The organism is Parcubacteria group bacterium (assembly GCA_016181765.1).
In the GTDB taxonomy this organism is placed as follows: Bacteria; Patescibacteriota; Patescibacteriia; order UBA2169; family UBA2169; genus CG10-46-32.
Window position 1 is genome coordinate 55,727 of the sequence record JACOYR010000005.1, and the last position, 50,188, is coordinate 105,914.

A 50,188-nucleotide genomic window follows, 5' to 3' on the forward strand; every position below is an offset into this window, starting at 1 on the left:
GGTGAGGGGCATGGTCAAAATAATTAATAATGTCAGCGATATCCATAAAATAATCAAAGGCGATATTTTGGTGGCCGCGCAAACGATTCCGCAGTATTTACCGGCCATGGCCAAGGCGGCAGCCTTTGTGACTGATATTGGCGGTATCACCTCGCACGCGGCCATTGTGGCGCGAGAAATGAAAAAGCCCTGCATCATTGGCACCAAGATTGCCTCTAAGGTTTTGCGAGATGGGGATATAATAGAAGTGGATGCAGAAAAAGGCGAAGTAATAAAAATTAAGTAAAAAATATGCAAAATTTAATTTTACCCTTCAATAAAATAAATAAATCATCAGTCGCTGCGGCCGGCGGCAAGGGCGCGTCTCTTGGGGAAATGTCGCAAGCTGGTTTGGCTGTGCCGCCCGGATTTGTAGTGTTGGCCAGCACCTTTGACCGTTTTGTCGAGGAGGCGGATATTGTGGATGACATTCAAGGGGAGCTGGACAAAGTTAATTATAAGGACACGAACGCGATTGACCGCGCTTCAAACGTGATTCGGGACATCATCCGTGGTACTGAAATGCCGAAAGATGTGGGTTCTGTCATCTTGAGCGCAGCGAAGGATCTGGACGCCAAGTACATGGCGGTCCGCTCCAGCGCGACCGCGGAAGATTCCAAAACCGCGTCCTGGGCAGGGGAGCTGGAAACATACCTGTTCGTCACCAAGAAGAACCTTTTGGAGCAGGTTAAAACCTGCTGGTCATCCCTGTTTACGCCGCGGGCCATTTTTTACCGCCACGAGAAGAAACTTCTTAAAACCAAAGTGAGCGTGGCCGTAGTGGTGCAGAAAATGATCAATTCCGAAGTCTCGGGCATCACATTTACTGTGCATCCAGTAACCGAGGACCGCAACCAAATGATCATTGAGGCAGGCTACGGCTTGGGCGAGGCCATTGTGTCCGGATCAATAACGCCTGACTCGTATGTGATTGATAAGAAAGATGAGTTGATTATGGATGTTTCTATTGCAAAACAGGAAAAGATGATGGTCATTAAAGGCACAACCGGAGGTCTCAAAACCGTGAGCGTGCCAAAAGCAAAACAGGAAAAACAAAAGTTAGCTGGTCCGAAAATTATTGAGCTTGCCAAGCTGTGCGCGAAAATTGAAAAACACTACCAGCATCCGCAGGATATTGAATGGGCTTTGGAAGGCGGCAAGCTCTACATTCTGCAGTCCCGGCCCATAACCACGCTATGAACATTCACTCTTTCAAACACAATGATTGGACTAAAATCTACGATGGGAGATGGAGTTTTTTGAGTAGCACTCATTTTATTGAACAGTACACCAGAGAAATCAAGTTCGGCGGCCGGCCGTTTAAAACGCAGTCAATTGTTTTTGTGTCTGGGGGCCGCAGTTCTGGCTGGATGCGGCAATCGGACAGGGACAGGCTGGGCAATTATTTATCCAAATCTATGACGAGTTTTGGCGGCGACTGCTGGTTTACTACCAGCCGCATATAAACATCAAGTATGTCGTGGACTATTTGCAGGAAGATTTACTCAAGAAGTATTTGCCGGATTTAGAGGCTGCTCGCCTGGCGGCGGAGCCGGTTCTGAACCGAACAGAAGATTTTATGGTTAGTTTCGCAAAACTGTTGGCAAAACAGACGAAGTATCATTACATGTCATTACTCTGTTTGACCAAAGAGGAGTTGCAGCGTTATTTTATTGCCGGGACACTGCCTAAAGAGCAGGAACTAAAACAGAGAAATACGAAAGCAGCGCTCCTGCGTGACCGCAAGGAATTCAAATTTTTTACCGGCAGGAACGTTAATGCAATTGAACGGTTGGTGCACGCAGGCAGCAAGGCCTCATCGGTGAAAGGGGTAACGGCTTTCGGCGGTAAGGTGTTAGGGGTGGCGAGGATTGTTCTTGACCCGCGTTTGTCAAAAGGGTTCAACGAAGGCGATATTTTGATTTCCGGTTCAACCAGGCCCGAGTTTTTGCCCTTAATGCACAAAGCCGCGGCTTTTGTCACGGACGCGGGTGGCATTCTTTCGCATGCAGCCATCACGGCCCGCGAGATGAAAAAGCCCTGCATTATCGGCACTAAAATCGCGACCCAGGTGCTCAAAGACGGGGACCGGATTGAGGTGGATGCGGAAAAGGGGATTGTGAGGAAACTTTAACAGCCTTGACACTATATCATTTACGATATATACTTATGGAGGAGGAATACAAAATTAGATACTACATGAACAGCCGGACAGGAGAAGAACCGACGGTTGAATATGTGGAAAATCTCGACAGTAAGAGCAGAGGTAAAGTTAAAAAGTATGTTGAATATTTGCGGTTATGCGAAGGATATTTAGATGAACCATACTCGCGGCATATAACCGGTAAAATTAGAGAACTGCGAGTTGATTTTTCCAACAATCGCCACAGAATTTTTTACTTCACATTTATCAAAAAGACCATTATTTTATTGCATGGCTATACCAAAAAGACGCCGAAAGCGCCGGAAAGTGAAATTAAAAAAGCCGTTGAAAATTATTATGATGTTATAAATAATCCGCAACTATATGAATAAGAATGATAAAAAATTCAAGGCAACCGATTGGCAGGAGATGTTGGCCAAGGATTTAAAAAATCCCGTATTCAAGCGCTATTACGACGAGTTCGGCAAGCAACTGGAGATTTCGTACAACCTGCTCTTGATGCGCAAAAAGGCGCGCATGAGCCAGGCTCAGCTCGCCAAAAAGCTCGGCACCACCCAGAGCAATGTGGCGCGCATGGAGGCGGGAAACCAGAACTTCACGCTTGGCATGCTCCAGCGAATTGCGGATGCGTTCGGGAAAGATTTGAATGTTTCGTTCGGGTAGTAGTATGAGTGCCTGGAGTTTTGCCATTGTCAATGGGCGGCTCGCTGAAGTGCATTTTGATGAACGCAAAAAAATCTATGGACACTGCTACGTGGCTCGCGAAGAGTATAAAACCAAACAGGAACTGCGATGGATTGATGAAGACACCAAACGGTTGAGAATCGTGTACCGGAATAAAAAGTATAGGCAGGTTGAAAAAATGAAAAACGGGAAACTCGCGTTGGTTAAGCATCTCAAAATAGCCCACTTCGATACCTCAAAGAAGAATATGTCGCCTGCATTTGATATGGCTCCCGATGCGATTGTGTGGCTGAATAGGGATAGGAAAACAAAAACAAGGTGAGATAGGTGGAGGTGGATGCGGAGCGGGGAGTGGTGCGGAAGATTTGACAGCTACACCAGCTCCCAGTGCGCATTCGCGGTCAGTTTGGCGGGATCGTCAAACTGTTTTTTTGCGATTTTGCGGTACGCGCTAACGGCAATCATGGCGCCGTTGTCCTGGGAGTAGGAAAGCGGAGAGATAAACAGATTGGTGTTCTTAGGAAGTTTTTTTTCCAGTTGAGTTCTCAATTCTGTATTTGCCGCAACGCCGCCCGCGAGAATGAAAGTCTTGGGTTTGGTTTGTGCGATTGCAATCAGGGATTTGGTGATGAGGATATCAACGATTGCCTGCTGGATGGAGGCTGCCAAGTCAGCTACGATGTCATTCTGGAGCCGCGTATTCGCGGCGATAGAATCCCGTGGATTGTTCGCGGAGATCCTATCGTCCGCTGCGCGGCCTCCAGGATGACGGGTTGATTTGAGACCTTCAACCAACAACCTAATGGCGTTTTTCATGCCGGAGAAAGAAAACTCGCAATCATTCCGTTCAATCATGGGCCTAGGAATCTCAAAACTCTCCGAGTCGCCTTTTTCTGCCGCTTTGGAAATAGAAGGTCCCCCGGGATAAGGAAGGCCGAGCATGAACGCGGCTTTGTCAAACGCTTCGCCCGCGGCATCGTCCCGTGTTTTGCCGAGGAGTTGGTACTCTCCGTGGCCGGGCATGAGAATCAATTCTGTGTGCCCGCCCGAAACAATCAAAGCAACCGCGGGGAATTTGATTTTTGCGGTAGCGCCGAAACCACCCCCTGACCCCCTCCTGTGTACAGGAGGGGGAGGCAATAGCACGGAGTAGATGTGGCCTTCCATGTGGTTCGTGCCAACCAGGGGCACGCTCCAGGCGAGAGAAAGGGTTTTTGCGGTTTCAACGCCAACATGCAATGAGGTCACGAGGCCCGGGCCTCTGGTCACAGCGATTGCATCAAGCGCGGATGGTTTGGTGTTGCCGAGTGCCTCATGAACCGCGGGAATGATATTTTTCAAATGGTTGCGCGCCGCAAGCTCGGGCACCACGCCGCCGTACTTGTTGTGCAGCTTTGCCTGGGAGATGATCACATTTTTTCGTACGTAAAATTTACCGCCTCTGGCTTCCACCAGGGCAACACCCGTATCATCGCATGAGGTTTCAATACCCAGTATCATCATAGTTTGTTGATGCAGACGAGGTAGGTTTCAAAACTGCGTTCCCGCGAGGCTTTTGGCTTGTAGAGGCGTACCTGCTTGAACATGCGTTCAGCGCGTTTCATCAAGTTTTTGGTTTCAGAACTCTGGAAGAGTTTGGCAACCAGGCTGCCTCCTGCCGCGAGATGCGTTGCCGCAAGCTCCAGGCTGCGTTCAACCAATTCTAAGGACTTTGCCTGATCCCGGTCTTTGATGCCGCTCGTGTTCGGGGCAGCGTCAGAGAGTATTGCGTCAAATGGCCCATAGTCCGCCAACATGCCGCTTAAGCCAGGAGAGAGAATATCCTCCTGCAGCGCAACCACGTTTTTTGCGCGGTACGCGATGGGTGAAATATCAACCCCGACCGCGCGGCCGGACGTTTCCACCAGCTCGCTTGCCACCTGCAGCCATGAGCCGGGAGATGCGCCCAAATCAAGCACCGCATTCCCGGGGCGTATGAGGGCGTACTTGTCAGCGATTGCCTTAAGCTTGTAGGCGCTGCGCGCCAAATACCCTTCGGAGCGGGCCTTCCGCGCGTATGCGTCATTGGGAATGAATGGTTTTACCATACCAGTACTATACCACGGCCCGGGGACAACAAAAGCCCCAGCGTGCGCCAGGGCTTTTGTTGTTAGGTCGTCTTAAGCGTCGCCGCCTTCACCTTCTTCGCCAGCGCCTTCATCCGTGCCATCGCCTGCGCCTTCTTCGTCATCTTGGAAAATAATCATAACGATTATCTCCTCTGCGCGCCTGTTGCGCGGAATGGGTCCGCGAGCCAGGCCAGGCAATGGTTTTGCGTCAATCAGCGCTCATCCACAACTGTGCAAAAATCATCTTGACAGTAAAAATTTGGTACCGCTACGGGGAATCGGACCCCGATTACCAGGATGAAAACCTGGCGTCCTAACCATTAGACGATAGCGGCGCGGCGTCAGAGTCGGGGCTTCGGCTTACGTGTGCTGCTTACGCAGCCCACTCCAGCCTCGGCCCGCCTCTTCCTTTCGGATTTTTCCTTAACTCGCGAGTACGCGAGCCCAAGGAAAAATCCGGAGAGAAAATCCAAGAACATAGCGAGTATACAAAGTTTTTGGTTTTTGGTCAAATTGCTATTGTTGCGGGAGGATTTTTTTAGTATACTTACGGGAGTTACGCATTAACCGCAAGAGCTATGGTGCATTTTCTCAACAAATTGATTGGCATCAAGGAGGGGGAAGAAGAGGAGGTGGCGGCAGGCTCCGGGGAAGGGGGGCTGGAACGCGATTCCGATTCCGCATCCGCGGGCAAAGGCGGCGAAAAAGAGAAGGGCTGGCTTGATGAAAACTACGAGGGCCAGCTCTCGGTTGACGTGTACGGCACCGAGAGCGAGGTGGTGGTGGTTTCTACCATAGCGGGGGTCAAGCCCGAGGATATAGACATTGCCATCAACAACGACATGCTCACCATCCGCGGCCAGCGTTCCCAGGAAAAAGAGGATTCCGTTTCAGACCACTATTACCAGGAGTGCTACTGGGGCGGATTTTCGCGCTCCATCATCCTGCCGGTTGAGGTGGAGGCGGACAAGGTGTCCGCAAGCCTCAAGAACGGGGTGCTCGTTGTGCGCTTGCCGCGGGCGCGCAAGTCCAAGAGCATTTCCGTGCGCGTGAAAGAGGAGTAGGGTATGCAGGCAAAGGTGGTGCACCATGCAGGAATGTATCGCCTGGCGTTGCCTGACGGCACGTCAGTGGCTTTGGATTCATCCGCCATTCCCAAGGCATTGGCCCAGGGCGGCGACTGCCAGATCGTGGTGGTGCCGGCCGGGGAGAGCGTGCCGGACGCGCAAGGGCGCGAACTGTTGAACCAACTATTACATACCGCATAACGTAACGCCCTTTTTGAGCGCGCCATGTGGGATTCCATAAAAAAGCATATACGGCATAACGCCTGGGAACGGCTCCTCGTGGTTTGCATTGTTGTTGCCGCGGTTGCGGTTGGGGCGTCCGCGGCGTACGCAGCCGTGTACCGGGATCGCGTGTACCCGGGCGTGTTCATTGGATCCTACCCGGTCGGGGGGCTCTCGGAGGGCGAAGCCCGGGAGCGCATTGCCGCATCCAGTGATGCGCTTGACCAGAGCGGGCTTATGTTCGTGTTCCGCGACCGCAAGGTGAACGTTCCCACGGTGGTCGCGACTACCGAGGATCCCGACCTCTCGTACCCTTTGATTAATTATGACGTTGACTCAACCGCAGATGAAGCGCTTGCATACGGGAGGGAGGGCGGCGTGCTGCGGCAGTGGCAGGAGCGGGGAGCGGGGCTCATCGGCCGCGCGGCCGTGGTCCCGCATTACAGCTGGAAGCAGGACATCATTGCCGAGCTCCTGCGCAAAAATCTTTCGTCTTTGGAAGAGCCCCGCCGCGAGGCCCAGCTCGCCATTGAGAATGGGGTTGCCCATATTGTGCCGGAGCGGGAGGGCATTGTGTTTGATTACGGACGCGCGCTCGCGGACGCGCGAATACAGCTTGAATCGCTTGCGTTCTCTCCGATTCCCCTCAAGCTCAAGCGCGACGTTCCGCTCCTCACCGCGTCCGCTTCCGAACCCCTGCTGCCCGAGGTCCAAAAGGCGCTGTTTAGCTCCGGAGCTTCCATCCAGTATCAGGGCAAGTCCTGGTACTGGCCGGCCGCAGCGCTGAACAGCCTGATTGAGATTAGGATCAACACCGAGGGCAGTGCGGAGCTCGGGTTTAACTATGAGCGGTTTTCGGAGCTGCTTGCGCCCATTGCCCAGGAGATTAATGTAGAGGTCCAGGAGCCTAAGTTCGCAATACAAGGCGAGAAAGTGGTTGAGTTCAAAACTCCGGCCCCCGGCCAAAAAGTGGCGCTTAGCCACACCTTTACGACCTGGGAGCACGCTCTGCTTTTTAACCGCAGCGAGACTGTTGAGCCGGCCGTGGAAACCATTGAGCCGAGCCAGGGCATCGCTGACATCAACGATTTGGGCATCACCGAGCTCTTGGGCGTTGGCACGTCAAGTTTTGCGGGATCCCCGGCAAATAGGCGGCACAACATTGCGGTTGGCGCTGCCGCAGTGAACGGCAGCCTGGTTGCTCCGGGCGAGGAGTTCTCCCTGCTCAAAACACTTGGCACAGTTGATGCCAAAGCAGGGTATTTGCCCGAGCTCGTCATCAAAGGCAACAAGACTGTGCCCGAGTACGGCGGGGGCCTCTGCCAGATCGGCACCACCACGTTCCGCGGCACCTTGGCTGCGGGATTGCCCGTGACCGCGCGCCAGAACCACTCGTACACAGTGTCGTACTACTTTGACGAGAAGGGCCTGCCCGGCACGGACGCCACCATCTATGACCCAGCGCCTGATTACCGCTTTAAGAACGACACCAAAAATTACGTGCTCATTGCCACGCGCATAGAAGGGGACGAACTTTTTTTTGAGTACTGGGGAACCAAAGACGGCCGCACTGCCACGCAGTCGGACACGCGCATCTGGGACCGCGTGCCCCCGCCCCCCACCAAGTACATTGAAACGCTGGATCTGCCGGTCGGAAAGACCAAGTGCACCGAGACTCCGCACGCGGGCGTGAAAGCCGCGTTTGACTACGCCATCACGTACGCGGATGGGACCATTGATGAAACCACATTTACGAGCCAGTACCGGCCGTGGCAGGAGGTGTGTTTGATTGGCGTGGAAACGCTCTCCGAGGAACTGGACGAGCAGGGCCTTGAACTGGAAGACGCCGACATTTCCGCCGGAACTGTTGAGTAAAAACTAAAAACCGCCCAACACTGCAGTCAAGAAGATAATTTCTAAGAGAATGGCAGCTAAAGCCGCTATTCCTTATGAAGACTATCCCCATGCTTGTCGTGACTGCAGTGTTGGGCGGTTTTCAATGAGTGTGCCTGGAGATTTGTTTCTTTTTTGGGGACAAGAAAGCATTCTATCATACCCCTTGACGTCTGTCAAGGCATGCGCTAAAATCACCTACTTAACCACATACGCATATGATGACCATCAGCCAAATTTATAATCTTGCGGTCTCCGAGGGAATCAGCAAGGATCTGCGCGGTCCGGCTCGGGTTCGCGAGCTTTTGAAGCGCGCCAAGTCAAAGTTTGAGAAGCTCTCGGACGAGAGCAAGGAGGCGTTTGACCAGGAGTCCCTTGCCAATCCCTACTCTGACACGCGCGTGTTCCACGGGGACCTCGGAACCCGCGTCAAAAAGGCCATGGTTGGCGTTGACATTGATACCGGGGAGGTGATGCTCGCGAACGAGCTCAACCGCCGCAATCCGCAAAGCCCCATTGATTTGATTATCAGCCACCACCCGCTCTCGGGCGGCTTGGCTGGTTTGCACGAGGTCATGGATTTGCAGATTGAGCTCTTGGCGCACTACGGAGTTCCCATCAACATTGCGGACAAGCTCACGCGCCAGCGTATCGGCCAGGTTGAGCGCAGCGTGTCGCCCGCAAACCACGGCCAGTCCGTTGACGCGGCAAAGCTTCTCGGGTTTCCCATTATGAGCGTGCACACGCCGACCGACAACCACGTTGCGTCGTACTTGTACAAGGAAATCAAGAAGCGCGAGAAAGAACTGGTGTACGTAAGCGATGTGATGCAATTTTTGAAGACCATCCCCGAGTACCGGGAAGCGGCCAAGCAGAAAGCGGGCCCCAAGATTTTTACGGGCTCTCCGGAGAGCTTTGCCGGCAGAATCGCGGTCACCGAGGTCACGGGCGGCACGGACGGGGCAAAGGAAATCTACGAGCGCTTGGCGCACGCGGGGGTGGGCACCATCATCTCCATGCACCAGCGCGAGGAGTGGAAAGAAGAGGCTGCCAAGCACCACATCAACGTCATCGTTGCGGGCCACATGTCATCCGATTCGCTCGGACTGAACCTTTTCCTGGATAACCTGGAGAAGAAGGGCGTGGAAATCGTGCCATGCTCGGGCCTGATCCGCGTGTCCCGCGCGGGCAAAACCTCACCGGCGCGCGGCGCATCAAAGCCGCGGTCCCGCGTCCGTCCGCGGTGGTAAGCTGTATTTTAAAAGAGCCTGCCTTATCGGCGGGCTCTTTTTTAACCCATGAATCCGTGGTAAGCTGATAAACTATGGAAGAAGAGCGCATCATATCATCACAGGTCCGGAACCAGGAAGATACAGTGCTTGACGTGACCTTACGCCCCAGGCGCCTTGTTGAATATATCGGCCAGGCCAAGGTAAAGCAGAACCTTGAGATTTTTATGGCTGCCGCAAAAAAGCGCGGGGAGCCTATTGAGCACGTGCTTTTGTACGGGCCGCCCGGATTGGGCAAGACCACGCTTGCCGGGGTCATTGCCAACGAGATGGGTGTTTCCATCCGCGTCACGAGCGGACCTGCCATGGAGCGCGCTGGGGACGTGGCCGCAATCCTCACCAACCTCCAGGAGGGGGACATCCTCTTTATAGACGAAATCCACCGCCTGCCCAAAACCGTGGAAGAGGTTCTGTATCCGGCAATGGAGGATTATTCGCTTGACCTCATCGTGGGCAAGGGGCCCTCGGCGCGGGTATTAAAGCTTGACCTTCCGCGCTTCACGCTCATCGGGGCGACCACGCGTATCAGCATGCTCTCGTCCCCGTTGCGCGACCGGTTCGGCGCCGTGTACCCGTTGAGCTTTTATGAGGAGGATGAAATCGGTAGCATCATAGCGCGGAGCGCGAACATACTCAAGATCAATGTTGAAAGACAAGCGAACACAATTATTGCTCAACGCGCGCGCCGCACCCCGAGAGTCGCAAACCGGCTCTTAAAGCGCGTGCGCGACTACGCGGACGTGAAAGCAGACGGCATCGTGACCGAGAACCTTGCGTATGACGCTCTTGATTTGCTTGAGGTGGACGCGCTGGGGCTTGATACGGTTGATCGGAAAATTCTCACTGCCATTATTGAGAAGTTCGGGGGCGGGCCGGTTGGCCTCGGGACCCTTGCCGCGGCAACCAGCGAGGAAGAGGCAACCATTGAAGACATCTACGAACCGTTCCTTATGCAGCTCGGATTTTTGGAGCGCACGCCGCGCGGCAGAATGACCACGGACCGTTGCCACGAGCACCTGGGAGTGTCCCTTGATGCTGTGCCAAGATTGTTCGCATAGGGGTTGCTTTTTTCGGTTAGTTGTGCTATACTGACAATAGTTAAGTTTCCCAGACAGGCACCGAAGCGCATTCGGTGTCTTTTTGCGTTTAGCGCTCCTATGGGGCCCTAAACGCAATATGATACTTACGCGGAAACAGTATAGGCGGCTCAAGCGGCTCCTTAGCGTGGCCGTTTTTGCCATTATATTTGAACTTGGGCTTCCTCCGGTTTCTTTGGCTGCATACGAGAATTATGCGGCGCTCGCGAACGGAGAAGCAAAACCCTATGAATACGGGGTATTTGGCGCACAGCCTTCGGTTGATTCGGAAACCATGGTGCTCTCGCGCGAAGAGCGGCTGGATGCGCCATACGCCCTTGATGCGGGCGAATACGCGGGATTGCCCATTGAAGAAGAGCCTACGGTCGTGCGAGAGCACTGGCTGACCGCGACCGCATACTCGTCCGAGCCCCGGCAGACTGATTCCACGCCGTTCACCACTGCCTGGATTACGCCGGTGCGCGACGGCGTGGTTGCCTTGAACTTTCTGCCCAAAGGATCAATGGTGCGGTTCCCGGACCTGTACGGGGACAAGGTGTTTATTGTTGAGGACCGCATGAACGTGCGCTACCAGTACCGGGTTGACATTTGGATGAACACGCGCGCGGAAGCGAAACAGTTCGGCCTTAAGTACGTGCGCATGGAAGAGCTCGGCGGCCGCGTGCCGCGCGATTATGTGCTGACCCACTATGAGGCAGCGTTTCCGGGAATGAAGTAATGAACACAAAATGTGTACGCGGGCCCAGCGTTAAGGTTAAGGCTGGATTTTTTTTAAGAGGTAGCGTATGGTGTATATACGGATTTGACGTTTCTCCGCGCCTGCGGCGCGGCCACGTGGCCGAGTGGTTAGGCAAGGGTCTGCAAAACCCTTTACACCGGTTCAATTCCGGTCGTGGCCTCCATAACAAAACGACCCGCCGGTTCGGCGGGTCGTTTTGTTTGTGAACCGTTACCCTGGAGGTATCGGCTTTAGCGCCTGATAGTCTCCACAGCACTGTGTTCCACAAATAAAAAAGAAAGAGCGGATCTCTCTGTAGGGATCCAACGAATCATGAATGAATCGCTCTATCGCACAGAAAGACCGCAGGAAGTATATCACGCGCGCGCGGCTGCGTCAACCATTTTTAGTTTAGCTTCTGTGGATATCCCGCCTCCTCGGCGGGCAAGCCGCGCGAGGAGCGCGGTATTCTTGAGCAGCATGGCAACGGTCATGGGCCCCACGCCCCCGGGGACCGGGGAAATCCACGCAGCTTTCTTTTTGCAGGATGCATCAACGTCACCGGTAATCTTTCCATCAACTTCCGAGGTTCCTACGTCAATCAGTATGCACCCTTCTTTAATCATATCGCGAGTGAGCCAGCCCGGCGTGCCCACTGCGGTGATGACAATGTCCGCTTTTTGGGTTTTTTCCGCAATGCGAGGATCCCCGGGCTGCGCGTGTACCGGGGCGGCGCCGAATGAGGAGAGAGCGCGCGCGAGGATTTTGACGAATGCTTCGTGCCGGGCAATAATGGCCGCCTGTTTCCCGTGTAATACTTCGCCTGTTGCAGCGATGAGCTGCACGATTCCCGCAACCAGGCCGGGCATCATTTTTTGCGCGCCCAACCGCTCTGCCTGGATGTTTTTGGGGTGAAATCCGTCTACGTCTTTTTTGTAATCCATTGCGGCAATGATCTTGTCTTCATCCAGGTGCGGAGGGAGCGGGAGCTGTATGAGCATAGCATGAATGCCGGGGTCCTCGTTAAGCCAGCGGACGGTTTGCAGGATTTCGCCTTCTGCCGCATGTTCGCCAAACCGGTACAGGTGAAAATCAATCCCCACCTTTTGGGAAGCTTTCTGCTTGAGGGACACGTACCGTTCGCTTGCCGGATCATTTCCAACCAGAATCACGGCCAGGCCCGCTTTGAGCTTGAGTTTTTTAATCTGTTCCGCAACTTTTTCCTGGATTTCATCAGCAATGGATTTTCCGTCTATCTTGTCTGCGTCTGCCATAGGCTACTCTCCGGGTGTTTCGTAGGTCCAGCCTTCATAGAGCGGGTGGGAGGCGGTCATCTCGCGGACGCGGGCGGCCACGCCCTCCCGCACGTCTCTTTGAGTGGAATTGTGCAATACGTGCGCTATCATTTCTCCGACCTGGGTGAGTTCATCCTCGTCAAAGCCGCGGGTCGTAAGCGCTGCAGTGCCCACGCGCAGTCCGGACGGGTCCATGGGTTTGCGCGGGTCATAGGGGATCATGTTCTTGTTCGTGTAAATGCCCACGCCGTCAAGCGCATGCTCCGCTTCTTTTCCGGAGAGTCCGGTGGCGGTCAGATCCAGGAGCACTAAGTGGTTGTCCGTGCCGCCGGACACCAAATCAATGCCGTTATTCATGAGGCTCGCGGCCAGTGCTTGCGCGTTTTTGATGATGTTTTCCGCATAGTCCGCAAACGAAGGGTGCAAGGCTTCCTTAAACGCAACCGCCTTGGCCGCAATCACGTGGTCAAGCGGGCCGCCCTGCATAAATGGAAATACCGCAAAGTCCACTTTTTGCGCGAGGTTCTTTTTGCCGTCCGGCCGCAGGCGGTCTTCTGTTTTGGAGAAAATCGCGGCTCCCCTTGGGCCGCGCAGGGTCTTGTGCGTGGTGGTGGTGACCACGTCCGCGTACGGGAACGGCGAGGGGTATGCTTCGCCCGCCACCAGGCCCGCGAAGTGCGCCATATCAACCATCAAGTAGCTGCCGACTTCGTCCGCGATTTTTTTGAATGCCTTAAAGTCAAGTATCCGCGTGTACGCGGTGTAGCCCGCGAGCAGCACCCGCGGTTTTTCGCGTACCGCGATCTCCCGCACCTCATCCATGTCAATCAGGTGCGTGTCCCGGCGCACGCCGTAGGGGACAATCTTAAAAAGCTTGCCGGAAAAATTAACCGGCGAGCCGTGCGTGAGGTGGCCGCCCATGGCAAGGTCCATGGCCATGACTTTGTCACCGGGCTCTGCCAGGGCAAAGTAGGCTGCCATGTTTGCCTGGGAGCCCGCGTGCGGCTGCACGTTGGCGTGCTCTGCGCCGAAGAGCTCGCACGCCCGGTCGCGCGCCAGATTCTCTATCACGTCAATGAACTCGTTGCCCCCGTAGTAGCGCTTGCCCGGGTAGCCTTCGGAGTATTTATTCGTCAGCGGCGAGCCCAGGGCCTCCAGGACGCTGCGCGAAACCAGATTTTCCGAAGCAATCATTTCCAGGCCGGTTCTCTGCCTCGCGATCTCGTTCTCAATTTGTTTCGCTACCTCCGGGTCGGACTTCTGTAAATTTTGCATATGGTTTAGATGAAAAACGCGGACCCCCATCCGCTTATACTGGTATCATACCGCGCTTGCCGCGTTTGTCAAAATAAAGAGGGGCGGCTGCTGATTTTTCCGAATCAGCGGCCGCCCCCGTGCGTAATGCCGTTTTAGGGCATCTTTGATCTATACCAGGAGGTGCCCGAGCCCTGCTTCCATCTTTGAGCAATGTGTTCTGTAGGCAGGGGCGCTCACAAAGCCGATTACCGCGTTGCCTGCGGTGTTCCAAATTGAGCTCTCCGGCTCTGTGCCGAGCAGCAGCAGCAACTGCTCGCTTCGGCGCAGGGTTCCCTGAGTGTGATCAAGGTGCGCTCGCATGGTTTGTGGCGCAGGAAGCAGATGTCCTGATTCTTCGTGCGCCATCACCAGGCACCAGGGAGCGGATGGCGTATCAGGGTGTCCCAAGGAAACCGCAATGGGCCTGCCTCCCGGCACCTTGCCTTGCTTCCCGAAGGCAAGAACCGCGCCTTTTGGCTTTACTTTGTGCCCGTTTGCCATTGCCGCCAGAACAGAGGCGAATATGGACTGGCACTTTGCACCGTCACCCGTAAGGTCAAAGCCGCCTATGGTGAGGCGCATTGCCAAGTCTGAAAGCACGTCCGCCGCGCGTTCGCCTTGCATTGAGCGGTCCACAACCTGCTCAACCACGGTCAGGGTGAGCGCACAAGCGATATACGTGCTGTCCAGCAGTTCCATAGTGCCCGTGGTTCCGTCAGTTCCGCTGAACGACATCGCCGTATGGACCATCGGGGAGCTTGCTGGAGCGTACATCCGCCGTTCGCTCGTGACGGAGCCTGTCCCGTCGTCCGTGGTGATGCGCACCATCCCATTACTCAACCAGATGTTGCCGTGGTCGCGTATGAGGTCGTCGACGGTGTCGGGAAGCCCGGGTTTCTGTTCGCAGATGAGTTGGTAAATGCATGCGCTGTACGCCGCATGGTTCTGCGCGGTGACGTCTCCTTTAGCTACGGAACCGATGTTCATGAACAGAGCCCCCAGGAATTCAGCCACCAACTCTTCCGCGGTTACGACGAGGTTGAGCAGAATCTTGAGGTGGTGCACGCACCACATTGCCTCTAAGCTGTACTGGAAGAGGCAATGCGCGCTTTGGTCATCCAACGGCGGCAAGCCTTTTAGTTCGGCAAGCCGTTGTCCGTCGCCGTTCAGCAGGTTCTCGGCGATGGGTAGCATCACCTCTTGTAGTTCCGGAAGCGCTTCGCGCGCTTCGGTGAGCTGCTGGATGACAATGGGATCGCGCGTGTCATGGTGCGTGTCCAGGGGCTTCCCCATAAGGTTGTGGACGAGCGCGGTGCTGCACCTAATGAGATGCACCACCCTGTCCCGCGCGTACTTCGCGCTCGTGCGGTAGAGCCTCGTCTTGGTAGTTCTGCTTTGCGTTCGGCTGCTGGTGGCCTTTCCGAAGAGCTCATCCTTGCGGCTCTTGAGTTCGTTTGGAATGAATACGACGAGTACTTCGGGGATGTGCCGCTCAATGAGCCAGTCAACTTGCTTGGATTCAATCGGCCCCTTGCTCGGGATCGGAGTGCTGGTAGCTTTCCATGTTTCTGGTCTGACTGCTTCGGCTGCATACACCCGCCAGCCGCTTTCTAGGTGAAGCCTGATTTCCGAGGGAGTGGCATACGCTGAAAATACGCGTTTTTCCCTCCGGTCGTTTCCTGTGACGAATTCGTTGGTACCATGATATTCTCGCATGGCCTATCGCTCCTTGATTATGAGATGCAGTTTGATGCAGTGTAAAGTCCAAATTGGGAATGTGCGTTGGTTTGCTAAATTGTTTTTATCACTTTTCTATATTTTTGTCAATATTTTGGTTGCCAGCGCTTCGGCAAGATGGTACGATGTTTCATATGAAAGCAGGATTTTTTTTACCTCTGGCAGTACTCATTTTGTTCGCGGGAACGCCGCAAACGCTTGCCAAGGAGGCTGACCCCGCCAGCGCTCCTTGGCAAGCGAAGGATTATTTTTCCTTTGTCGCGGAGGTGCGCGTTCCCGAGGAAGGGGCGCGGGACGTGGTTGCGGCCGGGGGCGTGGTTGACATCAACAATCCGGTGGCGCAGGACGTGCTTGCTCTCGGGGGAACGGTCATCATCCAGTCGCAGGTATCGGGGGACGTGCGACTGGCCGGAAAGCGCGTGGTGATTGCATCCGACATCAGCGGCAACGCGGCAGTGCTCGCGCAGACCGTTGAGATCAGGCCCGGCAGCACCATCGCGGGTTCCATGGAAATACGCGCCAAGGACGTGGTGATTGAGGGAACCATTCTCGGCGACGCGCACATTGCCGCGGAAACGCTTTTGCAGAACGGCACTATCGGCGGAGAACTCACGCATGACCCCATTGGCACGCCAGGCTATGAGCGCTCTCCGATTGCGTGGTTTTTCCGCATCATAAGCCTGTTCGGCATGCTGGTTACCGGCCTCGTGCTGGTGAGCGTCACTCCGTTGCTGGTGCGCTACATGGTGCGCGAATCAATAAAAAATCCGGGCCGCGATATTCTCTGGGGCGTTGCCGCCTTGGCGCTCGTGCCCATTGCCGCCTTGGTGCTTAGCCTTACGGTTATCGGGTTTCCGCTGGGCGTGATTCTGGGAACGAGTTTGTTCGTTGCGCTGTATATTGCCAAGATTCTGGTTGGTATTGCGCTCGGCACGTACCTCATTGGCGCGTTCCGCGGGCGCGAGGAGGCGCAGAAAGCATCCCTGCTCTGGACCATGGTGCTCGGTATCGCCGTGCTCTGGCTCGTTATCGGCATTCCGAGCATTGGCTGGCTCTTGAAGCTCGTTGCTCTGGTATGGGGTTTGGGCATGCTCGTGCGCCTTGGATTCCGTTTGTTTAAGGCGCTGGAATCTTAAGGTATGGGCATCAATCCGAAAATTTTTAAGGCGTACGACATCCGCGGCATATACCCCGGCGAAGTCAATGAGCATGCCGCGCAGCGGATAGGGCGCGCGTTTGTCGCTTTTTCGGGCGCGCAAAAGATTATCGTGGGCCGTGACGGCCGCGTTTCTGGCCCGGCTCTGCACGCTTCTCTTGTGAAAGGCATCACCGAGGGGGGGGCTGATGTTTTGGACATCGGCCAGGCATCAACTGACATGTTCTACCACGCGTGCGGCTCAAAAGGATTGCCCGGCATTATGGTGACCGCGTCCCACAACCCGGCAGAGTACAACGGATTCAAGCTCGTCAAAAAGATGCCGGATCTGGTGAGCGGGGAGGATTTTCGTGACGCGGTTGCGGGAGCCGAGCTTGCCGCATCTCCTGCAAAGGGTTTGGTGAGCGAGCTGGACATCAAAGATGAGTACGGAAAGAAGATGCGGTCGCTGATTGACACGAGCGCCATTCCCCGGGGATTGACGATTGTGGTTGATCCGGCAAACGGCATGGGCGGGGTTGCGTATGATAGTGCGTATAGCGGTTTGCCGGTGCATACGGTAAAACTGTTCTTTGAGCCGGACGGCACGTTCCCGAACCACGGGGGCGACCCCCTCAAAGAAGAAAACCGGCGCGACCTGTGCAGCCGCGTGAAAGCGGAAGGCGCTGATCTGGGGTTTGCGTTTGATACGGACGCGGACCGGTTTTTCGCGGTAGATGCGACAGGCACGTACGTTCCCAATGACTTTCTCGGCGCTCTACTCGCCAAGTATTTGATTGAGAAGCACGGAGGCGGCACCATTGTGACGGACGCGCTCATCGGCTGGGCCATGCGGGATTTGGCCAAGGCGGCCGGAGGAAGCGTCTGCATGTCCCGCGTGGGGCACGTGTTCATCAAGCGGGAAATGGACAAGAACAAGGCGCTCTTCGGCGTTGAGAAGAGCGGGCACTACTATCTCCCTGATTTTTACTTTGCTGAGTCAGCCGTGGGCACGTCTTTGATGCTTTTGGAGATGCTCGGGCACTACGGCAAGCCGCTCCATGAGCTCATTCGCCCTCTGCGCGAGAAGTACCACATGATTGAGCAGATGAATTTTGAGGTTAACGATCCAGATGCGGTGCTCGCCGCTGTCCGCGAGCGCTATTCGCCAAGCTGTGAGATTCAGGAATTGGACGGGATTTCCATCATTGCCGAAAACTGGCACGCGAACGTGCGCAAATCAAACACCGAACCCATGGTTCGGCTGAATGTGGAGGCGTTGGATAGGGGATTGATGGAACAAAAGCGGGACGAGCTTTTGAAGCTGATTCAAGGATAATTGACCCAAAGGTGATTAGTAAAAGGCATATGCTCACGATTTAGCGGGACCCCCCGCTTGCCCGAGGCGTAACTCGGTCAAGCGTACCCGATAATCGTTCGCATATGCCTTTTACCTGACTCCTATTTTTTCTCTGACCTCGCGCATGGTTTGTTGCGCGATTTTTTGCGCGGCCTCGGCACCTTCAATCAATATTTCACCGATGCGCTCCCGTTCTTTTTCCAATGCGGCCCTGCGTTCGCGGATCGGTTTTAGGTGGCTGATGATGGTGTTGGCAACCACGTCTTTTAGGTCAGAGTACTGCAGTGAACCTTTTTTGTGCTGGCGCTTGAGTTCGTCCGCGAGTTTTTCGCCACCCAATGCCTCAAGAATCGCGAACAAGTTCTCAACCCCGGGAGATTTTTCACGGCCCTCGGTTGCCGTAACCGCGCACCGGACTTTCTTTTTGATCACCTCATCAGAATCCGAGAGCGCGATGTAGTGCTTGTCTCCGAGGGACTTGGACATTTTTTTTGTTGGGTCGGATAAAGACATCACGCGCGCCTGCTTGGTCAAAAGCGGTTTTGGTTCGGGGAATAGTTTTCCGAACGCCTTGTTAAATCGGCGGCTAATCACGCGCATCAGCTCCACGTGCTGGACCTGGTCTTCGCCCACTGGCACCAGGTTTGCTTTGTACAAGAGCACGTCAGCGGCCTGGAGCACGGGGTAGGTGAATAAGCCGGCATTGATGTTTTGCTTGTTCTGTTCGGACTTGTCTTTGTACTGCGTCATGCGTTCCAATTCGGCGATCGGCGTCAGTGTATTAAAAATCCACCCTAGCTCCGTATGTTCCGCAACCTGGGACTGGACGAAGAGCGTTGCTTTTTCCGGATCAATGCCGCACGCCAACAGGTCAAGCGCCAAGCCGCTGATTCGTTCCGGCAGCTTCTTTGGGTCATACTCAATAGTCATCGCATGGTAGTCCACAATGCAGAATATGGACTCATGCTCATGCTGGAGGTCTGTCCATTGCTTGACCGCGCCCAGGTAGTTGCCGAGGTGCAGAGCGCCGGTTGGCTGGATTCCGGAGAAGATGAGATTTTTCATATGCGTTTACTATACCTTAAGCACCACAGGCAAGACCATAGGCTCGCGCTCGGTTTCCTTGAACAGGAATTTGCCCAGATCATCCCGCAGCTTGGCGCGGATTTCGCCCCAGTCTTCGCTCTTTTTGGGCATTTTTTTCGGTTGCCCATGACCTTGCGGGTTTTGGTGTTGACCTGCACCACGACCACGACCATGCCGTCCGATGCCATGACCTGCCGGTCTTTCAATACCACGTTGCCCACGTCCCCGACTCCGAGCCCGTCCACGAACACTGGGCTCGTATCCACCTTGGTATCCGTGGCCCGGCCGCCGCGGGAATCAAACTCCGCGATTTGGCCGTTATCAAGCACCAAGATTTTTTCCGGCTTAAAGCCGTTGTCGCGCGCGAGCTTGGCCGCCTCGCGGAGCATGTAGTGGTATGCGTACACCGGAATGAAGTAGTCCGGCTTTACGGTATTCAAAATGAATGTGATGTCCTCGCGGTTGCCGTGGCCCGAGACGTGGATGTCCATGAGCTCGCCGTGGATCACGTTGTCGCTCTGCCGGTAGAGCTCATCCTTGAGCTTCTGGATGGTCGCCTCGTTGCCGGGAATGATGGAGGAGGAGAGGATCACGGTGTCGCTCTTTTTGAGGCGCACGTTCTTGTGGCTGCCGGTGATGATGCGGGAGAGCACGGCATTGCCCTCGCCCTGGGCGCCGGTTGCGATGACCACGATTTTGTCGTCCGGAATATCGTCAATCTGGCTGATTTTAATCAGGGTTCCCTTGCGGGCCTTGATGTACCCGAACGTAGCCGCGATCTCAATGTTCATTTTCATGCTGTACCCGTCCAGCGCGACTTTCTTGCCCAGCGCTTCCGCGGCGGCAATGATCCAGCCGATGCGCTCAATCTGCGAGGCGAACGTGCCGATGATGATCCTTCCGGGCGCGGTGCGGATCAAGGTTTCCAGGTTTTTTTTCATCTCGTCCTGGGTCCCGCTCTTGCGCACGTCAATGGCGCCGAGAGACTCAAGCATCAGAATGCTCGGCCGCTTGACTTTTGCGAGATGCCGGTAGTCAACAATGGGATTGCCGGTTCGGGAATCGCGTTCCAAGGTCCAGTCTCCGGGATGGATGATAGAGCCGGCCGGCGTTTCCAGAATCACGCCCACCGCGTCCATGATGGAGTGCTCAATCCGGAAGAACGAGACTTTGAACGCGCCGAACGTAAACCGGTCCGAGAGCGATTTGATGGTAATGGGCTTGAGCCGGTTGGTTGATTTCGGCTCATAGTCTTCCTGCCGGTGCTTGACCATGGCCAGGGTCAGGGGGCGCCCCACAATGGCGGGGTAGCCGAGGCGGCCGAGCAGGATGGGGGATGCGCCGATGTGGTCCAAATGCCCGTGCGAGAAAATCACGGCGCGCACGTTCCGCTCCTTTCCCTTCAAGCAGGAGATGTTGGGGATGATGTAGTCAATGCCGTGCTGGTCCTCTTCCGGGAATTTCAGTCCCATATCCAGGATGATGATGTCATTGCCGTACTCAAATACGGTCATATTCTTGCCGACCTCTTCCATGCCGCCGAGCGGGATGATTTTAAGCTTGTTCTGCTTGCCGGCCGCAGTACTTGGGAGTGTGGATGTTTTTTGGCCGCGGCCGGGCGGCCGCGGAGTAGCGCGGCCGCTCCTTCCGAAGCTTCGCCGGGGGCGGCGTTTTGCTGATTTAAGTTGTGTTGGAGTCATGTTTTGCCTAACTGATTATTTAATGGTGTCCGCGACCACGGCGCTCATGGAGGCCGGGAACGCGACAATGATGGTGCGCTTGAGAGTGAGTATGAAATCCATTGACCAAGGTCCCACTTCAATCACCGAGAGCAAGCCCGCGACCACGAGCAGAGAGAAGAAGTAGGTTGAGAGCACGCGCTTTACATACTCGTCCCAATGCTCGGTGAACGTGCCGCGGTAGTAGTTGTAGTACACGAACGTGCCGATGAAAATAATGGAAATCACGGCGAGGATCGCGATGCGCGAGGCGGGCAGCTCGTTGGCAAGCCTCCATGATTCCTCGGAGAGCCCCACGGGCGCCGCAAGGATAGTGGCTCCGATCACGACCTGCAGCAGGTCTTTGAGCAGGAATTCGGTCCGCAAAGGGTTGGTGGCGCGGCGCAGAATATCCTGCACCTCGTCGCCGACGGCGCGGGCAACGTCCAGGGGCAGGGTTGCCACGTCCTTGATGGTGCCTGCAACAGCTCCGGCGGCTTCGGCCATGGTTTCGGTGACTGACGAGAGGTTGAGAGAGGAGGCAGGGCTGCTTTTTTGTTTTGCTTTTGGCATAGATGATGGTGTGATAATTTGAAAAAATTAATGGTGGTGCCGGAGGGGAGACTTGAACTCCCACCCTGCAAGCAGGACAGCGCTCTGAACGCTGCGTGTCTACCAGTTTCACCACTCCGGCGCGTCGTTTTAGAATTGCAGACGTTTTTTGGTTTTGATGTACCAGGAGGCGATGTTTGAGAACCGGTCCGAGGGATGGTTGATGCGTTCCGTGGCAATCCCCTTGAGGTTGCCCGGAGTCAGGTAGGTGTACTGGAGGCTGTACAGGAAGATGGCCGGAACATCATCTGAAACTTGTTTTTGGAACGTCGCATACTTTTCTTCGCGCGTTTTAGGGTCGCTGGTTTTACGGGCGTCTTCCAGGAGCGCGTCCACTGCCTTGTTCTGGTACAACGCAAGGTTCAGCCCCGGGTCATTGGCCTGGGACGAGTGCCAGAACGGGTAGGGGTCCGGGTCTTTTCCGATGATCTGGCCGAACAAGAGCACTTCGTACGCGCGCGGCTTGATGACGTCTTTCTGGATGCTTGCGACCTCAACGATGTTGAGGTTCACTTTGACGCCGATGCCCTGCCAGAGATCGCGGAGCGTTTCCGCCACAATGATTGAATCTTCGCGCTGGATGGCGGTCAAGGTCAGGCTAAGCTCGGCGTTGTTTTTTTGGCGCGTGTACGGCGGCCGGGTTTGGTCCGGCGCGCCCAGGGTTGCGCTGCCCCGCGTCACGGCCGGCCCTGCAGCGCCTCCATCATCCGTTGCGATGCGCTTCCACCCCGCATCATCCAAAAGCTTTTCCGCCTGGGCCGGGTCAAACAGGGTTCCGGAGGCTCTTTCCGTGTACCCGAGCATGCCCGGGAGAATGGGCCCTGCCACGGGAAGCGCCTCTCCTCCGAACGCGTTATCAATGATTTCCCGTTTGCTGGTTGCGAGGGAGAGGGCCAGGCGCACGTTTTTTTCTTTCAGGGCCGCGTTTGCTTCCTGGTTAAAGAAGAGGGCTGTGTACTGGGGCAGCGAGAATTTGTGGACTGCCGCCTGGCCGGTTGCTGACGTGGTCTGGTGCTGGGGCAGGAACCCGATACCGTCCACGTTGCCGTCCCCGAATGCGGCGTACGCTTCTTCAAAGCTCCCGAAGAACTTCAGCGCCACCTTCTCGACGAACGGCCCCTCGTTGTAGTAGCCGCTGAACCGTTTGAGCCGGTACTCCTTGATGTTGCCGTTCCGGTCTTTTATGAACTGGTCAAACCGGTAGGGGCCGCTTCCGACTGGCTTGAGGTTCAGTTCCGCGAGGATCGCGTGGGCCGGGTCAATATTTGACCAGAGGTGTTCGGGCAGGATCCCGAAGGTCATGACCGAGAGGAACGGGGCAAACGGCTCCGCGAGCGTAAAGCTTATAGTGTATTCGTCAATTGCCTGGGCGCGCACGTTGCGGAAAGTCGCATACAGCGGACTCTTGAATGCGGGGTCCTGGATGCTCTGTACCGTGAATGCGACGTCCCGGGTGGTCAGGGGCTCTCCGTCGTGCCAGCGCACATTGGGCCGCAGGGTGACGGTATACGTGGTTTGGGATTCGTCAATACTGTAGGATTCAGCAAGATCAGGCACCAGGCTTCCGTTTTCATCCAGCTTCATCAGGCTTCCGAACACGAGCCGCGCGATGTCCTGGTCAACGTCATTGGTTTGCGCGAACAGGGGGTTTATGTACGTTGGCGCGCCAACGGCCGCTTCCGCGTATTCGCCGCCGTGTGCGGGCTTGCGCACCAAATTGTTTTGGTAGAGCAGGACGCCGAGCGCCAGAGAAGACGCGAGGGCCAGGAAGAGCGCTGTCTTTGTGGCGAGGAGTTCGGTGGGGCTGTAGAACTTGGTGAGATACTTGAGCTGGGTGAGGTTGGGAACGCGCTTCTCGGCGATGACTTCAAACACAAAATCCTGGTCCGTTTTTTCGGTAAGCGAACGCGCTCCCCTGCGTGAGAGTTTTTTAGCGATAGAACTGAAGTAATCGGCAATGCCAGATGCAAGAGAAGCGCCAATCATAACATGCGCCAAACGAGCCGCGTCCTTTTGTAATTAGACGATGAAGATGTCTGCTGCGAGCAGACCGAAGAAGATGAGTGCGAACACGATGGTGGCGATATGGAGCACCTTTTCGCCGCCCCGTTTTTTAGTCCGGTACATATTTCCGCCGCCGCCGAAAGCCGCGCCCAGGCCGGTCCCTTTCTGTTGCATCAGGATGGCGGTGATGAGCAAAACTGCGAATATGACTTGAAGAATCTGGAGTAGCATGAATGGCTTACATAGTAGCAGAAAGAGGGTGTTTGTGTCAAATCTTTGTGCACCCCATTATTTATAGGTATACTGGCAGTATGCAAAATTTATTAAGCGAACTCAATGAGCGCCAGGCGCAGGCCGTACAAGCAACGGACGGGCCGGTGTTGGTTATCGCAGGAGCGGGATCAGGCAAGACCAAGACCTTAACGCACCGCATCGCGTACCTGGTTACCGAAAAGGGAATCAAGCCGCACCAGATTCTGGCGGTGACGTTCACGAACAAGGCGGCTGATGAGATGCGCAACCGCGCGGCCAAGCTCTTGGGCGCCAAGCCAAACCAGTGGAAGACCTGGCAAGGTTTCGGGTCTGGCCCTGCTTTGGGCACGTTCCACGCGATTTGCGTCCGAATCTTGCGGCAGGAGGCCGGGCGCGTGGGATTTAAGCGCGAGTTTGCCATCTATGACACCGACGAGCAGAAGAGCGCCATCAAAAAGGTCATGTACAACGAGGGCGTTTCACCTAAAGACGTAAATCCGAATGCCGTGCTCAACATCATCAGCCGCGCCAAAAACGAGCTTCTCACTCCGTCAAAGTTTGCCAATCAAACCGACGGGCCGTTTGAGGAGATTGTTGCGGGCCTCTATGAAAACTATCAAGAGTATCTCAAAGAAAACCAGGCAATGGATTTTGATGACCTGTTGTTCAACGCCGTCACCTTGTTCAAGAAGCATCCGGAAGTGCTCACCTCATATCAAAAAAGATGGCCGTACATCATGATTGATGAATACCAGGACACGAACCAGAGCCAGTACGAGTGGGCGCGGCTCTTGGCCGGCAAAACCAAAAATATTTTCGTGGTGGGTGATGATTGGCAGGGCATCTACTCCTGGCGTGGGGCAAACATCCGCAATATCTTGGAGTTTGAAAAAGATTACAAGGGAGCGCAGACCATTCTCTTGGAACAGAACTATCGCTCAACCGCGCCTATCGTTGCCCTGGGCAACGCGATTATTTCGGGCAACGCATCGCGGATGAAGAAGAAGCTCTGGACCGACCGCGAGAAAGGCGCAACACCCGAGGTGTGGCAGGTGGAGAACGAGAGCCGGGAAGCGGAAAAGGTTTTGGAGAAGGTGTGCGAGCTGGAGGGGCTTGCGGCTCCGGCGCAAAAGCTTCCGGACCAGGAGGAAGAAGAAGTCACATATGACTACGCGGCAGAGGGGAACGGTTCCGGCATTCTTGACCAGATCATGAAAGGCTTTAAGGCGGGCAAGCGCACGTACCGCAGTGGAGACATGCGTTTGCAGCCGTCAAAAATCATTCCCTTTGACCTGGGAACGAGAAAACTGGCCTGGAACGATTACGTGGTCCTGTACCGCACCAATGCGCAGTCGCGCGTGCTGGAGGAGGCCATGCTGCGCTACGGCGTGCCCTACCGCTTGGTCGGCGGCATCCGGTTCTACGACCGCAAGGAGGTCAAAGACACGCTCGCGTACCTCAAATTTTTGCTGAACCCGAATGACGTGCTTGCCCTGGAGCGCATCATCAACGAGCCGGTGCGCGGCATCGGCAACAAGACATTGGGCACGGTGTACACGCAGGCTCGGTCCGAGGGCAAGGATATTGTGGCCTGCGTTTTGGAGAGCGAATCAATTGAGGGCCTAGCCTTGAGTCGGCTTGAGGCGTTCAAAGCGTTTGCGGACGTGTTTTCGCGCGGCCAGGAATCATTGCCCGAGATGACGGTGGCCGAGGCAATTGATTTTTTGCTCAAGCGCTCCGGGTACATTGATGCTTTGAAAGCTTTAGGCAATGACGGGAATGACAAGTTGGAGAATGTGGCTGAACTTAAGTCTGTTGCCAAAAAGTTCGCTTCCCTAAAGGGTTCGGAAGGAGTTCAGGCGTTTTTGGAAGATGTTGCTTTGGTTTCGGACCAAGATACGTTTGATCCTGAATCCGGGCAAGCCATCACCCTCATGACCTTGCACAGCGCAAAAGGCTTGGAGTTCAAGAATGTGTTTCTGGTTGGCATGGAAGAGGGCCTGCTGCCGCACGCAAATTCCATGATTGACCCGCAACAATTGGAAGAGGAGCGCAGGCTGTGCTATGTGGGTATCACGCGCGCCAAGGACCGCTTGTTCATGCTGCTTGCGCGCTCTCGCACCATTTACGGGTCAGTCAGCATCACCACGCCCTCCCGCTTTATCGCTGAACTGGGTGATGAGCATGTGGAGTTTTTTGAAGATGGCGAATCTTGATAGGAGTTGCTAAGCGGCGTGGACGCTCCTTTGCGGCCGCGACGCTCTATTGACAGGATGTTATTGATGTGGTAAAAAGTAGTGTTCGCAACCACGAACGAGAAGTTTCTTTGAAAACCCATGTCCGGCCGCATGGCCGGACGCAACCGCGAGGTATGAGGAAATGGCAGGCGAGTATCAGGGTCCGCTGACCGTTGCGTTGTTGGAGAAGAGCGATGATGAGATCGCGCAGATCATCGCAGGGTTGCCGGGTGACGCGGAGATCGTCGCAACGCCACTGATGGACGAGCTGATATACCGGCGCAAGGACTACAGTCGCGGCATTGACATCTGCGAGCGAGCCATCTCGAGCGGCGCGGCTTCTCCTCTGCGGGTCGCTCAACTCCAGATCGCCATAGCCAACCTCAAGCGCCGTCGGCCGGAGGCGGCGGGCCGCGAGCTTGAAATCCAATGGTGGATGCGGCAAGCTGCCGCCCTGTTCGGTCCTATGGATATGAACGCGCCGGGTGTCCGTAGGACCGTCATCATGTGGCATTACAACCATGCGTTGCTGTGCCGACTCGCTGGCGATTTTGAAGGAGAGGCCGAGCATCACCGCGCGATCGGCAACATCGCGGAGGACGAGTTCAGCCGCAACAACGCGGCATACATGGCAGAGTTCGCCATGATGCTGCACTACGTCAAGGAAGGCACTGCCACGGACGAGATGTGGCATGACTTTCTAGACGCAGGCGATGCGTACCGCGCCACGCTGGACAGCAATGTTCCACGCGAGGCCCAGTGGATGGCCAATGAGTGGGGGCACCGGATCCAGGTGGTAATCCTCTTTGGTGAACGTTTGGATACCGACCTGGTCTTCAATTGGCTGGACGACGGATACAGCGAGTTGGATGACTTGCTGGAACGGGGCGTTCCAGGGAGCGCCCGCTTTGCCTTGCGGCTCATGACTGCCCTGACTCTTTTGTGCGACGCGCACGAGAGAATGGCGCTCCGCGAGGCGGAAAGTGTCATGAGTGACGAAAAGGCGGGCAATGACTGGCGCATGCTCGCGGCACTGCTCAAGGCGCGCATCATCGGAGGCATTGCGGCTTCCGTGTGCTACGAAGAGGTAGTGCAGATGCCGGGTGACGGCATCTGCCATGCGGCACGCGCCGTAGCAGAGCGCATGCTCACATCCGGACCGGTCTGACATCGCTCTTCGCCGCCTTCTGATTCTCGCGGGCGGCATTGTTCACACCGTTGGCAACTGCTATACTAGGGTTGCCAGCGGTTTTCTTTTTTATGCATCACCACAAACGACAACTGAATCGTTTGACATCCCGCGTCGCGCATGCGGGATTCGGCGGATTGCTGCATGATTTTAATTTGCTGCACCATTTGCCGTACCGCGTATTCCGCAGGCGGGATGCGTTTGCGCACGCCTCGGCAGACGGCGCGGCGCTCGTCCGCACGCTGGAGGAATTAGGCCCTGGGTTTGTTGAGGCGGGCAGAATCGCGGCCTCTAGATCCGACATCATCCCGCGGCCTTTTCAGAACGCGTTGTTGAACAGCCATGCGTCTTTGCCCGTGATGGACATTAAAAAATTCAAAAAGCTGCTGCGCCACGCAATCGGCCGAAGCGCCATGAATGAGATTGGAAGCATTGAGGAGCGGCCGTACCGCAGCAACCTGGTGAGCGAGACCCGCAAGGCAATTCTAAAAAACGGCAAGCGCGCGCTGATTACGGTCAACGACCCAAAAGCCGCATACCGCTTGGGGCGTAATTTGGAATCCATCAGAGAGCTCGCGCCCGCCATAAAGACGAAATTCGGCGGCATTGTTTTTGAAAACATCCTTGAGGAGCTTGAGCGCCGGGCAGGGCTCCTGTCCGATTTGAGCGTGGTTGCGGCTCGCGCGGAAATGCTGAATGCGCAGTTTGAGCACCACCAAAAAGTCGCCATACCCGAAATCCTATGGGAGTACACGGGCAGGGACTCATTGGTCCAGCGCTGGCACAACCACCCGACCATGCGCGAGATAGCCGAGGGAAGCAGAAAGAGCGGCGCGGCCCGAAAGTACATCAACCGCTATGTGGCTGAAGCGTTTGTGTACCAGTACGGCGCCGGAGGAGTGTTTTTGCTGCGTCCGCTTTTATCGGACATGCAGATTGGCGTCGGCAACACGGTCATCATCAACCACGCGCTTGCTACCGGATACGTGGAGCCGGAAGAGCGCAAGCAGTTTGTTGCCCTGCTGTATGCGCTTTTGGAAGGGGAGACAGAGTTGGCCGCCAAAGTCCTGCTTGCGGGCCACTACGCGGCTGGACCGAGCCATTCATATTTCGCATCCGGCATCCAGGTGCCTGAACCGAAAAAAGCTCCGATTTCGGAACTTTTATGGGAGCTTTTGGAGCAGGCATGGCACGGCAATCTGCACGTTGCGCTCGGCATAAGCATGGCCGCGGAGTCAGTCCTCTATCTTGAGCACGCGTTTAATCGGTTTGATTCGGACAGGCTTGTCCTCAACGACAATCTGCGGCTTGCCATCAAAAAATATCTTCCTGAAATGTTTGGCGTGAAAAAAACTGCTTCGGTTAAGGAAGTTGTTTCGTCCGCGATCAGCGGCTCTGACGCCGGAGGCGGCGGAGGCGCTTTAGTGCGATAAGCGTCGTGGCCGCACAGGAGCGTCCACGCCGCTGATTTGGAGCTTGCGCAGTTTTTTGACGCTCGCACCCGATACTTTCATCCGGCGCTTTTTGCGTTTTTTTTGTTCCCGCTTTTCGGCTTTTGTTTTGCTCATAGGATTGTCATTGCGAGGAGGCGTACCCGCCGACGCGGCAATCTTACAAGTGAGCCATGGCTCGCCGTTAAGATTGCTTCACCTTTGAGTACAAAGGCTCGCAATGACAGGATTATAGGTTCTCCAGAAGCGTTTTTGTTTTTGCTTCTCCGACTAACTGGATTATATCATCCTTATCCGCGTTTCGTATACCCGAAACTGAACCGAATTTTTGGATCAAAAGTTTTTTGGTCTTTGGCCCGATGCCGGGCGCGTCGTCCAAAATTGATTTGGTTTCCGCTTTGGCGTGCCTTGCGTGGTAATATTTTTGGCCGAACCGATGCGCCTCGTCGCGGATGCGCTGGAGTAATCTGCCCGCCGATGAGGCGGGGTCTATATTGATTTTTTTCAAGCTCGCGCCCTGGAACACTTCTTCCTCTCGCTTGGCGAGCGCAATGAACTGGTTTGGTCGCATGCCTTTTCCTGACCACCCCCTATCCCCCTCCAATACCACCCCAGAAATGCCTTTGGCAGTTTCTGGGGACCCCGAGTTAGAGGAGGGGGAATAGAGAGCGTTGAGAACGGTTGAGAGCTGGCCTTTGCCGCCATCCAAGAGCACCAGGTTGGGCGTGGGCCATCCGTCATTCTTAAATCTGCGTTTCAACACCTCGGCAAGCGACGCAAAGTCATTGCTGCCTTTGACAGTTTTGATTTTGAACTTGCGGTACTCGGACGGCACCGGCGTGCCATCAACGAACACTGCCATGGAACCTACCGGAAACTCGCCCTGGATATTGGAGATGTCATAGCCCTCAATGCGCTTGGGCAGCTCCTTGAGCTTGAGCGCTTTTTTTAATCCATTGAGCGCGCTTTCGGCGGCTTTTTCCCAGGACGCCCTGGACTGCTCCAGGTATTCTTTCGCGTTTTCTTCGCCGAGTTTGATCAAATCACGCTTTTTGCCGCGAGCCGGAACGCTGATGCTGATGCTGCCCGCCACGCGCTCCCGGGCGAGCGCCGCAATATCGCGAGGCGTCAAACTGGTGCGTATGGGCAGGACCAGTTCCCGGGGCGTGTTGCTTGCTTCGGAATAGTACTGCGCCAGAAACGCGCCAACCAGTTGGGTCATGGTTTCCCCGGCCGCGTGCTGGAGCAGGAAATTCAATTTATTGATGAGCTTGCCGCCGCGAATCACGAATACGTTCACTGCAGCTGAATCGTCTTTCTTGAAAATACTGATAACGTCCTGACTGCCTCCTCTGACTGACATGATTTTCTGGCGCGACTGTATCAATTCAAGATTTTTAATCTGGTCGCGCACTGCTGCCGCAGTCTCATACTGTTTGTTCGCGGCAAGGGTCTGCATGCGCGTTTTTAGGTCGCGGATAACGTCATCAGTATCACCCTCAACCACGCGCGCGAGCCGCGCAATCATATCCTTGTATTCTTCGTCAGTCTGGGGAATGGGGCCGAGGGAGCGTTTCTTCATGAGCTCTTGTTCAAATACCGTAGGCTCTTTGGGTTTTTTTCGGTACGGGAATATGCGGCGCAAAATGCGCAAATTTTCATACAGAGTTCCGCCGGACGTGTACGGCCCAAAGTACTTGGCGCGGGAGCGGCCCGCGTCAAATTCCGGCCTGCGCACGGTCGTGACAACCGGGCGGGGGTAGCGGTAGTCAATTTTAATGAAGTTGTAGCTCTTGTCATCCTTGAGCGAGACGTTGAAATGCGGCTTGTGTCGTTTGACCATGATGGATTCCAAAATCAAGGCCTCCTGCTCGTTGGACGTGATTGTGGTTTCAATGGACGCTATCCTCTTAACCATGATTTTTTTTGCGTCCGAAAGTTCCGCGGCGCCCCTGAAATACGACCGCACGCGGCTCCGCAATTTATTTGCTTTTCCGATGTACAAAATCACTCCCTTGCCATCCTTGAAGAAGTACACCCCAGGGGAAAGGGGCAGGGTTTTGAGCTGTTTTTCAATAATTTCAGGCATGCTGGTATAGTACATGGTTTAAGTGCTTGATTCAATCGGCAAATTCATGTATACTGTGCGGTATTGATTTATCAGTCAAGGGAGCGCGGGTTCATAATCTCAAGAATATTTCTCTTGACCTGCCGCGGAACAAGCTGGTGGTCATCACCGGCCTCTCCGGAAGCGGAAAATCCTCGCTCGCGTTTGATACAATTTACGCGGAGGGCCAACGCAGGTACGTTGAATCTTTGTCCGCATACGCGCGGCAGTTTTTGGGTTTGATGGACAAGCCGGACGTGGAGCGCATAGACGGGCTTTCCCCGGCCATTTCCATTGACCAGAAGTCAGCCTCCCACAACCCGCGCTCCACGGTGGGCACGGTCACGGAAGTCTATGACTACCTCCGCGTGCTGTACGCCCGGGTGGGCACGCCGCACTGCCCGCAGTGCGGAAAAGTCATCACCAAGCAGACCAAGCAGCAGATCATCAATCAGATTCAAAAACTCTCGGACGGCACCAAGATTATGGTGCTCTCACCAATGATCCGGGACCAGAAGGGCGAGCATAGGCACGTGTTTGCGGAGCTTGCCCGCGCCGGGTTCGCGCGGGTCCGCTTGGACTCCGAGGTCATACCATTAGAGGAAGCGCAGGACAAGCGGCTTGATAAGCAGAAGAAGCACACTATTGAGGTGGTGGTTGACCGGCTTACGGTCAAGGCCAAGCCAAGTGCGGACGACCGGACGCGCTTGGCTGATTCTTTAGGCACTGCGCTTGAGCTCGGGGACGGGCTCGTGATTATCAGTGAAGTTGATTCCGGGCGCGACACCCTGTACTCCGAGCACCTGGCGTGCGCTGGCTGCGGCATCAATCTGCCGCTCCTGGAGCCGCGCAACTTTTCGTTCAATTCACCGCACGGGGCCTGCGTTGAGTGCGGGGGCCTGGGCACCAAACTTGAAGTTGACCCGGACCTCGTCATCCCGAATAAGAAGCTCTCCATCGCCGAGGGCGCCATTCGGCCATGGTCAAGGACTGCTGCGTTCCAGGGCTGGTACTTCCGCATTTTAGAGGCAGTTGCGAAACAGTCCGGTTTTTCCATACGCAAGCCCGTCAAAGAACTTGCTAAAAAAGATGTGGATGCGGTGCTGTACGGAACCGGATCAACCGCCTACCGTGTGAGCAACCCGGAGGCCGAGGGCAAGATAAAGGAGTTTGAGACAACGTACGAGGGCGTGCTCGCGAACCTGGCGCGCCGCTACCAGGAAACGGATTCAGATTACATCCGCAGGGAAATTGAGACCTACATGCGCATCAAGCTCTGCCCGAAGTGTCTGGGAAAGCGGCTCAAGCCCGAGGCCCTCTCGGTCACCATCGCCGGCCGGAGCATCGCCCAGGTGACGGACAGCTCCATAGATGAGGCGCTCGCGCATTTCAAAGTGCTCGGCTCAAGCCGCGGCGGGCTTACGGCTTCCGAAATGCAGATTGCGAAGCTGGTTCTCAAAGAGGTGGTGGCGCGCCTGGAGTTTTTGCGCAACGTGGGCTTAAACTACCTCACGCTCGCGAGGGCCGCGCACACGCTCTCCGGCGGAGAAGCCCAGCGCATTAGGCTTGCCACGCAGATCGGGTCCGCGCTCACCGGCGTATTGTACGTATTGGACGAGCCGTCCATCGGCCTGCACCAGCGCGATAACGCGCGTTTGATTGAAACGCTGAAAGCCTTGCGCGACCTTGGAAATACCGTGATTGTGGTTGAGCACGACGAGGAAACCATTTCCGCGGCTGATTGGGTGGTTGACATCGGCCCGGGTGCGGGCAAGCACGGCGGCAACGTGGTGGCCCAAGGGACTCCGGCGCAGATCAAAAAATCTTCCAAGTCAGTTACCGGACAGTTCCTCTCGGGCAAGCGCTCCATTGCTGTTCCCGAACGGCACCACAAAGGAAACGGGAAAGCTATTTCCATCCTCGGGGCTTCCGAGTTCAATCTCAAGAACATCAATGTGGACATTCCCCTGGGCAAGCTGATTGCCATTACTGGCGTGTCCGGCTCCGGAAAATCAACGCTCATGACCGACATCCTGGCAAAGGCGCTCCTGCAGCACTTTTACCGCGCCAAAGAGCGCCCGGGCAAGCACCGCGCAATCAATGGATTAGAGCATATTGATAAGGTGATTGACATTGACCAGTCTCCCATTGGCCGGACCCCGCGCTCCAACCCCGCGACCTACACGGGCCTGTTCACCCCCATCCGCGATTTGTTTACCCAGCTGCCGGAAGCAAAAATCCGCGGGTACAAGGCGGGCAAATTCAGCTTTAACGTAAAGGGCGGCCGGTGCGAGGCGTGCGAGGGGGACGGGGTCAAGCGCATTGAGATGAATTTCCTTCCGGACGTGTACGTTGAGTGCGAGGAGTGCCGTGGCAAGCGCTACTCGCGCGAAATATTGGAAATCCACTACAAGGAAAAGAACATCGCCGAGGTGCTGGAAATGACCGTGGATGAGGCGGCTGAATTTTTTAAGAACATTCCCATCATCAAGACCAAACTTGATACGTTGTTTGAAGTGGGCCTTGGGTACATCCACCTCGGCCAGCAGGCGACCACGCTCTCCGGGGGAGAGGCCCAGCGCATCAAGCTCGCCACCGAGCTCTCGCGCCGCGCCACCGGGCGCACGCTCTACATTCTGGATGAGCCGACCACCGGCCTGCACTTTGCGGACGTGGAGCGCTTGCTTGCCGTCTTAAACGCGCTCTGCAACAAAGGCAACACTGTGCTCATCATTGAGCATAATTTGGACGTCATCAAGAGCTGCGACTGGATCATTGACCTCGGACCCGAGGGCGGGGATGGGGGCGGGGAGCTGGTTGCGAGCGGGACGCCGCGGGATGTTGCTAAAGTCAACAAGAGTTATACCGGGCAGTACCTCAAGAAGGTTTTGTAACAGGTGTGCAGGGGTTGTAAATTTTTTCGCTCCGAAGGGAAGCCTCGCTTCATCATTCTCGCTACAAAATTTACAACCCCTGCACACCTTACTACATCATTCATGGCTTTTGGCCATATTTTTTGGTACTATAAGGGCATGGCTCGGCAGTTGGAAAAATCCATTCTCGCGACTATCGCGTATTTTGACGTGTTTGATTATCCGCTGACCCTGCTGGAATTGCGGCGGCTGCTCCTCGGGCGCACTAAAGTGTCGTATGCGCTGTCAGACATACAGCGCGTACTGGATGAGGGAGCATTGCTGCAGAAAGCTGTTCGCCGCAAGAACGGATTTTTTTACGTCCGCGGCCGCGACGCGAACGTGAGTGAGCGGCGCGGACGCTTTTTGATAAGCCAGGAAAAGCACAAAGGTTCGCGTTTTGTGTTGCACTTGCTTTCATATATGCCGTTTGTACGCGCTCTTTTTATCTGCAATTCTTTGGCGCTTGAGAATACCACACACCAGAGCGACGTTGATGTTGTGGTGGTCGCCAAAACCGGAGGCGTGTGGTGGGCGCGGCTGTTCTCCCTGGTGTTGTTGTCACTGTTGCGCCGCAGGCCTGGCCAGGCGGGCGGGCGCCCCAAAATCTGCTTAAGCTTTTTTATTGATGAAGCGCACCTGGACGTGCGCACGCTGCGCATGAGCGGGAATGATATTGATTTTGCGTACTGGATCGCGCATTTCTATCCGATCTATGATACGGGAAACGCGTACCTGCGCTTCTGGGCGGCAAATTATCCCTGGCTTTCAGAAGTGCTGCCGAATGCGCGTCCCATTGTTCCGCACCCCGAGCGGGTGATGCGCCACGGCATCTTGTTGCGCCCGTTGTTTGAGGCGCTGCTTGCGCCGTTTTCTCCGCTCGCCCGCGCCATCCAAGAGAAAAGGTTTCCTCCGGCGATCAAAGAGATCGCGAACCATGATACCCGGGTGCGGATTGGGGATGGGGTGCTCAAGTTCCACACCAACGACCGAAGGGTTGCGCACATGGAATCATTTATAAAGCGGTACGAGGCTTTATTGAGCCTATGAAGTTCCTCAATGCGGTGATCCAGTATGGAATACTACTCTTCGTCTTCCTTATCCCCTGGCAGGCGCGCTTGATGCTGGTTCCCGGCTCAATCAACGGGGCTTACTGGGAGTATGGTACCCGGTCGTTGTACGCGACTGAAGCGTTGCTTTTCGTCATTTTGCTCGCGGTTGTTGTTAAAGGCGCGGCGTACATCATGCGGAGCAAGCCGCGGTTTTCAATGCGGCGGTTGGCGTCTCCCGCAGGCGCGCTCGTTGTTTTTTTGGTGTGGGCCGGGGCTTCCGTATTCTGGTCAATTGACCGGGAAGTTGCGCTTGAGCACTGGTTGGTACTGATTGAGGCGGGCGCGGTTTTTGTGATTTTCGTTTCAGGTGCGATTCCGCTTCGGACACTTTCATGGTCCATTATCCTGTCCGGCTCAATCCAGGCAGTGCTTGGGTTTGTCCAGTTCAGGATGCAGGAGGCGGCAGGCGGAGCATGGCTTGGCATGGCCTACCAGCACGCATCAATCCTTGGCACGTCAGTGGTTGAGACGGATGCCATGCGCCTTTTGCGCGCCTACGGCTCGTTCCCGCATCCGAACATGCTGGGCGGATGGCTCGCGCTCTCGCTCTTGCTTGCGATGCGCGAGGTCAAGCGCACGCCGCTTACGTACATCGCGATTGCGTTCTTGAGCGCTGGGCTTGCAGTTACGTTTTCCCGGGGCGCGTGGCTGGCATTTGGCGTTGGATTTGCGCTGTTGGTTGCGGCGTGGATGCGCCCGAATTCCCCCGCCTGTAATCAGGCGGGGGCTAGGGGGCGGTTCTTCTTTTTGCCGCTTTTAATCATAGCGCTGTTTGTCGGAACGCTCGCGGTTGCCTATCCCGAACCATTCAAGGAACGCATCTTCGGAGGCAACAGGCTTGAGGCAAAGTCAGTTGAAGAGCGCGCAAGCGGGATTGCGGAGGCATGGCAGCTCATCAAACAGCATCCTATTACCGGGGTTGGGATAGGGAACTATGGTTTGGCTGTGCACCGGGATATTGATGCGAGCAAGCCCGCATACTACTACCAGCCCGTGCATAACGTGTTTTTGCTCGCGTGGGCTGAATTGGGCCTGGTTGGGTTGGTGTTGATGACCATTTTTCTATTGTCATTGCGAACTCTTGCACTCAAGGGTGAAGCAATCCTATCATCGCGCCAGGGATGGCTGTCAGCAGGCGTCTTTTTACTCCCTCTTATGGTGCTTGCCCTGTTTGACCATTACCTCTGGTCTTTGTATCCAGGCATGATGATAGGGGCAGTATATCTAGCTATATTTTACCTAAAATTAGCCCAAAAATAGCACAAAGCCTTGACAAGAAGGCTGGGTTGGTGTATACTACTAGTCTGAAAAAATAAACGTACCAGAACAACGAATTCCACTGGGTAGGGCAGGAGGTTGTCAGTTGCAGCCGTCGTGACCTGTAAGGGTGTAGCTGCAATGGCCATTCTTGCCCTACCCATAGTTCCTCTTCTGCGTCCGCAGGAGAGGTTCCCGCAACCCCAACGCGAGGAATGCGTAATGTGCGTCCGTAACCGCGGTACCCCGGCGGTGCTGGCCACCGGGTTTTCCATGATGCCACGTAACGCCATCGCCGCCGACCTCACGGAGGTCACCGGCATCGCCTGCGTCATCGCCGACGTCGACCCGACGGTGGCCCGGGGTCGCTGATCCCCGGGCACGCCGACTTCCGCGCTCGCCACCTTGGCGGGCGCGAGTAGGCGTCCGGTTCTCGACCTGATCCGGATGCTGCCGCTGCGCGGCGTGCGCAGCGAGACAGAGAGCGGGGCCCCGGCTCGCATCTGCAATCGGGGCATTGCGTCGTTTTTTCTCAACTACGGCGCACGACAAGGATCTGCGAGCCACCGCTCCCCAGCGGAGTCTCCCCGGATCCTTAGCCCGCAGCTTGCATAGCCGGGCCCCGCTCTCTCAGTCGTTCGGGTATGGATAGGTGAAGCTGGAGTGGTGCCAGACAGCACAGAGAGATTTCCTCATGTCAGTATCAGAGCTGCCTACGAGTTCCCCTTATTAATGGAATCGCGCTGATCCGCAGAAGCAAGCCGAGAAGCGGAAAGCCATTAATAGAGAACACCGGCAGACACCCTTCGCAGGGAAAAATTCTGACGATGAGCCGATCTCTCACTGGAAGGCAGTACGATCCAGCCTCATCCCTCACACCTGAACCAAACCGTTCTTCACCCGCTCTTCAGCCGCCCCGCCACGCCACGAAAGGCAGGCGCCATGCGGAACTTCTCTGGCTTTGCCTAGGTACGCCTAGGCAGTACTTATGCCAGTTCGCCCCCGTCGCTTTCATCTAGGACGGGGGCGCTTTTTTTATCAAAACCACCCCCTAGCCCCCTTCCCTCGGGAATACTCGGGACGGGCTCTTGGTAAAGGAGGGGGAAAAGGAGGAAAGGCCCTTGACAAGGCCAGTATATTTAGTAAAATAGAGTACTACAGCCTAATTATCACTCTATATATATGAGTGATAATAGCCTTATCAATAGCATTTAACCCTAAAAAACGCTATGCACATCAGACCACTCGGCGATCGCGTGATCGTCAAACCCCTCGGCAACGAGGAAACAACCGCATCAGGCATTGTACTGCCGGACACGGTTGACAAAGAAAAGCCCGAACAGGGCGAAGTAATCGCAGTCGGCCCGGGCAAGCGATTGGAGTCCGGAGAGATTGCGCCCATGTCCGTTAAGGTCGGGGACAAGGTCGTGTTCCGCAAGTACTCGCCGGACGAAATCAAGGTTGAGGGCGAGGAAGTGCTCGTCATCAGCGAGAACGACATTGTGGGCATTGTTGAGTAATTAATTATAGAAATGTCATTCTGGAGCTCGGGTACTCCCGAGCGATAGAATCTAGTCTGGAATTCCAGTATAGATACTATCGCCCCGAGTACGGGACTCCAGTATGACGAGTACGTCACTATGGCTAAACAGATATTATTTTCCGATGAAGCTCGTTCCGCCATCAAGGCGGGCGTGGACAAGCTCGCGAACGCGGTAAAGGTAACGCTCGGCCCCAAGGGCCGCAACGTGGTGATTGACAAGGGATTCGGAAGCCCGACCATCACCAAAGACGGCGTCACCGTGGCAAAAGAAATTGAGCTGGAAGACAAGTTTGAAAACATCGGCGCGGACCTCGTCAAAGAAGTCGCCAACAAGACGAACGACACTGCCGGAGACGGCACCACCACCGCGACTCTGCTCGCGCAGATTATGGTGGCCGCAGGCATCAAGAACGTGACCGCCGGAGCAAACCCCTTGGGCATCAAGCGCGGCATGGACGCGGCAACCGAAAAAGTAGTCGCCTCCCTCAAGGAGCAGTCCAAGGCCATTGACCCAAGCAATGAGAACGACGTGGCCCAGGTTGCTTCCATTTCCGCGAACGATAAAGAGATCGGCAAGCTCATCGCCCAGGCCATCAAGAAAGTGGGGCACGAGGCTCCCATCACCGTGGAGCAGTCCCAGTCTTTTGGCATGGAGCTTGAGCTCGTGGAAGGCATGCAGTTTGACAAGGGCTATGCGTCCCCGTACATGATCACCAATGCCGAGCGCCTGGAGTCGGCAATGGAAGACCCCTCAATCCTCATCACGGACAAGAAGATTTCCTCGGTGCAGGACATCCTTCCGCTCTTGGAGAAAGTCATCCAGTCCGGCAAAAAGGAAATTGTGATCATTGCTGAAGATTTTGACGACCAGATCCTCGCAACGTTGATTGTGAACAAGATGCGCGGCACGTTTACCGCACTCGCGGTGAAAGCTCCGGGCTTCGGCGACCGCCGCAAGGAGATGCTGCAGGATATCGCGGTTTTGACCGGCGGCAAGGTGATTTCCGAAGAGCTCGGCCTTAAGCTTGAGAACGCGGAGCTCTCTGACCTCGGGCACGCCCGCAAGGTGGTTGCCACCAAAGAGGACACCACCATCGTGGAAGGCCGCGGCGAACCAACTGCCATTTCCGGCCGGGTTGCCGAAATCCGCGCCGCGCTTGAGAAGTCTGATTCTGACTACGACAAAGAGAAGCTCAACGAGCGCCTGGGCAAACTGGGCAAGGGCGTTGCCATCATCAAGGTGGGCGCTGCGACCGAGACTGAAATGGAAGAGAAAAAGCACCGCATTGAGGACGCCTTGGAAGCGACCAAGGCTGCCATTGAAGAAGGCATTGTGCCCGGCGGCGGAGTCGCGCTCCTGCGCGCCATGGATGCGCTTGACCACATCCGCCCCGAGCATGCCGATGAAAAAGTCGGCATAGACATTGTGCGCCGCGCCCTGGAAGAGCCCATCCGGCAGATCGCGTTCAACGCGGGCCGGGACGGAAGCGTTGTCGCGGAAGAGGTCAAGAAGCAGCGCGGGCCAATCGGCTATAATGCAGCCACCAATGCGTACGAAGACATGGTTGGGTCCGGCATTGTTGACCCGACCAAGGTTACGCGCTCCGCTCTGCAGAACGCGGTGTCCATCGCATCCATGTTCCTGACCACCGAGGCAGTCATCACGGACCTGCCGGAAAAGAAAGACGAGCACGGAGGCGGCATGCCGGGCATGGGAGGCATGGGAGGCGGCATGGGGATGATGTAATCAGTTGATTTTTCGGCGGCGCATGTGCTCCCGATTCAGCGGGACCCCCCGCCTGGCCGACACGTAAGTCGGCCAGGCGTACCCGGGTGAATCGTCCGCACATGCGCCACCTCTGTAGAATTCAAAAGACGGCTTCCTTCGGGGAGTCGTTTTTTTGTGGTACAATAAAATCAAACAAAACACATGAAGCGAACCAAAATCATCTGCACCATCGGGCCGGCAACCGAGAAAGCGGCAACGCTTGAGAAACTCGTAAAAGCGGGCATGAACTGCGCCCGTTTGAATTTTTCGCACGGCACCTACGAGCACCACAGCCTGCTCATCAAAAACGTGCGCGCCGTTGCCAAGAAACTCAACGAGCCCATTGCAATCATTCAAGACCTGCAGGGCCCGCGCCTTCGCTTGGGTGAGCTTCCCAAGGACGGTATTGCGGTCAAGCGGGGTGACCGGGTTGCCTTGGTGTACGGAAAGCAGGCAAAGCTTAATCCTGCGCGGGCAGGCATGGTCGTGCTTCCGGTGCAGGAGCCGTTGGGTACCATGGTAAAGGAAGGCGAGGCGATCCTTATTAAAGACGGCTTGGTAGCCATGGCTGCTGTGGAGGTGCACGGCAGCATGGTGATTGCGAAGGTGGAGCAGGGTGATGTGCTCACCTCAAACCGCGGCATCAACCTGCCCGAATCAAATCTGCCGGACATTGTCATCACCGAAAAAGACAAAAAGGACATTCAATTCGGCTTAAAGCAAAAAGTAGACTGGCTTGCCTTGTCGTTTGTCCGCAACGCCCGGGACATCAAGCGCTTGCGCGCGCTCCTTCCGCAAAAAGGGGAGTACCAGCCGCGCATCATCGCCAAAATTGAGCGGGCCGAGGCCGTGGAGAATTTTGACGAGATTCTTGCGGAAGCTGATGCCATTATGATTGCGCGCGGAGATTTGGGCATTGAATTGCCGGCGCGCCAAATTCCGCTCTTGCAGAAAAAATTCATTGAGCTCTCGCGCCGCGCTTCAAAACCGGTGATTGTCGCGACCCAGATGCTTGAATCCATGACCACGAATGCGCGGCCCACGCGCGCCGAGGTCAGTGATGTCGCGAACGCGGTCATTGACCACGCGGACTGCCTCATGCTCTCCAGCGAAACATCCACGGGCAAGTATCCGGTTGAGGCGTGCAAGATGATGGCTGATATTATCACCGAAACCGAAGAATCGCCGTACGATGACCTTCCGCCCCAAGAAGCAAAGCGCTTTACCGTGCCCTCGGTCATCGCGCATACGGCGGATGACGTTACCGAGCACGACCACATCCGCGCCATCATCGTGATGTCCGCGTCCGGGCACAGCGCGCGCTTGGTCGCAAGCGAGCGGCCCGAGGTGCCCATCGTGGCGCTCACCCAGAACGAGCTCGTAGTCAGGCAGCTTGCATTGTCCTGGGGCATTTCGCCGTACCTGATGAAGCGGTATGATAATCTTGATACGCTCATTAACGCGAGCGTGGCATTGGTCAAGCGCGAGCTCAACGTCAAGAAGGGCGAAAACATCATTATCGCGTCCGGCCACCCAACCGGGCCGCACGGTTCATTGAATTTATTGAAAATTCACACGGTATGAAGTACATAAAATTTTTTCGCGAGCTCGCCATTAAGGACATCCCTTTGGTCGGCGGCAAAAACGCATCACTCGGCGAGATGGTGCAAAGCTTAAGCAAGAAAATCAATATCCCGGACGGGTTTGCCGTGACTGCCCAGGGGTATGAGTATTTTTTGGAAAAAGCCGGCATCAATGATGAGATCCGGCGGCAGCTCTTGGGGCTTGATTACCGCGCCAAAAATCTTGACGTGGCAGTCCGCTCCTCCGCGACTGCCGAAGATCTGCCTGATGCATCCTTTGCCGGCCAGCAGGAGAGCTACCTCAATATCATAGGCGAGAATGCGGTCATGGAGGCAGTCAAAAAGTGCATGGCATCTCTGTTTACGGACCGCGCCATCAGCTACCGCGTGGACAAGGGCTTCAGCCGCAAGAAGGTTGCCCTGTCCGTTGGCGTGCAGAAGATGGTGCGCTCGGACACTGCCTGTGCCGGGGTCATGTTCACCCTGGACACGGAATCCGGCTTCCGGGATGTGGTTTTGATCAACGGCTCCTGGGGATTAGGGGAGCTCGTGGTAAAAGGCAAGGTAAGCCCTGATGAGTACTACGTGTTCAAGCCGCTCAGCGGCGCCATGTATTGTCCGAGAAAGAAATTTTGCAGCTTGCCGCATGGGGCATGGCCATAGAAGAGCACTACAAGCGCCCCATGGACATTGAGTGGGCCAAGGACGGCACAGACAGGAAACTGTACATCGTGCAGGCCAGGCCCGAAACCGTGCAAGCGCGGCGGGACGTCCATATCCTGGAAGAATTCAAAATCAAGCGCAAGGGCGAGGTTTTGATTCACGGCCAGGCAGTGGGGTCAAAAATAGGGATTGGCACGCTCCGCGTGATCAAAGACGTGTCCGGGCTTGCCACCTCGGCATTCCGGCCATTGTGGGAACCAAGAATGCGACCGAGCTCCTCAAAACCGGCGCCGTGGCCACGGTCTCGTGCGCCGAAGGGGACGTTGGCTTTGTATACAAAGGAAAAGCATTCTACACCATCATCAAGCACGATCTCCGCGCATTGCCCAAGACGCGCACAAAAATTATGATGAACCTCGCAAGCCCGGAGAAAGCGTTTATGGATTCATTCATCCCGAACTCCGGGGTAGGGCTTGCGCGCGAGGAGTTCATCATCAACACGTTCATCCAGATCCATCCGTTGGCACTCGTCAACTATTCGTCAATTACTGATGCTGATGTCAAAGCCAAAATTGATGCGCTGACCTTGGACTACAAGGACAAGGCGCAGTTTTTCGTGGACAAGCTCGCCGAGGGCGTGGGCCGCATTGCAGCCGCGTTTTACCCGAAAGACGTCATTGTCCGCTTGAGCGATTTCAAGACGAATGAGTACGCGAACCTCATCGGCGGAGCCGCGTATGAGCCGCAGGAAGACAACCCCATGATCGGCTGGCGCGGGGCCTCGCGCTACTACGACGAAAAGTATGTGGCCGGGTTTGCCCTGGAATGCCGCGCCATGAAAAAGGCGCGGCAGGATTTGGGTTTTACCAACATCAAACTCATGGTGCCGTTTTGCCGCACCGTGGAGGAAGGCAAGCAGGTTTTGGATGTCATGCGGAAGCACGGCCTCAAGCGCGGGGTGAAAAATTTAGAAGTGTACGTGATGGCTGAGATCCCTTCCAACGTGATTTTGGCGAAAGAGTTTGCGAAAATTTTTGACGGGTTCTCCATCGGCTCAAACGATTTAACCCAATTGGTGCTCGGGGTTGACAGGGATTCGGAGCTCGTGGCCCACATCTATGACGAGAATAATGCGGCCGTGAAAAGCATGATTTCGGATTTGATTAAGGCGGCTAAGGCAGCGGGCCGCAAGGTGGGCATCTGCGGCCAGGCGCCCTCCGATTACCCGGAGTTCGCGGCTTGGCTTGCCCAAGAGGGCATTGATTCCATGTCATTAACTCCGGATTCCGTGGTTGGGGTGATAGAGCGGGTTGCAAAAGCGGAGAAAAAGCGGTAGAGTGTAGGCTGGCTATAATCCTGACCCTGACGCGGAGAGGTCGCATAGTTGGCCTAGTGCGCGCGCTTGGAAAGCGCGTATACCGCAAGGTATCGAGGGTTCGAATCCCTCCCTCTCCGCCACATTCATGTCCCAAGCGACAGAGCAAATCAAGGACCGCATTGACATTGTTGATGTGGTGCGCGAGTATGTCCCGGAGCTCAAGAAAACGGGCATTAACTGGAAAGCGCGGTGCCCGTTCCACCAGGAAAAGACGCCCTCCTTTACCGTGAATCCGGGCAAGGGCTTTTGGCACTGCTTCGGGTGCGCCAAGGGCGGCGATATTTTTTCGTTCATCCAAGAAGTTGAAGGCATAGAGTTTCCGGACGCATTGCGCATGCTCGCAGACAGGGCGGGCGTAACACTGGAAAAGGCGGACCGCGAACAGGAATCCAAGCGCTCGCGCACCTTGGAGCTTTTGCGGCACGCGGCCAACTGGTACCACCAGGCGCTGTTAAAAGCAAAGAGCGCGGAATACAGCCGCGCGTACATCGCAGAGCGCGCCATTACTGATACAACGCGCGACAACTGGCAGCTCGGGTTTGCGCCGGACGCGTGGGAGGGGGTTTCAACCTACCTAAAGAGCAGGGGATTCAGGGATGATGAAATCGCTTCGGCAGGCATTTCATCAACCAATGACCGCGGCAGCCAATACGACAGGTTCCGCAACCGCCTGATGTTTCCGATCCAGGACGTGCACGGGTCAGTGGTCGGCTTTACGGCGCGCAAACTCAATCAAGAGGATGTCGGAGGCAAGTATATCAACACCCCGGAAACCGAGGTGTACAAAAAGAGCAGTATTTTGTACGGGCTTTCCCAGGCAAAGCAGGAAATCAGAAAGCAGGACCTGGCGGTTATCGTGGAAGGCAACATGGACGTGATCAGTTCGCACCAGGCCGGCGTTACGAACGTGGTCGCATCATCCGGCACCGCGCTTACGCCCGAACACATCAAACTGCTTGCGCGGTACACCAAGAATATCGCGCTCGCGTTTGACCCGGATGCGGCCGGCCAGACCGCGGCTCTGCGCGGGCTTGAGGTGGCGTGGCGGGAGGATATGAGCATCTCGGTCGTCGGCCTTCCCGAAGCCGCTGACCCGGACAACCTCATAAAACAGGACTCAAAGAAATGGCAGGATGCCATCAATCACCGCGTTCCCTTGCTGGATTGGGTATTTGGGCGCGCAACGCGCGAGAACGACATCACTGCTGCCGCCGGGAAAAAGAACGCGGCGCGCTCCATCCTCTCGTGGATTGCGCGCGTATCAGACCCTATTGAGCAGACGCACTATCTGCAGAAACTTTCATCACTCATTCATGTTGATGAAGCGGTTCTGCGCGGGGTGCTCGCAAAACGGCGGCCTGCTCCATCAACCCGGCCTAGACAAGGGCTGCAGCGAGAGCCGAGCCCAAAGCCTCATATTTTGGAACAGGTGAGCGCGCGCGTGTTAGCGCTCATCATCCTGAATCCGGAATACGAGATTGACCCCGCTGTCCTTGCCGGGGAAGCGTTCCAGGAGCTTTACAAAAGGCGCCCGGAATTGTATGATGGCCGTATTGAGCAGCTTGACATAACGCTGCAGGCAGTGGCGCGTTCGGTGCTTATGATTGCCGAAGAGTACCGGTATGCGGCACCGGAGGAAAAGAGCCGCGAATTCAAGAGCTTGGCGCGCCGATTGCATCACCATCATATACAGGGCGAGCTTGGAGAGATCCGCAGCCTCATTACCCGCGCCGAAAGGTCCGGGGACTTAAGCACCCTGGAACAGCATCTTGCCCAATGGCAGCAGCTCAATCAGGAGCTCCAAAAGCATCATGCGTATGCCAACCAAAAAGAAGATGAAAAAACCTAAGAAGAAATCTGCTCCCAAACGGCCGCCGGTTAAAAAAGCCGTTGCTCCAGCTGTTAAGGCGGAGCAGGCAAAGCCCGTGCGGCACCGCACGCCCCGCATGGCGCGCAGAGTCGCGGTGCCAAAATCCATCCCCCGCGGAGGGAAGGGAAGGCGCTCGTCCGGCAAATTTGCCGGGCCCTCGGAGGAAGAAATCGCAAAGCTCGTTGCCAAAGGCAGAGGCCGCGGTTTTATTACGGAAACGGAAATACTGTATTCGTTCCCGGACATTGAGCAGAACATCAGCGCGTTTGAGGAGCTCCTGGATGAGATGGATTTTTCCGGCATTGAGCTCAAAGCCGGGGATGAAGGGCTCCTGGGTTCGGTAAGCCTGCACACGAAAGAAACCACGGTCGTGGAAAAGGAGCAGGCAAAAAAGAAAGAGGTCGCGGAAAAAGACCTCATGCGCTATCTGGACCTCTCGGACATTTCGGCTGACTCCATCCAGATGTATTTGCGCGAAATCGGGCGCGTGCCCTTGCTCAAAAACGAGGAAGAGCTCTCGCTCGCCAAGCGCAAAGAAAAGGGCGATTTAGAGGCAAAGAAAAAATTGATTGAGGCGAACCTGCGGCTCGTTGTCTCCATAGCCAAAAAGTTCACGGGCCGTTCGCTTTCGCTCTTGGATTTGATCCAGGAGGGCAACATCGGCTTGTTCCGCGCCGTGGAAAAGTTTGACTACCGCAAGGGGTTTAAGTTTTCCACGTACGCGACCTGGTGGATTCGGCAGGCCATCACGCGCGCGCTTGCGGACCAGTCGCGCACCATCCGCATTCCCGTGCACATGGTGGAAACCATCAACCGCTACCAGCAGGTTGAGCGAAGGCTGATCCAGGATTTGGGGCGCGAACCCTTGCCCGAGGAGATTGCCGCGGAAATGGGGGAAGAGCTGGAGAAGATCCACCACATCCGCAAGATCAGCCAGGATACGGTTTCTTTGGAAACGTCGGTCGGGGATGATGATGACAAGGATTCCACGCTCGGCGATTTTATTGAAGACGTAAAGACCGTGAGCCCGGATAGGATTGCCTCCATGCAGCTCTTGCGGGACCACGTGAAAATCGCCATAGAACGGCTGACCCCGCGCGAGCAGAAAATTCTGCAGATGCGGTTCGGGCTCTCGGACGGCATTGCGCACACCCTGGAGGAGGTGGGCCAGGAGTTCGGGGTTACGCGCGAGCGCATCCGCCAGATTGAGGCCAAGGCCCTTGAAAAAATCCAGGAAGCTGATACCATGAGGCGGTTGAATGATTATTGACAATCTATCCGGGGTAGCTCAGCGGTAGAGCTGCGCGCTGTTAACGCGTAGGTCGTGGGTTCGAATCCCACCCCCGGAGCCACAAATCAAAAACCAGCCATGAATGGCTGGTTTTTGGATGGCGGTTGCGGTCAGCGCATTTCCCGCGGCTCATTGAACGCAAAGTTGTCCCAGCCGTATGCATCCGGATTAAAGCCTTCGCCGCAGGCAGTTTCAATCAGTGCGGTGCAGATTTGGTAGGGGTCAAGGTTCGCGGCCGGCCGGCGGTCTTCCAGGTAGCCTTTGCCTTTCTGGACCGTGGCCATGGGAATGCGGACCGAGGCGCCGCGGTCGGAAACGCCGTAGCGGAATTCATAGATGCTGCAGGTTTCGTGCTTGCCCGTAAGCCGTTTGTCATTGTCCGCGCCATAGACCCTGATGTGCTGCCTATGGAAGGTTTTGAGCTTTTCGCACGTTTGCTTGATGATGTCCAAGCCGCCCTCTTCGCGCATGGCTCTGATGGAAAAATTCGTGTGTCCGCCGGCGCCGTTCCAGTCGCCGGGCATTGGTTTGGGGTCCAGCATGGCATAGACCTGGAGCTCCTCGCCCAAGCGGTAGAGGAGCCAGCGCGCGATCCACAGCTGGTCGCTCACGGCCAAAGGGCCGAGCGTGCCGATTTGAAATTCCCACTGCGCGGGCATGACTTCCGCGTTGATTCCGGAGATGGAGATGCCGGCCTCAAGGCACGCGGCCAGGTGCGCTTCAACGAGCGGCCGGCCGTGCACTTCATCAAACCCCACGCCGCAGTAGTAGCGGCCCTGCGGGTGGGGAAAGCCGTGCGCCGGCCAGCCCAGCGGCCGGTCTTTGTGGTACAGGGTGTACTCCTGCTCAATGCCAAACAGCGGTTCGTGGTCCTGGAACCGGCGCGCTGTTGCGGCCAAGATGTGGCGGGTGTTGGTCGGGTGCGGAGCGCCGTCCGGATTCAAGACCTCGCACATAACGAGGATGTGCGGGCCTTTGTTGATCGGGTCCGGCACAAAGGACACGGGTTTAAGGGCGCAGTTAATTTGGCTATCAGAGCATTGTACCCGACTTCCCGGGATGAGTCAAAAAAATAGACTTTTTCCGGATGCGATTGTATAGTTGAAGCAAGCCTATGCTATGTGCGTTTCGTTCGCATTACCAACGCGTCCGAGTTTTGTACCAGCGGTACGAGCGCGTTTTGATTCCGGGATTCCTCGTGTTCGGTTTTTTTGTTGATTACATCACCTTCAAAACCATCCAGATATCAACCAGCCTGACGGTGCTTGCATACTACTTCGCGCTCGCCGGAGGCGCCATCGCGTTTACGCACTACTATGACGCTGGTCGCGTTACCGAGAAGTTGCGTTTTGTGCGGTTGTTTGCGCCGCTTGTTATCCAGTACACGTTCGGCGCGCTCTTGGGCGCATCCTTCGTGTTCTACTGGTACAGCGCGAGCTTTGCGGCAAGCTGGCCGTTTATCCTGATTGTTGCGGGACTCATGGTTGGGAACGAAGCTTTGCGGAAGTACATGGTGCGGCCGCAGGTCCAGTTGTTGGCGTACTACTTTATTGCGTTTTCGTTTTTTTCGGTGGCTATTCCGTACCTGTTTAACGGTTTGGGGCCGCGGCTGTTCCTGCTTGCCGGACTCGCGAGCCTTGTATTTTTTATTTTTTATGCCTGGTTTGTAGCCGCGGCAAACAAAAAGGCGTCAGGTACCTTTTCCTGGGTGTTTGGAATTTTTACGGTGATGAACGCGCTCTATTTTGCGAACATCATTCCGCCCATACCGTTGTCATTGCGGGACGCCGGAGCGTACCATGAGGTGCGGCGTTCAAACGGGGGATACATTCTGCGGACGGAACACGAATCCGTCTGGCAGCGCCTGGCTCCCGGGCAGACCGTACGCCTTGGCCCGCGAGAGCGCCTGTACGTGTACACGTCCATTTTCGCGCCTGATGATTTGCGGACCAGCATCTATCACCAGTGGCATTACTACAACGAATCAACCGGAGCATGGGAGAAGCGCGACCGCCTTTCGTTCGCCATTACCGGCGGCCGGAGAGAAGGGTACCGCGGGTATTCCGCAAAGAGCGCGGTTGATGAAGGCAGGTGGCGCGTATCCGTTGAGACTGACCGCGGCCAGGTCTTGGGGCGCGCTACGTTCACTGTCCAAAGGGTTGATGCGGCGCCAAAGCTTTTAGAAATAGCACGATGAGTGTAGATCAAACGCCGCAAGAACATGGCGTATCGGCCTGTAGCCTGGTGCCGATAATGAGGCGATAGGGGACACATACTGCCAAGAGGCAGTATGTGTTTTTGTTTGATAATAACCCAATAATAAGGGGATTATCGCCCGTATCGGCAGTATATTGGGCGCGCATGGATTGCATCAGTCGCCTGATTTAGAAAGCAGGCGCGCGATTGATCGCGCGGCTGTGGTGATTTGGAAAGATGTAGGCTCCGGGTTCCGGCTGTTTTGTCACAAGTGCGAACGCGCGAACGCGCGGCGTCCCGAACGCCCGGGGGGAGCCTTTGGCGCTCTTGGCCGAACCTCTTGGCCGGCGTTTTTGAGCGGCGCCGATACCGCGCGATACGGCTGTGGATAATTCGCTTGTTTTCATTTACTTATCAAGCAGAAATTATGGTAGAATAACTTTGAATATCGGGCGTATCGGCACGCTGTTGAGCTCAAAATAAAATGCTAAAACAAACCTTTTACACGCTTTCGGAAATCGCGCCAAAAACTCCCTACAGTGCGGAGTACCTTTCCCTGCTCGCGCGCAAGGGAAAGCTTCGCGCGGTCAAAATGGATGCCGCATGGATGACGACCGAGGATTGGGTTGAAGAATACCAGCAATCAATCGCGGTTACAGAACCGGTATCGGGCGTATCGGCCGGCGGAAACTATCTTTCGGCTGCCGAGGCCGCAGAAGGGACGCCCTACGGAAGCGAGTATCTCGCGCTCCGCATCAGGCAGGGAAAAATCCGCGGCGAGAAAATCAACGGCCGGTGGCACACGCGCAGGGAGTGGGTTGAGGAGTATGTTGCAGGAATTTCCAATCCAGCATCCAATGTACGCGGGCTGGATACTCTTGATTTTGGCGTCCGCGCCGCTTGGAAAGCGTCCGCGCCGCTAAGGAGGGCCGCGGCCGCTGATAACGCGCGGTTTTATCCCACCCGTTTGCTCGCAGCAGGCCTCACCGCAACCATTGCGTTCCTGTTCGTTGCTCCGCCCCAGGTGTGGGCGCACTGGGGCGTGTCCGCGTCCTTGGCCGTAACCCGTTCGTTTGATCTTGGAGCGGACGGCGCAGCACGGGCCGCCAGACAACTTGCCGCGAACCCGCGGTTCACCGAACCCCTCTCCCGGGTCCAGGCCGCAGCGCGCCTTGGCGTTATGTCCCTCTCGCTCCTCAACCGTACCCAGCATACAGCCTCTGAACGCCTTGCATCCCGCTTTGGGTTGGATACCGCGCCCCGAAGCGGCGCGGACGCTCCTTTTGGCGGCCGCGACGCTTTTGAACAGAAGGGCGGCCCCGCCGCCGCTAGCGTCGGGGCCGCAGCCGCCTTGGGGGTCGGAGCCGGCGGACAAGTGGCGGGAGCGTTTGGCGTTCGTTTGCTCGCGCCTAAAACGTTCTCATTCTCCGGCGCGCTCACCCGCGCCCTTGCCCTCCCCGGGACGAGCCTCAAGGGCGCCATCACCTTCCTGAATCCCAATGACCTCGCAGTGAACCTGGCGCGGCTCTCCGGGAATGCCATAGAAGCGGGCCAGTCCCTGGCACAGCTTGACCTTGCAACCGGCATCACCCAATCCGTATCCCAGCTCTCCTCAAGGATCAATGCCATCTCCATTCTCCAGCCCGCAGGCCAGTACGCAGTGTCATTGCGAGGCGGCGTGGACGCTCCAGGCGGCCGCGACGCTGATGGACAAAGCGTCCCCGCCGCCGAAGGCGTCGAGGCCGCACCGGTCTTTGGCCCGTCCCGCCTGGGAACCTCGTCTGACGGCACCCTCATGGTGGGAACCCTTCCCCTGCAGGCAGCTGCAAACACGTTCACAAACCAAAACAATCCG

At 55.9% G+C, this 50,188-nt stretch carries 40 protein-coding genes, 5 tRNA genes and 1 pseudogene (1 of these 46 only partly in view); 31 read left to right on the plus strand and 15 right to left on the minus strand.

Annotation, left to right across the window (positions count from 1 at the left end; all coding sequences use genetic code 11):
- The 6 genes from HYT31_04280 to HYT31_04305 all read left to right on the plus strand — a co-directional run.
- Positions 1-286 carry the 3' portion of a hypothetical protein gene (locus tag HYT31_04280; protein MBI2050992.1) on the plus strand. Its footprint begins 1,172 nt before the window's first position, so 286 of the gene's 1,458 nt are visible here — the last part of the coding sequence; its start codon lies beyond the left edge, outside the window; the stop codon is at positions 284-286.
- 5 nt (positions 287-291) lie between these two features.
- Positions 292-1,239, plus strand: coding sequence for a hypothetical protein (locus HYT31_04285; protein MBI2050993.1), 948 nt, complete (start codon positions 292-294; stop codon positions 1,237-1,239).
- A gap of 280 nt (positions 1,240-1,519) precedes the next feature.
- Complete coding sequence (locus HYT31_04290) at positions 1,520-2,173, plus strand: hypothetical protein (GenBank protein ID MBI2050994.1); 654 nt, start codon at positions 1,520-1,522, stop codon at positions 2,171-2,173.
- A 35-nt stretch (positions 2,174-2,208) separates the two neighbouring features.
- Entirely contained in the window at positions 2,209-2,574 is a 366-nt protein-coding gene (locus HYT31_04295; GenBank protein ID MBI2050995.1) for a type II toxin-antitoxin system RelE/ParE family toxin, read from the plus strand.
- Positions 2,567-2,866, plus strand: a complete 300-nt coding sequence (locus HYT31_04300; protein ID MBI2050996.1) for a helix-turn-helix transcriptional regulator — start codon at positions 2,567-2,569, stop codon at positions 2,864-2,866. Before HYT31_04295 ends, HYT31_04300 begins: the two co-directional genes overlap by 8 nt.
- A gap of 4 nt (positions 2,867-2,870) precedes the next feature.
- Positions 2,871-3,209 (plus strand): hypothetical protein, encoded by a 339-nt coding sequence (locus HYT31_04305; protein MBI2050997.1) that lies wholly within the window; start codon positions 2,871-2,873, stop codon positions 3,207-3,209.
- Positions 3,210-3,259: 50 nt separating this feature from the next.
- On the opposite strand, the gene tsaD is transcribed toward HYT31_04305, so the two are convergent.
- The 3 genes from tsaD to HYT31_04320 form a co-directional block, all read right to left on the minus strand.
- Positions 3,260-4,390, minus strand: coding sequence for a tRNA (adenosine(37)-N6)-threonylcarbamoyltransferase complex transferase subunit TsaD (tsaD, locus tag HYT31_04310; protein ID MBI2050998.1), 1,131 nt, complete (start codon positions 4,388-4,390; stop codon positions 3,260-3,262).
- The gene (locus HYT31_04315; protein ID MBI2050999.1) at positions 4,387-4,974 is read right to left on the minus strand and encodes an RlmE family RNA methyltransferase; all 588 of its coding nucleotides are present in this window, start codon (positions 4,972-4,974) and stop codon (positions 4,387-4,389) included. The genes tsaD and HYT31_04315 overlap by 4 nt, the downstream gene beginning before the upstream one ends.
- A 281-nt stretch (positions 4,975-5,255) precedes the next feature.
- A tRNA-Glu gene (locus HYT31_04320) sits at positions 5,256-5,330 on the minus strand.
- 243 nt (positions 5,331-5,573) lie between these two features.
- Between HYT31_04320 and HYT31_04325 the strand changes: the two genes are divergently transcribed.
- The 7 genes from HYT31_04325 (at position 5,574) to HYT31_04355 (ending at position 11,465) form a co-directional block, all read left to right on the plus strand.
- Positions 5,574-6,059 (plus strand): Hsp20/alpha crystallin family protein, encoded by a 486-nt coding sequence (locus tag HYT31_04325; protein ID MBI2051000.1) that lies wholly within the window; start codon positions 5,574-5,576, stop codon positions 6,057-6,059.
- A gap of 3 nt (positions 6,060-6,062) precedes the next feature.
- On the plus strand, positions 6,063-6,263 hold the full coding sequence (locus HYT31_04330; GenBank protein ID MBI2051001.1) for a hypothetical protein: 201 nt from the start codon (positions 6,063-6,065) through the stop codon (positions 6,261-6,263).
- Positions 6,264-6,287: 24 nt separating this feature from the next.
- Positions 6,288-8,159 (plus strand): VanW family protein, encoded by a 1,872-nt coding sequence (locus HYT31_04335; GenBank protein ID MBI2051002.1) that lies wholly within the window; start codon positions 6,288-6,290, stop codon positions 8,157-8,159.
- A gap of 239 nt (positions 8,160-8,398) precedes the next feature.
- Positions 8,399-9,427 (plus strand): NGG1p interacting factor NIF3, encoded by a 1,029-nt coding sequence (locus HYT31_04340; GenBank protein MBI2051003.1) that lies wholly within the window; start codon positions 8,399-8,401, stop codon positions 9,425-9,427.
- Positions 9,428-9,501: 74 nt separating this feature from the next.
- Positions 9,502-10,524: a Holliday junction branch migration DNA helicase RuvB gene (gene ruvB / locus HYT31_04345; protein ID MBI2051004.1), complete on the plus strand. Its 1,023-nt coding sequence runs from the start codon at positions 9,502-9,504 to the stop codon at positions 10,522-10,524.
- Positions 10,525-10,642: 118 nt separating this feature from the next.
- Positions 10,643-11,281: a 3D domain-containing protein gene (locus tag HYT31_04350; GenBank protein ID MBI2051005.1), complete on the plus strand. Its 639-nt coding sequence runs from the start codon at positions 10,643-10,645 to the stop codon at positions 11,279-11,281.
- Between the two features lie 110 nt (positions 11,282-11,391).
- Positions 11,392-11,465: transfer RNA gene (locus HYT31_04355), tRNA-Cys, on the plus strand.
- Between the two features lie 193 nt (positions 11,466-11,658).
- Here HYT31_04355 and HYT31_04360 read toward each other — a convergent pair.
- From HYT31_04360 to HYT31_04370, 3 genes are all read right to left on the minus strand, one after another.
- Positions 11,659-12,555 carry a bifunctional 5,10-methylenetetrahydrofolate dehydrogenase/5,10-methenyltetrahydrofolate cyclohydrolase gene (locus HYT31_04360; protein ID MBI2051006.1) on the minus strand — a complete coding sequence of 299 codons (897 nt, stop codon included), beginning with the start codon at positions 12,553-12,555 and terminating at the stop codon, positions 11,659-11,661.
- Positions 12,556-12,558: 3 nt separating this feature from the next.
- Complete coding sequence (locus HYT31_04365; GenBank protein MBI2051007.1) at positions 12,559-13,851, minus strand: serine hydroxymethyltransferase; 1,293 nt, start codon at positions 13,849-13,851, stop codon at positions 12,559-12,561.
- Between the two features lie 150 nt (positions 13,852-14,001).
- Complete coding sequence (locus HYT31_04370; protein ID MBI2051008.1) at positions 14,002-15,588, minus strand: hypothetical protein; 1,587 nt, start codon at positions 15,586-15,588, stop codon at positions 14,002-14,004.
- 155 nt (positions 15,589-15,743) lie between these two features.
- Between HYT31_04370 and HYT31_04375 the strand changes: the two genes are divergently transcribed.
- Positions 15,744-16,745: a polymer-forming cytoskeletal protein gene (locus tag HYT31_04375; GenBank protein ID MBI2051009.1), complete on the plus strand. Its 1,002-nt coding sequence runs from the start codon at positions 15,744-15,746 to the stop codon at positions 16,743-16,745.
- Between the two features lie 3 nt (positions 16,746-16,748).
- Positions 16,749-18,083, plus strand: coding sequence for a phosphomannomutase/phosphoglucomutase (locus HYT31_04380; protein ID MBI2051010.1), 1,335 nt, complete (start codon positions 16,749-16,751; stop codon positions 18,081-18,083).
- A gap of 111 nt (positions 18,084-18,194) precedes the next feature.
- Here HYT31_04380 and trpS read toward each other — a convergent pair whose 3' ends face one another.
- The 6 genes from trpS to secG form a co-directional block, all read right to left on the minus strand.
- Positions 18,195-19,169, minus strand: a complete 975-nt coding sequence (gene trpS, locus HYT31_04385) for a tryptophan--tRNA ligase (protein ID MBI2051011.1) — start codon at positions 19,167-19,169, stop codon at positions 18,195-18,197.
- The gene (locus HYT31_04390; GenBank protein ID MBI2051012.1) at positions 19,166-20,890 is read right to left on the minus strand and encodes a ribonuclease J; all 1,725 of its coding nucleotides are present in this window, start codon (positions 20,888-20,890) and stop codon (positions 19,166-19,168) included. Before HYT31_04390 ends, trpS begins: the two co-directional genes overlap by 4 nt.
- A 15-nt stretch (positions 20,891-20,905) precedes the next feature.
- Positions 20,906-21,481, minus strand: a complete 576-nt coding sequence (locus HYT31_04395; protein ID MBI2051013.1) for a DUF2391 family protein — start codon at positions 21,479-21,481, stop codon at positions 20,906-20,908.
- 34 nt (positions 21,482-21,515) lie between these two features.
- Positions 21,516-21,602 (minus strand) — tRNA-Leu (locus tag HYT31_04400).
- Between the two features lie 8 nt (positions 21,603-21,610).
- Positions 21,611-23,506: a peptide ABC transporter substrate-binding protein gene (locus HYT31_04405; GenBank protein ID MBI2051014.1), complete on the minus strand. Its 1,896-nt coding sequence runs from the start codon at positions 23,504-23,506 to the stop codon at positions 21,611-21,613.
- A 33-nt stretch (positions 23,507-23,539) separates the two neighbouring features.
- The gene (secG, locus tag HYT31_04410; protein MBI2051015.1) at positions 23,540-23,755 is read right to left on the minus strand and encodes a preprotein translocase subunit SecG; all 216 of its coding nucleotides are present in this window, start codon (positions 23,753-23,755) and stop codon (positions 23,540-23,542) included.
- 80 nt (positions 23,756-23,835) lie between these two features.
- Between secG and HYT31_04415 the strand changes: the two genes are divergently transcribed.
- The 3 genes from HYT31_04415 to HYT31_04425 all read left to right on the plus strand — a co-directional run bounded on the left by HYT31_04415 (position 23,836) and on the right by HYT31_04425 (position 28,635).
- Complete coding sequence (locus tag HYT31_04415) at positions 23,836-25,992, plus strand: UvrD-helicase domain-containing protein (protein MBI2051016.1); 2,157 nt, start codon at positions 23,836-23,838, stop codon at positions 25,990-25,992.
- Positions 25,993-26,155: 163 nt separating this feature from the next.
- Positions 26,156-27,181, plus strand: a complete 1,026-nt coding sequence (locus HYT31_04420) for a hypothetical protein (protein ID MBI2051017.1) — start codon at positions 26,156-26,158, stop codon at positions 27,179-27,181.
- A gap of 92 nt (positions 27,182-27,273) precedes the next feature.
- On the plus strand, positions 27,274-28,635 hold the full coding sequence (locus HYT31_04425) for a hypothetical protein (GenBank protein ID MBI2051018.1): 1,362 nt from the start codon (positions 27,274-27,276) through the stop codon (positions 28,633-28,635).
- Here the strand turns inward: HYT31_04425 and HYT31_04430 are convergent.
- Both HYT31_04430 and uvrC read right to left on the minus strand, forming a co-directional pair.
- Positions 28,624-28,770: a hypothetical protein gene (locus HYT31_04430; protein MBI2051019.1), complete on the minus strand. Its 147-nt coding sequence runs from the start codon at positions 28,768-28,770 to the stop codon at positions 28,624-28,626. The genes HYT31_04425 and HYT31_04430 overlap by 12 nt on opposite strands.
- Positions 28,771-28,882: 112 nt before the next feature.
- Entirely contained in the window at positions 28,883-30,742 is a 1,860-nt protein-coding gene (uvrC, locus tag HYT31_04435; GenBank protein MBI2051020.1) for an excinuclease ABC subunit UvrC, read from the minus strand.
- Positions 30,743-30,795: 53 nt separating this feature from the next.
- On the opposite strand from uvrC, the gene uvrA reads away from it, so the two are divergent.
- The 11 genes and pseudogenes from uvrA (at position 30,796) to HYT31_04490 (ending at position 46,198) form a co-directional block, all read left to right on the plus strand.
- The gene (gene uvrA / locus HYT31_04440) at positions 30,796-33,654 is read left to right on the plus strand and encodes an excinuclease ABC subunit UvrA (GenBank protein ID MBI2051021.1); all 2,859 of its coding nucleotides are present in this window, start codon (positions 30,796-30,798) and stop codon (positions 33,652-33,654) included.
- 138 nt (positions 33,655-33,792) lie between these two features.
- Positions 33,793-34,722, plus strand: a complete 930-nt coding sequence (locus tag HYT31_04445; GenBank protein ID MBI2051022.1) for a hypothetical protein — start codon at positions 33,793-33,795, stop codon at positions 34,720-34,722.
- A complete protein-coding gene (locus HYT31_04450) occupies positions 34,719-36,044 on the plus strand; it encodes an O-antigen ligase family protein (protein MBI2051023.1) in 1,326 nt (441 codons plus the stop codon). The genes HYT31_04445 and HYT31_04450 overlap by 4 nt, the downstream gene beginning before the upstream one ends.
- 1,226 nt (positions 36,045-37,270) lie before the next feature.
- Positions 37,271-37,561 carry a co-chaperone GroES gene (locus tag HYT31_04455; protein ID MBI2051024.1) on the plus strand — a complete coding sequence of 97 codons (291 nt, stop codon included), beginning with the start codon at positions 37,271-37,273 and terminating at the stop codon, positions 37,559-37,561.
- A 120-nt stretch (positions 37,562-37,681) separates the two neighbouring features.
- A complete protein-coding gene (gene groL / locus HYT31_04460; GenBank protein MBI2051025.1) occupies positions 37,682-39,331 on the plus strand; it encodes a chaperonin GroEL in 1,650 nt (549 codons plus the stop codon).
- A 183-nt stretch (positions 39,332-39,514) separates the two neighbouring features.
- Positions 39,515-40,936: a pyruvate kinase gene (pyk, locus tag HYT31_04465; GenBank protein ID MBI2051026.1), complete on the plus strand. Its 1,422-nt coding sequence runs from the start codon at positions 39,515-39,517 to the stop codon at positions 40,934-40,936.
- A pseudogene (locus HYT31_04470) lies at positions 40,933-42,934 on the plus strand (phosphoenolpyruvate synthase). Before pyk ends, HYT31_04470 begins: the two are co-directional and overlap by 4 nt.
- Before the next feature lie 33 nt (positions 42,935-42,967).
- Positions 42,968-43,056 (plus strand) — tRNA-Ser (locus HYT31_04475).
- A 5-nt stretch (positions 43,057-43,061) separates the two neighbouring features.
- Positions 43,062-44,825 carry a DNA primase gene (dnaG, locus tag HYT31_04480; protein MBI2051027.1) on the plus strand — a complete coding sequence of 588 codons (1,764 nt, stop codon included), beginning with the start codon at positions 43,062-43,064 and terminating at the stop codon, positions 44,823-44,825.
- Positions 44,812-46,116: a sigma-70 family RNA polymerase sigma factor gene (locus HYT31_04485; protein ID MBI2051028.1), complete on the plus strand. Its 1,305-nt coding sequence runs from the start codon at positions 44,812-44,814 to the stop codon at positions 46,114-46,116. Before dnaG ends, HYT31_04485 begins: the two co-directional genes overlap by 14 nt.
- A gap of 7 nt (positions 46,117-46,123) precedes the next feature.
- Positions 46,124-46,198, plus strand: a tRNA-Asn gene (locus tag HYT31_04490).
- Positions 46,199-46,247: 49 nt separating this feature from the next.
- On the opposite strand, the gene HYT31_04495 is transcribed toward HYT31_04490, so the two are convergent.
- Complete coding sequence (locus HYT31_04495; protein MBI2051029.1) at positions 46,248-47,093, minus strand: glutamine synthetase; 846 nt, start codon at positions 47,091-47,093, stop codon at positions 46,248-46,250.
- 158 nt (positions 47,094-47,251) lie between these two features.
- On the opposite strand from HYT31_04495, the gene HYT31_04500 reads away from it, so the two are divergent.
- Positions 47,252-48,334: a DUF2914 domain-containing protein gene (locus tag HYT31_04500; protein MBI2051030.1), complete on the plus strand. Its 1,083-nt coding sequence runs from the start codon at positions 47,252-47,254 to the stop codon at positions 48,332-48,334.
- A gap of 483 nt (positions 48,335-48,817) precedes the next feature.
- On the plus strand, positions 48,818-50,188 hold a 1,371-nt coding region (locus tag HYT31_04505), incomplete at its 3' end, for a hypothetical protein (protein MBI2051031.1).

Bases quoted from the DNA above. Each gene is read 5' to 3' on its own strand.
- HYT31_04420 (MBI2051017.1), top strand. From the start codon at position 26,156: ATGGCAGGCGAGTATCAGGGTCCGCTGACCGTTGCGTTGTTGGAGAAG.
- HYT31_04365 (MBI2051007.1), bottom strand. From the start codon at position 13,851: ATGCAAAATTTACAGAAGTCCGACCCGGAGGTAGCGAAACAAATTGAG.
- ruvB (MBI2051004.1), top strand. From the start codon at position 9,502: ATGGAAGAAGAGCGCATCATATCATCACAGGTCCGGAACCAGGAAGAT.
- secG (MBI2051015.1), bottom strand. From the start codon at position 23,755: ATGCTACTCCAGATTCTTCAAGTCATATTCGCAGTTTTGCTCATCACC.
- HYT31_04415 (MBI2051016.1), top strand. From the start codon at position 23,836: ATGCAAAATTTATTAAGCGAACTCAATGAGCGCCAGGCGCAGGCCGTA.
- HYT31_04405 (MBI2051014.1), bottom strand. From the start codon at position 23,506: ATGATTGGCGCTTCTCTTGCATCTGGCATTGCCGATTACTTCAGTTCT.
- HYT31_04330 (MBI2051001.1), top strand. From the start codon at position 6,063: ATGCAGGCAAAGGTGGTGCACCATGCAGGAATGTATCGCCTGGCGTTG.
- HYT31_04300 (MBI2050996.1), top strand. From the start codon at position 2,567: ATGAATAAGAATGATAAAAAATTCAAGGCAACCGATTGGCAGGAGATG.
- HYT31_04485 (MBI2051028.1), top strand. From the start codon at position 44,812: ATGAAAAAACCTAAGAAGAAATCTGCTCCCAAACGGCCGCCGGTTAAA.
- pyk (MBI2051026.1), top strand. From the start codon at position 39,515: ATGAAGCGAACCAAAATCATCTGCACCATCGGGCCGGCAACCGAGAAA.
- HYT31_04445 (MBI2051022.1), top strand. From the start codon at position 33,793: ATGGCTCGGCAGTTGGAAAAATCCATTCTCGCGACTATCGCGTATTTT.
- HYT31_04500 (MBI2051030.1), top strand. From the start codon at position 47,252: ATGCTATGTGCGTTTCGTTCGCATTACCAACGCGTCCGAGTTTTGTAC.
- HYT31_04360 (MBI2051006.1), bottom strand. From the start codon at position 12,555: ATGGCAGACGCAGACAAGATAGACGGAAAATCCATTGCTGATGAAATC.
- groL (MBI2051025.1), top strand. From the start codon at position 37,682: ATGGCTAAACAGATATTATTTTCCGATGAAGCTCGTTCCGCCATCAAG.
- trpS (MBI2051011.1), bottom strand. From the start codon at position 19,169: ATGAAAAATCTCATCTTCTCCGGAATCCAGCCAACCGGCGCTCTGCAC.
- uvrC (MBI2051020.1), bottom strand. From the start codon at position 30,742: ATGCCTGAAATTATTGAAAAACAGCTCAAAACCCTGCCCCTTTCCCCT.
- HYT31_04430 (MBI2051019.1), bottom strand. From the start codon at position 28,770: ATGAGCAAAACAAAAGCCGAAAAGCGGGAACAAAAAAAACGCAAAAAG.
- HYT31_04495 (MBI2051029.1), bottom strand. From the start codon at position 47,093: ATGTGCGAGGTCTTGAATCCGGACGGCGCTCCGCACCCGACCAACACC.
- HYT31_04450 (MBI2051023.1), top strand. From the start codon at position 34,719: ATGAAGTTCCTCAATGCGGTGATCCAGTATGGAATACTACTCTTCGTC.
- HYT31_04425 (MBI2051018.1), top strand. From the start codon at position 27,274: ATGCATCACCACAAACGACAACTGAATCGTTTGACATCCCGCGTCGCG.
- HYT31_04335 (MBI2051002.1), top strand. From the start codon at position 6,288: ATGTGGGATTCCATAAAAAAGCATATACGGCATAACGCCTGGGAACGG.
- HYT31_04350 (MBI2051005.1), top strand. From the start codon at position 10,643: ATGATACTTACGCGGAAACAGTATAGGCGGCTCAAGCGGCTCCTTAGC.
- dnaG (MBI2051027.1), top strand. From the start codon at position 43,062: ATGTCCCAAGCGACAGAGCAAATCAAGGACCGCATTGACATTGTTGAT.
- HYT31_04395 (MBI2051013.1), bottom strand. From the start codon at position 21,481: ATGCCAAAAGCAAAACAAAAAAGCAGCCCTGCCTCCTCTCTCAACCTC.
- HYT31_04315 (MBI2050999.1), bottom strand. From the start codon at position 4,974: ATGGTAAAACCATTCATTCCCAATGACGCATACGCGCGGAAGGCCCGC.
- HYT31_04325 (MBI2051000.1), top strand. From the start codon at position 5,574: ATGGTGCATTTTCTCAACAAATTGATTGGCATCAAGGAGGGGGAAGAA.
- HYT31_04295 (MBI2050995.1), top strand. From the start codon at position 2,209: ATGGAGGAGGAATACAAAATTAGATACTACATGAACAGCCGGACAGGA.
- HYT31_04305 (MBI2050997.1), top strand. From the start codon at position 2,871: ATGAGTGCCTGGAGTTTTGCCATTGTCAATGGGCGGCTCGCTGAAGTG.
- tsaD (MBI2050998.1), bottom strand. From the start codon at position 4,390: ATGATGATACTGGGTATTGAAACCTCATGCGATGATACGGGTGTTGCC.
- HYT31_04455 (MBI2051024.1), top strand. From the start codon at position 37,271: ATGCACATCAGACCACTCGGCGATCGCGTGATCGTCAAACCCCTCGGC.
- HYT31_04375 (MBI2051009.1), top strand. From the start codon at position 15,744: ATGAAAGCAGGATTTTTTTTACCTCTGGCAGTACTCATTTTGTTCGCG.
- HYT31_04285 (MBI2050993.1), top strand. From the start codon at position 292: ATGCAAAATTTAATTTTACCCTTCAATAAAATAAATAAATCATCAGTC.
- HYT31_04340 (MBI2051003.1), top strand. From the start codon at position 8,399: ATGACCATCAGCCAAATTTATAATCTTGCGGTCTCCGAGGGAATCAGC.
- HYT31_04370 (MBI2051008.1), bottom strand. From the start codon at position 15,588: ATGCGAGAATATCATGGTACCAACGAATTCGTCACAGGAAACGACCGG.
- HYT31_04390 (MBI2051012.1), bottom strand. From the start codon at position 20,890: ATGACTCCAACACAACTTAAATCAGCAAAACGCCGCCCCCGGCGAAGC.
- HYT31_04380 (MBI2051010.1), top strand. From the start codon at position 16,749: ATGGGCATCAATCCGAAAATTTTTAAGGCGTACGACATCCGCGGCATA.